The 56410-nt window shown below is 68.2% G+C and carries 53 protein-coding genes (2 of these 53 only partly in view); 37 read left to right on the top strand and 16 right to left on the bottom strand.

Annotated features, from left to right (window positions below; genetic code table 11):
• The 11 genes from ACIQLD_RS04135 to ACIQLD_RS04085 all read left to right on the top strand — a co-directional run.
• Positions 1-15: the 3' portion of a F0F1 ATP synthase subunit B gene (locus ACIQLD_RS04135; RefSeq protein ID WP_402605350.1), read on the top strand. 543 nt of this gene lie to the left of the window's left edge; only the last 15 of its 558 coding nucleotides appear in the window; its start codon lies beyond the left edge, outside the window; it ends in the stop codon at positions 13-15.
• Positions 15-806 (top strand): F0F1 ATP synthase subunit delta, encoded by a 792-nt coding sequence (locus tag ACIQLD_RS04130; protein WP_402605348.1) that lies wholly within the window; start codon positions 15-17, stop codon positions 804-806. Before ACIQLD_RS04135 ends, ACIQLD_RS04130 begins: the two co-directional genes overlap by 1 nt.
• Before the next feature lie 47 nt (positions 807-853).
• Positions 854-2494, top strand: a complete 1641-nt coding sequence (gene atpA, locus ACIQLD_RS04125) for a F0F1 ATP synthase subunit alpha (protein ID WP_021199376.1) — start codon at positions 854-856, stop codon at positions 2492-2494.
• Positions 2495-2513: 19 nt separating this feature from the next.
• On the top strand, positions 2514-3410 hold the full coding sequence (locus ACIQLD_RS04120) for a F0F1 ATP synthase subunit gamma (RefSeq protein WP_017830990.1): 897 nt from the start codon (positions 2514-2516) through the stop codon (positions 3408-3410).
• Positions 3411-3431: 21 nt separating this feature from the next.
• Positions 3432-4886 (top strand): F0F1 ATP synthase subunit beta, encoded by a 1455-nt coding sequence (gene atpD / locus ACIQLD_RS04115; protein ID WP_017830989.1) that lies wholly within the window; start codon positions 3432-3434, stop codon positions 4884-4886.
• A 2-nt stretch (positions 4887-4888) separates the two neighbouring features.
• Positions 4889-5149 (top strand): F0F1 ATP synthase subunit epsilon, encoded by a 261-nt coding sequence (locus tag ACIQLD_RS04110; RefSeq protein WP_017830988.1) that lies wholly within the window; start codon positions 4889-4891, stop codon positions 5147-5149.
• Between the two features lie 76 nt (positions 5150-5225).
• Positions 5226-5972, top strand: coding sequence for a YaaA family protein (locus tag ACIQLD_RS04105; protein WP_402605343.1), 747 nt, complete (start codon positions 5226-5228; stop codon positions 5970-5972).
• 149 nt (positions 5973-6121) lie between these two features.
• Complete coding sequence (locus ACIQLD_RS04100; protein ID WP_402605340.1) at positions 6122-6973, top strand: large exoprotein; 852 nt, start codon at positions 6122-6124, stop codon at positions 6971-6973.
• Positions 6974-7062: 89 nt separating this feature from the next.
• Complete coding sequence (locus ACIQLD_RS04095; protein WP_402605338.1) at positions 7063-8046, top strand: aldo/keto reductase; 984 nt, start codon at positions 7063-7065, stop codon at positions 8044-8046.
• Between the two features lie 84 nt (positions 8047-8130).
• Positions 8131-8928 (top strand): PP2C family protein-serine/threonine phosphatase, encoded by a 798-nt coding sequence (locus ACIQLD_RS04090; protein ID WP_402605335.1) that lies wholly within the window; start codon positions 8131-8133, stop codon positions 8926-8928.
• Between the two features lie 58 nt (positions 8929-8986).
• Positions 8987-11740: an FtsK/SpoIIIE domain-containing protein gene (locus ACIQLD_RS04085; RefSeq protein ID WP_402605333.1), complete on the top strand. Its 2754-nt coding sequence runs from the start codon at positions 8987-8989 to the stop codon at positions 11738-11740.
• A 64-nt stretch (positions 11741-11804) separates the two neighbouring features.
• Here the strand turns inward: ACIQLD_RS04085 and ACIQLD_RS04080 are convergent, their stop codons facing one another.
• Entirely contained in the window at positions 11805-12800 is a 996-nt protein-coding gene (locus ACIQLD_RS04080) for an asparaginase (protein ID WP_402605330.1), read from the bottom strand.
• Positions 12801-12867: 67 nt separating this feature from the next.
• Here ACIQLD_RS04080 and ACIQLD_RS04075 point away from each other — a divergent pair, with 67 nt between their 5' ends.
• On the top strand, positions 12868-13365 hold the full coding sequence (locus ACIQLD_RS04075; protein WP_402605327.1) for an OsmC family protein: 498 nt from the start codon (positions 12868-12870) through the stop codon (positions 13363-13365).
• A gap of 12 nt (positions 13366-13377) precedes the next feature.
• Here ACIQLD_RS04075 and ACIQLD_RS04070 read toward each other — a convergent pair whose 3' ends face one another.
• Positions 13378-14175, bottom strand: coding sequence for a lysophospholipid acyltransferase family protein (locus ACIQLD_RS04070; RefSeq protein WP_402605324.1), 798 nt, complete (start codon positions 14173-14175; stop codon positions 13378-13380).
• Between the two features lie 123 nt (positions 14176-14298).
• Here ACIQLD_RS04070 and ACIQLD_RS04065 point away from each other — a divergent pair, with 123 nt between their 5' ends.
• Together ACIQLD_RS04065 and dxr are read left to right on the top strand one after the other, a co-directional pair.
• The gene (locus ACIQLD_RS04065; protein ID WP_402605322.1) at positions 14299-15261 is read left to right on the top strand and encodes an FKBP-type peptidyl-prolyl cis-trans isomerase; all 963 of its coding nucleotides are present in this window, start codon (positions 14299-14301) and stop codon (positions 15259-15261) included.
• Positions 15262-15297: 36 nt separating this feature from the next.
• Positions 15298-16380, top strand: a complete 1083-nt coding sequence (gene dxr / locus ACIQLD_RS04060) for a 1-deoxy-D-xylulose-5-phosphate reductoisomerase (protein ID WP_402605319.1) — start codon at positions 15298-15300, stop codon at positions 16378-16380.
• 62 nt (positions 16381-16442) lie between these two features.
• Here the strand turns inward: dxr and ACIQLD_RS04055 are convergent, their stop codons facing one another.
• From ACIQLD_RS04055 to ACIQLD_RS04045, 3 genes are all read right to left on the bottom strand, one after another.
• The gene (locus tag ACIQLD_RS04055) at positions 16443-18065 is read right to left on the bottom strand and encodes a Mur ligase family protein (RefSeq protein WP_402605316.1); all 1623 of its coding nucleotides are present in this window, start codon (positions 18063-18065) and stop codon (positions 16443-16445) included.
• Positions 18066-18158: 93 nt separating this feature from the next.
• Positions 18159-18848 (bottom strand): YcnI family protein, encoded by a 690-nt coding sequence (locus ACIQLD_RS04050; protein ID WP_402605314.1) that lies wholly within the window; start codon positions 18846-18848, stop codon positions 18159-18161.
• Positions 18849-18950: 102 nt separating this feature from the next.
• A complete protein-coding gene (locus ACIQLD_RS04045) occupies positions 18951-19535 on the bottom strand; it encodes a hypothetical protein (RefSeq protein WP_402605312.1) in 585 nt (194 codons plus the stop codon).
• 63 nt (positions 19536-19598) lie between these two features.
• On the opposite strand from ACIQLD_RS04045, the gene ACIQLD_RS04040 reads away from it, so the two are divergent.
• Positions 19599-20912, top strand: a complete 1314-nt coding sequence (locus ACIQLD_RS04040) for a M50 family metallopeptidase (protein WP_402605310.1) — start codon at positions 19599-19601, stop codon at positions 20910-20912.
• Between the two features lie 57 nt (positions 20913-20969).
• Here ACIQLD_RS04040 and ACIQLD_RS04035 read toward each other — a convergent pair whose 3' ends face one another.
• Both ACIQLD_RS04035 and ACIQLD_RS04030 read right to left on the bottom strand, forming a co-directional pair.
• The gene (locus ACIQLD_RS04035; protein ID WP_402605307.1) at positions 20970-22853 is read right to left on the bottom strand and encodes a chorismate-binding protein; all 1884 of its coding nucleotides are present in this window, start codon (positions 22851-22853) and stop codon (positions 20970-20972) included.
• Between the two features lie 172 nt (positions 22854-23025).
• The gene (locus ACIQLD_RS04030) at positions 23026-23652 is read right to left on the bottom strand and encodes a pyroglutamyl-peptidase I (RefSeq protein WP_402605304.1); all 627 of its coding nucleotides are present in this window, start codon (positions 23650-23652) and stop codon (positions 23026-23028) included.
• A gap of 60 nt (positions 23653-23712) precedes the next feature.
• On the opposite strand from ACIQLD_RS04030, the gene ispG reads away from it, so the two are divergent.
• The 3 genes from ispG (at position 23713) to ACIQLD_RS04015 (ending at position 26181) form a co-directional block, all read left to right on the top strand.
• A complete protein-coding gene (ispG, locus tag ACIQLD_RS04025; RefSeq protein ID WP_387183943.1) occupies positions 23713-24864 on the top strand; it encodes a flavodoxin-dependent (E)-4-hydroxy-3-methylbut-2-enyl-diphosphate synthase in 1152 nt (383 codons plus the stop codon).
• Positions 24865-24880: 16 nt separating this feature from the next.
• Complete coding sequence (locus tag ACIQLD_RS04020) at positions 24881-25234, top strand: nuclear transport factor 2 family protein (RefSeq protein WP_402605301.1); 354 nt, start codon at positions 24881-24883, stop codon at positions 25232-25234.
• An 80-nt stretch (positions 25235-25314) separates the two neighbouring features.
• A complete protein-coding gene (locus ACIQLD_RS04015) occupies positions 25315-26181 on the top strand; it encodes a hypothetical protein (protein ID WP_402605299.1) in 867 nt (288 codons plus the stop codon).
• On the opposite strand, the gene ACIQLD_RS04010 is transcribed toward ACIQLD_RS04015, so the two are convergent.
• Together ACIQLD_RS04010 and ACIQLD_RS04005 are read right to left on the bottom strand one after the other, a co-directional pair.
• Complete coding sequence (locus tag ACIQLD_RS04010; RefSeq protein ID WP_402605297.1) at positions 26139-26294, bottom strand: hypothetical protein; 156 nt, start codon at positions 26292-26294, stop codon at positions 26139-26141. The two genes, ACIQLD_RS04015 and ACIQLD_RS04010, sit on opposite strands and share 43 nt — an antisense overlap.
• 28 nt (positions 26295-26322) lie before the next feature.
• Positions 26323-27738 carry an RNB domain-containing ribonuclease gene (locus tag ACIQLD_RS04005; protein WP_402605294.1) on the bottom strand — a complete coding sequence of 472 codons (1416 nt, stop codon included), beginning with the start codon at positions 27736-27738 and terminating at the stop codon, positions 26323-26325.
• A 79-nt stretch (positions 27739-27817) separates the two neighbouring features.
• Between ACIQLD_RS04005 and ACIQLD_RS04000 the strand changes: the two genes are divergently transcribed.
• Together ACIQLD_RS04000 and ACIQLD_RS03995 are read left to right on the top strand one after the other, a co-directional pair.
• Positions 27818-28588 carry an isocitrate lyase/phosphoenolpyruvate mutase family protein gene (locus ACIQLD_RS04000; protein ID WP_402605291.1) on the top strand — a complete coding sequence of 257 codons (771 nt, stop codon included), beginning with the start codon at positions 27818-27820 and terminating at the stop codon, positions 28586-28588.
• 42 nt (positions 28589-28630) lie between these two features.
• Positions 28631-30391, top strand: coding sequence for a proline--tRNA ligase (locus ACIQLD_RS03995; RefSeq protein WP_402605288.1), 1761 nt, complete (start codon positions 28631-28633; stop codon positions 30389-30391).
• A 17-nt stretch (positions 30392-30408) separates the two neighbouring features.
• On the opposite strand, the gene ACIQLD_RS03990 is transcribed toward ACIQLD_RS03995, so the two are convergent.
• Positions 30409-30912: a pyridoxamine 5'-phosphate oxidase family protein gene (locus tag ACIQLD_RS03990; protein WP_402605286.1), complete on the bottom strand. Its 504-nt coding sequence runs from the start codon at positions 30910-30912 to the stop codon at positions 30409-30411.
• 142 nt (positions 30913-31054) lie between these two features.
• Here ACIQLD_RS03990 and ACIQLD_RS03985 point away from each other — a divergent pair, with 142 nt between their 5' ends.
• Positions 31055-32095 carry a TIGR00730 family Rossman fold protein gene (locus ACIQLD_RS03985; RefSeq protein WP_402605283.1) on the top strand — a complete coding sequence of 347 codons (1041 nt, stop codon included), beginning with the start codon at positions 31055-31057 and terminating at the stop codon, positions 32093-32095.
• Here the strand turns inward: ACIQLD_RS03985 and ACIQLD_RS03980 are convergent.
• On the bottom strand, positions 32064-33419 hold the full coding sequence (locus tag ACIQLD_RS03980; protein ID WP_402605281.1) for a flavin monoamine oxidase family protein: 1356 nt from the start codon (positions 33417-33419) through the stop codon (positions 32064-32066). The two genes, ACIQLD_RS03985 and ACIQLD_RS03980, sit on opposite strands and share 32 nt — an antisense overlap.
• Before the next feature lie 130 nt (positions 33420-33549).
• On the opposite strand from ACIQLD_RS03980, the gene nusA reads away from it, so the two are divergent.
• The 4 genes from nusA (at position 33550) to rbfA (ending at position 38219) form a co-directional block, all read left to right on the top strand.
• Positions 33550-34533, top strand: a complete 984-nt coding sequence (nusA, locus tag ACIQLD_RS03975) for a transcription termination factor NusA (protein WP_402605279.1) — start codon at positions 33550-33552, stop codon at positions 34531-34533.
• Between the two features lie 62 nt (positions 34534-34595).
• On the top strand, positions 34596-34850 hold the full coding sequence (locus ACIQLD_RS03970) for a YlxR family protein (RefSeq protein WP_083391685.1): 255 nt from the start codon (positions 34596-34598) through the stop codon (positions 34848-34850).
• Positions 34851-34944: 94 nt separating this feature from the next.
• Entirely contained in the window at positions 34945-37698 is a 2754-nt protein-coding gene (gene infB, locus ACIQLD_RS03965; protein WP_402605277.1) for a translation initiation factor IF-2, read from the top strand.
• Positions 37699-37793: 95 nt separating this feature from the next.
• Entirely contained in the window at positions 37794-38219 is a 426-nt protein-coding gene (gene rbfA, locus ACIQLD_RS03960; protein ID WP_359799394.1) for a 30S ribosome-binding factor RbfA, read from the top strand.
• 239 nt (positions 38220-38458) lie between these two features.
• Here the strand turns inward: rbfA and ACIQLD_RS03955 are convergent, their stop codons facing one another.
• A complete protein-coding gene (locus ACIQLD_RS03955; protein WP_402605275.1) occupies positions 38459-38815 on the bottom strand; it encodes a hypothetical protein in 357 nt (118 codons plus the stop codon).
• Here ACIQLD_RS03955 and ACIQLD_RS03950 point away from each other — a divergent pair.
• Complete coding sequence (locus ACIQLD_RS03950) at positions 38798-40459, top strand: LuxR family transcriptional regulator (protein ID WP_402605271.1); 1662 nt, start codon at positions 38798-38800, stop codon at positions 40457-40459. The two genes, ACIQLD_RS03955 and ACIQLD_RS03950, sit on opposite strands and share 18 nt — an antisense overlap.
• Before the next feature lie 38 nt (positions 40460-40497).
• Here the strand turns inward: ACIQLD_RS03950 and ACIQLD_RS03945 are convergent, their stop codons facing one another.
• Positions 40498-41394 carry an A/G-specific adenine glycosylase gene (locus ACIQLD_RS03945; protein ID WP_402605269.1) on the bottom strand — a complete coding sequence of 299 codons (897 nt, stop codon included), beginning with the start codon at positions 41392-41394 and terminating at the stop codon, positions 40498-40500.
• Positions 41395-41449: 55 nt separating this feature from the next.
• Between ACIQLD_RS03945 and ACIQLD_RS03940 the strand changes: the two genes are divergently transcribed.
• The 7 genes from ACIQLD_RS03940 to ACIQLD_RS03910 all read left to right on the top strand — a co-directional run bounded on the left by ACIQLD_RS03940 (position 41450) and on the right by ACIQLD_RS03910 (position 48460).
• Positions 41450-42103, top strand: coding sequence for a hypothetical protein (locus ACIQLD_RS03940; RefSeq protein WP_402605266.1), 654 nt, complete (start codon positions 41450-41452; stop codon positions 42101-42103).
• A gap of 42 nt (positions 42104-42145) precedes the next feature.
• Complete coding sequence (gene truB / locus ACIQLD_RS03935; RefSeq protein WP_402605264.1) at positions 42146-43039, top strand: tRNA pseudouridine(55) synthase TruB; 894 nt, start codon at positions 42146-42148, stop codon at positions 43037-43039.
• Positions 43036-43404, top strand: a complete 369-nt coding sequence (locus ACIQLD_RS03930; RefSeq protein ID WP_402605262.1) for a hypothetical protein — start codon at positions 43036-43038, stop codon at positions 43402-43404. The genes truB and ACIQLD_RS03930 overlap by 4 nt, the downstream gene beginning before the upstream one ends.
• Before the next feature lie 57 nt (positions 43405-43461).
• A complete protein-coding gene (locus ACIQLD_RS03925; RefSeq protein WP_402605259.1) occupies positions 43462-43899 on the top strand; it encodes a hypothetical protein in 438 nt (145 codons plus the stop codon).
• Positions 43896-44846 carry a bifunctional riboflavin kinase/FAD synthetase gene (locus ACIQLD_RS03920; RefSeq protein WP_402605256.1) on the top strand — a complete coding sequence of 317 codons (951 nt, stop codon included), beginning with the start codon at positions 43896-43898 and terminating at the stop codon, positions 44844-44846. Before ACIQLD_RS03925 ends, ACIQLD_RS03920 begins: the two co-directional genes overlap by 4 nt.
• Before the next feature lie 234 nt (positions 44847-45080).
• The gene (locus ACIQLD_RS03915) at positions 45081-47225 is read left to right on the top strand and encodes a DEAD/DEAH box helicase (RefSeq protein ID WP_402605254.1); all 2145 of its coding nucleotides are present in this window, start codon (positions 45081-45083) and stop codon (positions 47223-47225) included.
• Between the two features lie 206 nt (positions 47226-47431).
• Positions 47432-48460 (top strand): 6-phosphofructokinase, encoded by a 1029-nt coding sequence (locus ACIQLD_RS03910; RefSeq protein WP_402605251.1) that lies wholly within the window; start codon positions 47432-47434, stop codon positions 48458-48460.
• Positions 48461-48620: 160 nt separating this feature from the next.
• On the opposite strand, the gene ACIQLD_RS03905 is transcribed toward ACIQLD_RS03910, so the two are convergent.
• Positions 48621-49100: an endonuclease domain-containing protein gene (locus ACIQLD_RS03905; protein ID WP_402605248.1), complete on the bottom strand. Its 480-nt coding sequence runs from the start codon at positions 49098-49100 to the stop codon at positions 48621-48623.
• A gap of 441 nt (positions 49101-49541) precedes the next feature.
• Positions 49542-51641, bottom strand: coding sequence for a S9 family peptidase (locus ACIQLD_RS03900; protein WP_402605245.1), 2100 nt, complete (start codon positions 51639-51641; stop codon positions 49542-49544).
• 156 nt (positions 51642-51797) lie between these two features.
• On the opposite strand from ACIQLD_RS03900, the gene ACIQLD_RS03895 reads away from it, so the two are divergent.
• The 4 genes from ACIQLD_RS03895 (at position 51798) to ACIQLD_RS03880 (ending at position 56050) form a co-directional block, all read left to right on the top strand.
• Positions 51798-53198, top strand: coding sequence for an anion permease (locus tag ACIQLD_RS03895; protein ID WP_402605242.1), 1401 nt, complete (start codon positions 51798-51800; stop codon positions 53196-53198).
• A complete protein-coding gene (locus tag ACIQLD_RS03890) occupies positions 53195-53530 on the top strand; it encodes a peptidase (protein WP_402605239.1) in 336 nt (111 codons plus the stop codon). The genes ACIQLD_RS03895 and ACIQLD_RS03890 overlap by 4 nt, the downstream gene beginning before the upstream one ends.
• A gap of 77 nt (positions 53531-53607) precedes the next feature.
• Positions 53608-54528: a phosphodiesterase gene (locus ACIQLD_RS03885; RefSeq protein ID WP_402605236.1), complete on the top strand. Its 921-nt coding sequence runs from the start codon at positions 53608-53610 to the stop codon at positions 54526-54528.
• 61 nt (positions 54529-54589) lie between these two features.
• Positions 54590-56050 (top strand): aspartate ammonia-lyase, encoded by a 1461-nt coding sequence (locus tag ACIQLD_RS03880; RefSeq protein WP_402605233.1) that lies wholly within the window; start codon positions 54590-54592, stop codon positions 56048-56050.
• Between the two features lie 77 nt (positions 56051-56127).
• On the opposite strand, the gene ACIQLD_RS03875 is transcribed toward ACIQLD_RS03880, so the two are convergent.
• Positions 56128-56410, bottom strand: partial view of a fumarylacetoacetate hydrolase family protein gene (locus tag ACIQLD_RS03875; protein WP_402605230.1) — the final stretch only. The gene runs 587 nt beyond the window's last position; the window shows 283 of its 870 coding nt (coding positions 588-870); its start codon lies off the right edge, out of view; it ends in the stop codon at positions 56128-56130.

Here is a 56410-nt window from a genome sequence, read left to right as displayed (position 1 = left end):
AAGGCGGCTCAGTAATGGGCAGCGCGACCACTCAGGCACTCGCGGCATCCATCAAGACGCTTGCCGCAGCGAAGGACGTCACTCTCGACACCGCGCGGGAGCTGTTCGCCGCCGCGCATGCCGTGAGCGAGTCGTCCCAGCTGAGCGGCGCGCTTGCTGATCCTTCCGCTGCCGCCGCGGCGCGACAGAACGTCGTCGCTGCGGTGTTCGGCGGGTTCTCCGCAGGCGCCCAGGGCGTCGTGAAGACCGCTGTCGCCGAACGCTGGTCCAACGCGGGCGAGCTCGTCGACGGTATCGAGGAGCTGGCGATCCGCGCCGCAGCGATCGCCGAGCCTGGCACGGACATCGAGGGGGAGCTCTTCGGGTTCTCCCGGGTGATCGCAGCCAACCCCGAGCTCGAACTCGCTCTGGGCAGCCGCGTCGGAGGAGAAGACGCCAAGAGCGCGCTCGTCGAGCGCCTCCTGGCCGAAGGCTCCACCAGCGCCGCGACGACGCTGATCATCACGTCGCTCGTGCGCGAGCCGCGTGGGCGACGAGTCCGACGGCTGCTGAACCGGGCGATGAGCGTCGTCTCGAGCCAGCGTGGTCGAGTGGTCGCCACGGTGCACACCGCGGCGGCTCTCAGCGACGCACAGCGCGCTCGTCTCAGCGACTCGCTCTCGCGTCGCTACGACGGTCAGGTATCGCTCAACGTCGTCATCGACCCTGCCGTCGTCGGAGGCCTGCGCGTGCAGATCGCCGATGACGTCATCGACGGCAGCATCTCCGCACGACTCGCCGACCTTCGCCAGAAGCTCGCGGGCTAACACGACTTCGCGCGGGGAACCGCGCACCCAGATACAAAGGGAAGACAATGGCAGAACTATCGATCAGCCCCGACGTCATCCGTGACGCGCTGAAGGACTTCGCCGCAGCATACGAGCCCTCCGGGGCCGGGGCGACCGAGGTCGGCACCGTCATCGACGCCGCAGACGGCATCGCGCACGTCGAGGGACTGCCCGGCGTCATGGCGAACGAGCTCGTCATCTTCGCCGACGGCACCAAGGGTCTCGCGCAGAGCCTGAACGAGCACGAGATCGGTGTCGTCGTCCTCGGCGAGTTCACCGGTGTCGAGGCCGGTCAGGAAGTCACCCGCACCGGCGAGGTCCTCTCGGTCCCGGTCGGCGATGGCTACCTCGGCCGCGTGGTCGACCCGCTCGGCAACCCGATCGACGGACTCGGCGCCATCGAGACCGAGAGCGTCCGCGCCCTCGAGCTCCAGGCTCCCGGCGTCATGCAGCGCAAGTCGGTGCACGAGCCGATGCAGACCGGGATCAAGGCCATCGACGCGATGATCCCGGTCGGCCGTGGCCAGCGTCAGCTGATCATCGGCGACCGCCAGACCGGCAAGACGGCCATCGCGATCGACACGATCATCAACCAGAAGGCCAACTGGGAGTCTGGCGACGTCAACAAGCAGGTTCGCTGCATCTACGTCGCGATCGGCCAGAAGGGCTCGACCATCGCTTCGGTGAAGGGCGCGCTCGAAGAGGCCGGCGCTCTGGAGTACACCACGATCGTGGCAGCTCCGGCGTCCGACCCCGCCGGCTTCAAGTACCTGGCTCCCTACACGGGTTCGGCCATCGGTCAGCACTGGATGTACGGCGGCAAGCACGTCCTCATCATCTTCGACGACCTGTCGAAGCAGGCCGAGGCCTACCGTGCCGTCTCCCTCCTGCTGCGCCGCCCGCCGGGCCGTGAGGCCTACCCGGGTGACGTCTTCTACCTGCACTCGCGTCTGCTCGAGCGTTGCGCGAAGCTGTCCGACGAGCTCGGCGCCGGTTCCATGACGGGTCTCCCGATCATCGAGACCAAGGCGAACGACGTCTCGGCCTACATCCCGACCAACGTGATCTCGATCACCGACGGCCAGATCTTCCTCCAGTCCGACCTCTTCAACGCCAACCAGCGTCCTGCGGTCGACGTGGGTATCTCGGTCTCGCGAGTCGGTGGTGACGCTCAGGTCAAGTCGATCAAGAAGGTCTCCGGAACGTTGAAGCTGGAGCTCGCGCAGTACCGCTCCCTCGAGGCGTTCGCGATGTTCGCATCCGACCTCGACGCTGCTTCGCGTCGTCAGCTCTCCCGTGGTGCGCGTCTGACCGAGCTGCTCAAGCAGCCCCAGTACTCGCCGTACCCCGTCGAGGAGCAGGTCGTCTCGATCTGGGCCGGTACCAACGGCAAGCTCGACACGATCGAGGTCTCCGACGTGCTGCGCTTCGAGCGCGAGCTCCTGGACTACCTGCGTCGCAACACCCAGGTTCTCGAGACCCTCCGCGACACCAACGTCCTCGATGACGCCACGGTCGCCGAGCTCGACAAGCAGACGGATGCCTTCATCCTGGAGTTCCAGGGTGGCAAGGGACACGCCATCGGCGCCCCGGGTCACGAAGAGCACGCTGCGGCCGAGGCGGAAGACGTCAACCAGGAGAAGATCGTCAAGGGTCGTCGCGCGTAACCGCGTGAGGTACTGACATATGGGCGCTCAACTCAGGGTCTACAAGCAGAAGATCTCTTCTGCTCAGACGACCAAGAAGATCACGAAGGCGATGGAACTCATCGCGGCTTCGCGCATCCAGAAGGCGATGGCACGCGTCAAGGCGTCCACTCCCTTCGCGCGTGCCGTGACGAGGGCCGTGTCGGCCGTCGCGACGCACTCGAACGTGGATCACCCGCTGACCCGCGAGTCCGAGAACATCACCCGCTCCGCGGTCGTGATCTTCTCCTCGGACCGCGGTCTCGCCGGAGCCTTCAACTCGCAGATCCTCCGTGAGGGTCTCGAGGTTGCGGAGCTCCTGCGAGAGCAGGGCAAGGAGCCGGTCTTCTACCTCATCGGTCGCAAGGCCGTCGGATACTTCCAGTTCCGACGCCTGGCCGCCGCTGCAGAGTGGACGGGCGACACCGACACCCCGTCGTTCCACACCGCCGAGGAGATCTCCGCGACGCTGCTCGAGTCCTTCTCCCGTGGGGGACAGGACGGCGGCGTCGATGAGATCCACCTCGTGTACAACCGTTTCGTCAGCATGATGACGCAGTCGCCCGAATCCGTGCGTCTGCTCCCGCTGGAGATCACGGAAGCCGATGAGTCGGAGGCCGGTAACACCGTTTACCCGCTGTACGAGTTCGAGCCGGACGCCGAGACCGTTCTCGACGCGATCCTGCCGGTGTACATCCAGAGCCGCGTCTTCAACGCTCTCCTGCAGTCGTCTGCCGCGAAGCAGGCGGCGACGCAGAAGGCGATGAAGTCGGCCAGCGACAACGCCGACAAGCTCATCACCGACTACACCCGTCTGCGCAACAACGCGCGTCAGGCGGAGATCACGCAGCAGATCGCCGAGATCGTCGGCGGCGCCGACGCCCTCTCGAGCAAATAGACCATCAGGAAAGAGACGAAAATGACCCTCACCGCTCCGGCTGACCAGCCGGCGACCGCGGTCGTCGGGCGCGTCGCACGCGTCAACGGTCCGGTTGTCGACATCGAGTTCCCTCATGACTCGATCCCCGACATCTACAACGCGCTGAAGACCACGATCGCGATGGGCGAAGAGTCCACCGAGATCACGCTCGAGGTCGCTCAGCACCTCGGCGACGACCTCGTCCGCGCCATTGCGCTGAACCCGACCGACGGCATCGTGCGCGGCCAGGAAGTCCGCGACACCGGTGAGGCCATCTCGGTCCCCGTCGGCGACGTGACCAAGGGCAAGGTGTTCAACGTCATCGGCGAGGTGCTGAACCTCGAGCCCGGTGAGACGATCGAGGTCACCGAGCGCTGGCCCATCCACCGCAAGGCGCCGAACTTCGACCAGCTCGAGTCCAAGACTCAGATGTTCGAGACCGGCATCAAGTCGATCGACCTTCTCACGCCGTACGTGCTGGGTGGAAAGATCGGTCTGTTCGGTGGAGCCGGTGTCGGCAAGACCGTCCTCATCCAGGAGATGATCCAGCGCGTCGCGCAGGACCACGGTGGTGTGTCGGTATTCGCCGGTGTCGGTGAGCGCACCCGTGAGGGCAACGACCTCATCCACGAGATGGAAGAAGCGGGTGTCTTCGACAAGACCGCCCTGGTGTTCGGCCAGATGGACGAGCCGCCGGGAACGCGTCTGCGCGTCGCCCTGTCGGCCCTGACGATGGCGGAGTACTTCCGTGACGTGCAGAAGCAGGACGTTCTGCTCTTCATCGACAACATCTTCCGCTTCACGCAGGCCGGTTCCGAGGTCTCCACGCTGCTGGGCCGCATGCCCTCCGCCGTGGGTTACCAGCCGAACCTCGCCGACGAGATGGGTGTGCTCCAGGAGCGCATCACCTCGACGCGTGGTCACTCGATCACCTCGCTGCAGGCGATCTACGTGCCCGCCGATGACTACACCGACCCGGCTCCGGCGACGACGTTCGCCCACCTCGACGCGACGACCGAGCTCTCTCGTGAGATCGCCTCGAAGGGTCTGTACCCGGCCATCGACCCGCTGACCTCGACGTCGCGCATCATGGACCCCCGCTACTTGGGCGAGGACCACTACCGCGTGGCGACGACCGTCAAGCAGATCCTCCAGAAGAACAAGGAACTGCAGGAGATCATCGCCATCCTCGGTGTCGATGAGCTCTCCGAGGAAGACAAGATCGTCGTGTCGCGTGCACGTCGCATCCAGCAGTTCCTCTCGCAGAACACCTACATGGCCAAGAAGTTCACGGGTGTCGAGGGCTCGACCGTCCCGCTGAAGGAGACCATCGAGTCGTTCGACGCGATCACCCGCGGTGACTTCGACCACGTGGCCGAGCAGGCCTTCTTCAACGTCGGTGGCATCTCCGACGTCGAAGAGCAGTGGGCGAAGATCCAGAAGGAGAACGGCTGACCATGGCGCTGCACGTCAGCCTCGTCTCCGCTGATGCGGAGGTCTGGACGGGAGAGGCGAGCCTCGTGGTCGCCAAGACCGTCGAGGGTGAGATCGGCTTCATGACCGGCCACGAGCCGGTGCTGGCCATCCTCGCCGAGGGTCAGGTTCGCATCACCCAGTCGGATGGCACCAAGGTGCTGGCCAACGCGCAGGACGGGTTCCTCTCCATGGAGGGCGACACCCTGACGATCGTTGCCGGCAACGCGGCTCTCATCGCCTAGCAGTTTCTGTTCCACGCGTCCGCCTCGGCACCCGTACGGGTTCCGAGGCGGACGCGTCTGCATCCACCGAGGTTTCATGAAGATCCTGCTCCCTCCGTCGGAGACCAAGCACGAAGGCGGTGTCGGTTCGCCGCTCGACCTCTCCACGCTGGCTCTCCCGTCGCTGAACGAGCGGCGATCCGCTGTCGTCGAGGCGCTGATCGACCTCGCTGCCGACGACGAGGCCGCCCGTCGGGTGCTGAAGTTGAGTGCGCGTCAGACAGGCGATGTCGCGCACAACAGGGCGCTCCTCTCCGCTCCCACGATGCCGGCGATCGACCGGTACACGGGCGTGCTGTTCGACGCGCTCGACGCACGATCCCTCTCCGCCGCCTCCCGTCGATGGCTGGGGGCTCACGTCTGGATCCACAGCGCTCCGCTGGGACCGGTCGGCGCCCTCGATGCGGTCCCGACCTATCGGCTCGCCGCCGGGATCTCCGTCCCCGGTCTCCCCGCGCTTCGACGGCATTGGGCAGACGCCACCTCCGCAGCGATCGCGGAGGAGGATCCGTCCTTCGTGCTCGACCTGCGCAGCGAGGCGTACGTCGCCCTGGGACCGGTTCCGGAATCCGTCTCCTCTGCGTACGTGAAGGTCGTCACGGAGCACGGGAGAGCCCTCAACCATTTCAACAAGAAGTCGAAGGGGCTGCTCGTCCGTGCGATCGCCGAAGATCGACCACGAGTCGAATCCCTTCGAGGATTCCGGCTGTGGGCGCAGAAGCGAGGGATCGTTCTCCGCGATGGCGCGCAGACCGGCGTGCTGGAGCTCGTCGTCGACGAGTGATCATCCGTCTGGGGGAGTGGCTGTCGCACCTGCTCGCGGGTGGAGATGCGTCGAACGCGCCCGACAGCGTAAGAGACATGCGCGCAAACCCCGTGAAGCGCTAGTGTGTTCAGCGCATGATGCCGCATCATGAACTTCTGGAGGGAACCATGAACGACTACTACGGCTATGACGGCCTGTCAGGTGGCGCGCTCGTCGCGTTGATCCTGGCGTACACGATCCTGCCACTCGCGATCTACGCGCTCTACTCGTGGTTCTACATGAAGATCTTCGAGAAGGCAAGAGTGCAGGGGAAGTGGCGGGCATGGGTGCCCGTCTACAGCACCATGATCTTCTACAAGCTCGGCGATCTGAGCCCCTGGCTCGTTCTCTACCTGATGGGCGCCGGTATCGTCGGCGCGATCATCCCCTTCCTCGGGTGGTTCCTGATCCTCCCGCTCGTCGGTATCGCCGGACGCGTGGTCGACCTGATCGCGGCCTGGCGTGTCGGCCTGAAGCTGCAGAAGGACGCCGTATGGGTGGTCCTCTACTTCTTCCTCCCGCCGGTATGGCTCGGCATCAACGCGTTCGACAAGTCGCGTTGGAACCCGAGCATCCAGCCCGCATCCTGGGCGGCCAACGGTCTGCTCGGCGACCGCACGGTGTGGGATGGAATCCCGGCTCAGGCTTCGGCCGCGCCGCAGCCCGGCTACGGCGCTCCGCAGGGCTACGGTCAGCCCGGCCCGCAGGGATACGCTCCTCCCGCACAGCCCGGTTACGCTCCTCCCGCGCAGCCCGGTTATGCGCCGCCCGCGCAGCCCGGATACGCGCCTCCTGCGGGACCCGCCGCTCCGGCCACCGGTGCTCCGGTTCCTCCTGTGCCGCCGACCACGCCGCCGGCGCCCCCGGCCGCACCGCCCGCCGCCCCGCCCGCACCGCCGACGGCACCGCCCGCTGCTCCGCCGGCACCGCCCGCCGCCCCGCCGGCACCGCCGACCGATCCCACGCAGCCTCCGGCGTGATCGTCTGACACAGAGCCCCCGACTCCGGCCGGGGGCTCTGTGCTGTCCGCCGCGGTCTTCTCTCCGCAGCGGCCGCTAACGTGGTGAGCATGGTCTTGTCCCAGCGCCGTGTGGGTGCCTCCGGTCTTCTCGTTTCCGCCACCGGCCTCGGCTGCAACAACTTCGGGCGTGCGGGAACGATGACGCAGAGCCTTGCGGGCACGCGCGAGGTGATCGATGCGGCTCTCGCCAACGGCATCACCTTCCTCGACACCGCCGACATGTACGGCGCGGTCGCCGGTGCGAGTGAGACGCTGATGGGCGAGGCACTCGAGGGGCGTCGTGACCGAGTCGTACTGGCGACGAAGTTCGGCCAGGAGCGTGACATGGGGTACGCGTTCCCGGCTGCGCGGGGCTCGCGCCGCTACGTCCGTCGCGCCGTGGAGGAATCACTGCGGCGGTTGCGCACGGACTGGATCGATCTCTATCAACTGCACCTCCCCGATCCTGAGACGCCGATCGCCGAGACCACGGACGCCCTCGACGAGCTCGTGCGCGAGGGCAAGATCCGCTACTACGGTCACTCGAACTTCACCGGGTGGCAGATCGCCGAAGCGGAGTTCACGACGAGGACCCGCGCGACCGGCAGGTTCATCTCCGCCCAGAATCACTACTCGCTGCTCGCGCGAGCGGCGGAGCGTGAGGTGCTTCCGGCGGTCGAGCGGTACCAGCTTGGCTTCTTCCCGTACTTTCCCCTGCACAACGGTCTGCTCACGGGAAAGTTCACCCGCGACGGCGGGCCGCAGGCGAGCAGGATCATGTCGACGCGGCGCCATGTGTGGGAGAACGCACCCTGGGATGCTCTCGACGCTTTCCGCGACTTCTGCGCTGAGCGCGACATCACGATGCTCCAGGCCTCGTTCGGCTGGTTGCTCTCGCACGCCGCGGTCTCCAGCGTGATCGCCGGCGCGACCTCGGCGCGGCAGGTCGAGGCGAACGCGGAGGCAGGGGAGGCCTGGCGCCCGAACGCCGACGAGCTCGCCGTCATCGACGATCTCTTCCCGCTGCCGGCGGATCCGGGAACCGGGGTGTGATCGCGGTGCACGCGACTTCTACTACGATGTGTTGTGAGTATCCTGCGACCGTCCGACCCGCCGCAGGCCCACCGGAGGCAGCACGTGGCTGAGACGAAGACGCACCGCGTCACGGTTGCGCAGCGCCCGCTGCTGCTGTCGTGGTCCGGGATCACCGATCAAGGCCGACGCCGTGAGACGAACCAGGACGCCTTCCTGGCCGACTATCCGCTGTTCATCGTCGCCGATGGCATGGGCGGTCATGCCGGCGGCGAGATCGCCAGTCAGAGCACGGTCGCCCGTTTGCAGGCCGTCGTCTCCGCGGGAAAGGTCGATGGGCCGTCGATCGAGAACGCGCTCGAACTGGCAGTCGGCGACATCGCCGACCACCCCGAGACCACCGACGAGGGCACGGGAACCACGCTCACGGGCGTGTACTTCGACACCGTCGGCGACGAGCCGCGCTGGACCGCACTGAACATCGGCGATTCCCGGGTGTACCTCCTCCGCGACGATCGCCTGGTCCAGATCACCACCGATCACTCGGTGGTGCAAGAGCTGATCACGGCGGGCAAGCTCAGCCCGGAAGAGGCCGAGGGTCACCCCTACAGCAACGTGATCACGCGTGCCGTGGGAGCGAGCGAGCTCACCGCCCCCGACTACGTCTCCATCGACGTGCGTTCGGGGGACCGGTTCGTCATCTGTTCCGACGGACTCACCAAAGAACTGACCGACTACGGCATCCAGCATTTCCTCCGTGAGCACGAAGATCCCGGGGCCGCGGTCGACGCGATGCTCGCCGCGGCGCTGGAGAACGGTGGGCGGGACAACGTGACGCTCATCATCGTGCAGGTCACGGCAGAGGATGACTCGTCCTCCCCAATCGAGAACACCGCGCAGTAGCGCTTCAGCGCTGTGCACAGCGCTGAATCACGGCCCATGATGCGATCCACTGGATCCCATGGATTCCCTTCCGATCGTGCTTCCCGCAGCTCCGGCGGCACCGCGTCGTGCCCCGCTGCCGTTCATGGCTGCCCTCGTGCCTGTCGCCACGGGTGTGGTGCTGTGGCTGGTCACCGGCTCTCTCCTCGCCCTCGGCTTCGCGGCATTGGGGCCGCTGATGATCGGCGCTTCGCTGGTGGACTCGGCACGTGCCCGCCGTCGCGAACGCCGACGAGGCGAACAGCAGGTCGATGAGGAGTGGGCCGCGGCAGAAGCAGAACTCGTCCGACGCCACCAGGACGAACGCGAGGAACTGTGGCAGCGGTGGCCTGATTGCGCGAACGCGATCGCGCAGCCGCCCCTTCGCGGGGCTCAACAGGCCGACGCGACGATTCCCGTCGTCGTCGGTGCCGGTGGGTCCACGAGCGAGGTCCGCTGCAGCGGCGGAGACGATCCGCGCGGGCGAGAATTCCGCGCACGTTGCCACGTCGTCGAGGACGCACCGATCGTCGTGCCGATCGGTGGGGGGATCTGCCTTCGAGGGCCGCGGCCTCTGATCGAGGCTGCGGCCCGCGCCCTCATCTTGCAGCTGTGTCTGCGGTTCCCTCGGGCGCAGCTGTCTCTGGTCGGCACCGACCCGGAAGGGACTGTTCTCGCCGACCAGGGGCTCGCGAGCGTTCCGCACACCCGAAGGGCGGGTCGTGGCGGATTCCGGATCGGACTCGGCCCGGACGCGGGCGATCGGCGCGCAGCAGATGCGATGATCTGGCTGGCGGCGGAGAGCGAGGAGGTGCCGGAGGGCATCACGACGGTCATCGACATCGTCGAACCACGGCAGGCGATGTTGCGAACTCCGGCGGGAACGACCGCGATCGCTGTGGAGTGCCTGTCGCAGGCGCAAGCGCATGCGCTGGCTACCGAGCTCGCGCTTCGCGACGATGAAACCGACGTGCTTCCTGATGCGGTGCGGCTCTCCGAGCTGGAGCAGACCCCAAGTCACGACGGACTGGCCGCGGCGATCGGTCGCGGCGAACGTGGGAGCATCACGGTCGACATCGTCGAAGACGGTCCGCACGCGATCGTGACCGGGATGACGGGGACCGGTAAGAGCGAGCTGCTCGTCAGCTGGGTGACCGCCATCGCCACGGCGTACGGACCCGACCGGGTGACGTTCGTGCTCGCGGACTTCAAGGGCGGCACCGCGTTCGAGCCTCTGCGCGCCCTGCGTCAGGTCGTCGCGGTCATCACCGACCTCGATGACGAGGGCGCAAGGCGAGGAGTCTCCAGCTTGACAGCCGAACTGCGACGGCGGGAAGGAGCGCTGGCTGCGGCGGGAGCGCGCGACGTGAGGGATGTCTCGATGCCCCGGCTGGTCATCGTCGTCGACGAGTTCGCGGCGCTTCTGGCCGAGCATCCCGACCTCGGCGCGGTGTTCACCGATATCGCCGCCCGCGGCCGTGCCCTCGGGATGCACCTCATTCTCGGCACGCAACGTGCCACCGGGGTGATCAGAGATGCTCTGGCTGCGAACTGCCCGCTGCGTGTCAGCCTGCGCGTCGGTGATACGGCGGACAGCCGGCTCGTGATCGGCACCGATGCCGCGGCAGCACTCACCGGAGATGCGGGTTCCCGCGGGCTCGGCCTGGTGCGCCGGCCAACCGACCACGAGCCGGTCGCGGTGCGCATCGCGCTCACGGAGGCTGCTGATCTGCGCGACGTGGGGTCACGGTGGGCGGCAGCTGGCGCACCGTCCAGTCCTTGGCTTCCGCCACTTCCGGCCGTCCTTCCGATCGCTGAGGTCGTCGACCACACCGGGCTCGTATCGGGTGCGGTCATTCTCGGTCGCGCGGACGACCCGGGGCGTCAGGAGCAGCCTCTGGAGCTGCTCCGTTGCGGTGAGGAGCGGGGGCTGGTGGTCCTCGGCGCCCCCGGCTCCGGTCGGACCTCGGTGTTGAGGGCGGTGGCTGCACAACGGAATGACGCCTTCTGGATGCCGAGCGATCCCGAGGGACTCTGGGATCTCCTCACCTCGTGGGCGGAGGGTGCAGAGCGGCCACCTGCGGTCGTCCTGGGTGACGACGTGGAGGGGGCGCTGGCCGCACTGCCGCCGGAGTACGCTCAGCAGCTCGTGCACCGGTGGGAACGCGCGCTTCGAGCGGCTCAGGGTTCGACCTTCGTTCTGACAGCGACCAGGGTGAGCGGGGCGCTGGGACGTGTGCTCGATCTACTGCCCCGCCGTGCGCTGCTGCGGATGTCGACACGGCTCGAACATCTGGCAGCCGGGGGAGATGCGTCGGGGTTCGTGCGTGATCGCGTTCCCGGGCGTGCCGTGATCGGAGACCGCGAAGTTCAGATGGCGTGGGTGGACGATGCGGGATGGCGTCGGGCCGCGGCATCTCGGGCACCGGCGTGGATGCCCTCATCGGTGGTCACAGCTGTCGTCAGTGCGGCTCCGGACACCGTCATCGCCGCGATGCGCGATGCCCACCCCGCGTGCGCGGTAATGGCGGCCGGTATCGATCCGACAGCGCCGGGAGGGCGGTGCATCATGGTGGCGGATGCCGAGACCTGGCAACGGAACTGGTCAGTGTGGCAGCGCATCAGATCATCGGGCGAGGTACTCGTCCGCTGCGAGAACCCCGGTGACCTCCGGCAGCTGGTCGGTGCTCGGGAGCTTCCGCCGTACGCGCGACCGCACGCGGGCCGGGCATGGTCGGTCATCGGAGCGGGCGCACCGAGACGCGTCCACCTCGCCGAGCTGGCCCCGCGATGAGGCACTGCCGCTGTGAGACGCCGAGGCTACGAGACGTTCACCGCCGAGGTCGCCGTGGTGAGCGTCAGATTCCTGCGCCGGGACGGATGACACCGACGCGGTCTCCGCCACCGAGCACCGCGAGCGGAAGCGCATCTGCAAGCGATGCCACGTCGGCGTCACTCAGCCCGCCGGCCCGAGCGAGAAGCGTCGCGGCCACGATCGTCGATGCGCGAGTGGCACCGTCGAGCATCTTCAGCGCCACGGTCGTGCCGTTGGGGGCGACCATCACCAGGACGCCCTCCGCGCCGTACTTGGTGAACACGCCGAGCTTCTCGGTCGCGATCGTGTCGGGGCGCCCCGGACCCTCGATCGTCCAGGGGTTCTCCCGCACCGCGCGGACCAGGGAACCGGCGACGCGGTGAAGCGCGAAGGGTGAGCGGTCGGAGGCGGTGCCGATGCGGTGGATCGCGCGCGCCAGGCCGGTCAGCGTCATCGCATGGACGGGCGCACCGCATCCGTCGATCGCGGTGTGGGCGATCTTCTCGCCGGTGAGGCGCTCGATGACCTCGCGGATGTGCTGTTGCAGCGGATGAGTCGGGTCGAGGTAGCCGTCGGTCGGCCATCCCGTCGCCACGCACGCGCGGAGCATCGCGGCGTGCTTGCCGGAGCAGTTCATGCGTACACGGGTCGGCTCGCCGTGCTCGCGCACGAGCTCGTCTCGCGACGCCGAGTCACTCGGCCATGAGGCCGGGCAGCCGAGGTCGTCTTCCGTCAGCCCGCCCTCGGTGAGGATGTCGCGCACCACCGATGCGTGACGGTCGGTGCCGACGTGGCTCGCGGTCGAGAGCGCGAGCTGCTCGCCTTCGAGGACGGCACCTGCGGTGATGCAGGCGATCGCCTGGAGAGGCTTGAGGCTGGAACGCGGCAGGATCAGCGCATCGGCATTTCCATGGCGGGCGATGATATCCCCATCGGGGGAGAGCACGACGGCGGCGCCGGCGTGGCGGGATTCGACGAATCCGCTCCGCTCGACGACGGCGAGTTCCACGGAATCCTGAACGGTGAGAGTCTCCAGCACCCGTCAACTCTAGCCCGGAGCGTGCGACGTCTCGCGTCGTGTCGGACGAGCCTGACAGACTGAACAGATGGCAGAGACGACCACGCGCACGCTCGGCGAACACCGCTACGCGCTCACCTCGACATGGACCGGCAACACCGGCACCGGGACGACCGGATACCGGGACTACCGGCGAGACGTGACGATCGAGGTCGAGGGGAAGCGCGATCTCCTCGCCTCGGCAGACAAGCCGTTCCGAGGCGATCCCTCACGATGGAATCCAGAAGACCTCCTGCTCGCCTCCCTCTCCGAGTGCCACCTGCTGTCATACCTGCACGTGTGCGTCACGGTGGGCGTCGTCGTGGTGTCCTATCGCGACCAGGCCAGCGGAATGATGCGCGAAGACGGCGCGGGCGGCGGCTCGTTCGTCGAGGTGATGCTGCGCCCGGAGGTCGTCGTGGCCGAGGCATCGATGATCGACGCCGCTGAGCGCGCACATGCACAGGCGAACGAGTGGTGCTTCATCGCGAACTCGATGAACTTCCCCGTGCGTCACCAGGCGACGGTCAGCGCCCTCGCTGAGTGAAGCGCAGCGGCGTCAGCGACGCTCGTGCGGGAGCGCCTGCTTGATCTTCTCGATGGCGCCCTGCGCTGGTGCCTCGTTGTACGCACCCGCGAGCTCCTGGCCGGAGAGCCCGTGGATCGCCGCCATGATCTGATCGGTGGCGAGCCGTCGTGCCCGTCCGCTCGTCGCGGGGCCGTGCGGGGAGAGGTCGAGCGGTTCGCCGAAGCGTACCGTGATGCGCTCCTTGAGGGTGGGCACTTTCGCTCCCACAGGCATCACCTTATCCGTGCCGACGAGGCCGACCGGGACCACGGGGGCCCCCGTCTGCAAGGCGAGGAAGGCGACCCCGGTGCGGCCCTTGTAGAGGCGGCTGTCGGTCGAGCGGGTGCCTTCCGGATACAGAGCGACGGCGAGACCCTCGTCGAGGAGCTGGCGCTGCAGATCGAGCGCGTCCAGCGCGGCTTGTCCGGCACCGCGGCGCACCGGGATCGCGCCGATCGACTCGAAGAAGGTCTTGCTCATCCAGCCTTTGAATCCGGTGCCTTCGAAGTACGTCGACTTCGCGAGGAAGTGCACGGGACGGGGAGCCGCGACCGGGATGGCGATCGAGTCGATGAACGACAGATGATTGCTCGCGAAGATGACGGGTCCGGACAGCGGCACGTTCTCGCGCCCTTCGATCCGGGGGCGGTACACGAGACGGGCGAGTGGTGTGATGAGGCTGCGGCCGAGCGTGTAGGCGAACCCGGCGTGACGAGGCTTCGCAGTCTCCCCTGACGAGGATTCCTCTTGTGACGAGGATTCGGGCTCGACGGACTGCTCAGAGGTCATCAGAGCAGATTACTCCCGGATCCATGCCGGCGTGGGAATGAAGAGTTGCGCCGCGCCTCCCAGCGCGGGCAAAGGGGTATGAGGCAGGATGGAGTTCCCTGCCCGCGATCCCGAGGTCTCACTGTGCGCAAGCGTCCGCTCATCGTTCTGTCCACCGTCGCCGCGGCGACCCTGCTGCTGGCCGGTTGTGCCGGTGGTGGTGCTCCCGAGAGTTCCGGGACCCCTTCGCCGACGGCGTCGAGCGCGTGCCAGTTGGACGCGAAGTCGGGGGCCACATCCGACTCGGTGGTCGTGGAGGGCGAAGGAGCGGATACCAAAGTGACGGTTCCGGCCGATGCTCCGTTCGCCGGTGTCGAGAGGACCGTCATCTCCGAGGGGGATGGGGACGACGTAGTGGTGAACGACCTCGTATCGGTCGAGTACCAGATCGTCGATGCGACGAACAACCAGGTGCTCGATTCTTCCGCCCGTGGTGAGGGCGGAGTGCTGCCCGTCCTGCTCGACACGAACCAGTCGTCGCTTTTCGTCGCGGCACTCGAGTGCAAGCCCGTCGGCTCGCGGATCGTGCTCACGCTCCCCGGTCAGGTCCTCGGCGAGGGGGCCAACAACGTGGTCGTCTATGCCGAGGCCGTCGAGCAGCTCCCTGAAGTGGCGACGGGAACGCCGGTCGACCCGACTCCCGGCATGCCGACCGTCAAGCTCGACGACAAGGGCGCTCCGACCGTGACGATCCCGGACGGCGACGCGCCGACCGAGACCCAGGTCGCCGTCCTCAAGCAGGGTGACGGCGCGACGGTCGCCTCCGGTGACCTCGTGGTCGTGCAGTACCTGGGCGTCAAGTGGTCAGACGGCAAGGAGTTCGACTCCAGCTGGAGCCGCGATGCCGCTCCAGCGCAGTTCCAGACCACCGGCGTGGTCGCGGGCTTCCAGAAGGCTCTCGAAGGCCAGAAGGTCGGATCGCAGGTCATCGTCGTGATGCCGCCGTCCGACGGATACGGTGCGAGCGAGGGGCACGAACTCCAGAAGGAGAGCCTCGTGTTCGTCGTGGACATCCTGGCGACGACCCCGGTCCAGGCGCAGCAGTAGCCGCTGGGTGCCGAGGGCGTGACCTAGGCTGACGGTATGCGTCGCGTCATCGTCCTCGGCTCCACCGGTTCCATCGGCACCCAGGCATTGGATGTGATCCGTGCCAACCCTCGTCGATTCGAGCTCGTCGGCCTCGCCGCCGGTTCCAACGCCGAGATGCTGGAGGCGCAGGCCGCACAGTTCCAGGTCGAGTCGACCGCCCTCGGTGCGGTCGAGGCCGAGCAGCTCGTCCGCGACGTCGAGGCCGACGTGGTGCTCAACGCCATCACCGGCTCGATCGGATTGGGCTCGACGCTCGCGGCGTTGAAGGCGGGCCGTACGCTCGCCCTCGCGAACAAGGAATCGCTCATCGTCGGCGGCGATCTGGTGCTGGCTGCCGCGGCCCCCGGGCAGATCGTCCCGGTGGACTCCGAGCACTCGGCGCTGGCACAGGCGCTTCTGGCCGGCACCCACGCCGAGGTGCGCCGCCTCGTGGTGACGGCGTCCGGCGGACCGTTCCGCGGACGCAACCGTGCGCAACTGACCGAGGTCACTCCGGCCGAGGCACTCGCGCATCCGACGTGGGACATGGGGCGGATGGTCACGACCAACTCCGCGACCCTGGTCAACAAGGGACTCGAGGTGATCGAAGCGCATCTGCTGTTCGACGTGGCCTACGACGACATCGAGGTCGTGGTGCACCCGCAGTCGATCGTGCACTCCATGGTCGAGTTCATCGACGGTTCGACGATCGCGCAGGCCTCCCCGCCCGACATGCGTCTGCCGATCTCGCTGGGTCTGGACTGGCCGCACCGCGTCGGCGGCGTCGGACGACCGCTCGACTGGTCATCCGCCACCTCGTGGACGTTCGAGCCCCTCGATGCCGAGGCGTTCCCCTCCGTCGCACTCGCGAAGGCGGTAGGTCGCGCCGGCGGCACGTTCCCTGCTGTCTACAACGCCGCGAACGAACAGGCGGTCGACGCGTTCCACGAGGGACGGCTCTCGTTCCTCGGCATCGTGGACACGATCGCTCGGGTCGTCGACGCGCACGATGCGCCCGACGTCCTCACCGTCGAGACGCTCGCCGAAGCCGAGGCATGGGCACGCTCGACGGCCGATCGCATGATCGCGGCGGTCTGATCGGGTCGTCTGACCGGGTGATCTGATCGGGGACCAGAGCGGAACCGCCCCGACCGAGGGCGTCAGTCCTCGTCGGGGTAGGGCACCGGCCAGCGCGAGTCGGGTACGGGCCAGCCGGCGGCACGCAGCGCTCGACGGGCGAGCTCACGTGCCGAGTACGGCGTACGCACGCCGCGGATGTCGCGATAGTCCTGGTGTCCGGGGCCGGCCCACAGGATGGCGTCGCCGTCGCCGACCAGTCCGACGGCGGTGACGATGGCGTTCTCGGGCGGCGAGGCCTCGTGGATCTCGGCATCCGGCCGCGCCGTGCGGGCCCCTTCGACGAGAGTCGCCCGGATGGACGCAGGATCCTCGAAGCGGGGGTGATGGTCGGTGACGACGAGGATGTCGCTGCCCTCGACCGCTGTGCGGGCCATGTCGAAGCGCTTGCTCGCGTCACGGTCGCCGTCGGCGCCGAAGAGCATCAGCACCTTGCCGGGAGTCACGCGGCGGACGGCGGCGAGCGTCTTCTCGAACGCATCCGGGGAATGCCCGAAATCGACGAAGACGGCCGGCCCGCGATCGCCGGAGACGAGCTGGGTGCGGCCGGGCAGGTAGGCGCGGATGCCGCCGTCGCGGGTGAGCGCCTCGACGATGCGGTCCCAGGCGTAGCCGCCCTCGAGGAGCATCACGATCGCCAGAGCCGCGTTCGCGGCCATGTGCGGGCCGATCACCGGGACCGTGGTCGTCAGGGAGCCGGCGGGGCCGGTCATCGTGAACGTGGTACCGGCTGCGCGTTCCTCGTCGATGACGACCACCCAGTCCGCAGCCGCCGCCGCCGCGGGATCGGCGGCGATGGACGGAGTGCCGACCGTGACGACCGGGATCTCCGCGCGGTCGACGACGATCGCACCGGAGGGGGAATCCAGGCAGATGACTCCGCACCGAGCGCGGTCCGGCCGGAAAAGCGGCAGTTTCGCCTCGAAGTACTCCTCCATGTCGGCATAGTCGTCGAGGTGATCGTGGCTCAGGTTCGTGAATCCGGCGACGTCGAACAGGATGCCGTCGACGCGGTGACGAGACAGTGCCTGCGCACTGACCTCGACTGCGACGGCCTCGACCTCGCGCTCGCGCATCAGTGCGAGGAGCGCATGCATCTCGGAAGCTTCGGGGGTGGTCAGGCGGGACACGATGATCTCGCCGGCGATGTGGCGTTCGGCGGTGGAGGATAGGCCAGTGACGACGCCGATCTGATCGAGGATGCCCTCGAGCAGGTGGGAGACGCTGGTCTTGCCGTTGGTTCCCGTCGTCGCGAACAACAGGGGGAGCGGGTCGCCGGCGCCGGTGCCGTAGACCCACGCGCTGAGATCACCGAGCACGGCCCGAGGGTCATCGACCACGAGGATCGGAAGTTTCGCGGCGTCGGCGATCTCCGCACCCGCCTCGTCGGTGATGACGGCGACGGCGCCCTTCTCGGCAGCCGTGACGGCGAAGTCCGCACCGTGCCGGTTGACGCCCCGGATCGCGACGAATGCCTCGCCGGGACGGAGGTCAGCCGTCGCGAGGGTGATGCCGGAGAGGGCGATCCCGTCGACATCGCCGCGAACGGTGCGGGCGAAACGGGAAGCGAGTTCGGACAGCTCACGCCGGGGCGGGTTCGCGGGGCGGAGCACGGGAGGCAAGCTCGGTTGTTGTTCAATCGACATGGCGCATCCATGATCTCACGACCGTGGCGGGAACCCCTCGCGGAGTGGCCCCTCGCGTGCCGCGTTGCGGAGGACGAGGGGCCGCTCTCATCATCAGACGCGGCGTCGGTAGGCGAGGATCGCGACGACCAGTGCGGCGATGCCGGCGACGAGACCGCCGGCGCCGAGCGCCACCCCCAGGGGATCCGCGTCCGCGGTCGGGGACGCGCTCTCTGCCGCCGTGTCTGACTCGGCGTGCTCGCCGTGTCCGCCGGCTGCGGCAGCGGTGACGGAGACGACCGGCGCCGGCGCGTCGAGGCTGTGCGGGTCCTCGCCGTTCTCGGCGATCTGCGTCCATTCGGTCGAGCCCTCGACGCACTGCTGGACCACGGGGAACGCGAGGGTGTCCGGCGTGCTCTCGTCGAGCCCGACTCCCATGCTCACCGCACCGCGAAGGTCGGTGGGCACCGGGGCGACCGCGGTGTAGGTCACGGCACTGACGAGGCCGTCATCGCCGCGCTCGACCTGGATGTCCCAGTCGGAGTCCATGGTCGGTGAGACGGACGCGAGGCCTTCGGGCATCGTGATGCGCAGCGCCGTGGTGGGGGAGTTCTCGCAGCCGTGCGAGAACGAGAACGTGAGCACGCCGTGGTCTCCGGCGGTGAGTTCGTCGGGGCTGACGCCCACATGGGCACCGGCCATGGCAGGAACGGCCAGGGCGAGTGCGGCGCCGCCGAGGACTCCCAGGGTGGCGAGACGCACGGTGGTGGGGCGCAGACGACGGGTACGGGTGTTGCGGGACATGAGAGTTCTCCTGATGCTCGAGCTGCGGGCGCGCCACGATGGCGCGTCTCCGCGAGAAAGGGATGCCACCCGTGTCAGGGCGGCGGATTCCGGTGCGACGGATCAGTCGCGGAGGAGAGCAGGAGGACCGCGTCGCGGCACAGCGACCGCGACGGCGGCATCGAAGCCGGTGACGGTGATCGACCGCAGACGCGCGGGCCGGCGATGCATGGCGGGTGCCCCGACGGACGCGCGTCGGAGGAGTGCGTCGACCCAGCGGGCGACGACCCGAACGACTGCTTCTCCGTGCCAGACGAGGAGTGTGGTGAGCACGGCCGCGACGACGTGCGCCGACAACATCAGGGCGCTGGGAGTCGCTGCGGGCGACGTGGAAGTGAGGGCGGTCAGATCGAGGTGATGGGCGTGTCCACCGCCTGCGATCGGAGTCGCACCCGTGGGCGAGCCCAGCAGTTGGAACACGGCGTGGAAAGCGGCTTGTCCGAGGAACACGGCGATGGCGACACGACCGCGCGATCGTCGGACACCGACCAGGAGAGCCGAGAACGGGGTGAGCAGGGTCGCCACCGCCACGATCAGGAGCAGGTGTGGGGCCGCTCCGCCTCCGAGAGTGTGGGAAAGCGCCGCGAGCAGGGTCGCCGCCGAGGAGACGACGGCAGCGCGCACGAGTCGCAGCTGCCGGGGATTCACGCTCACAGCCTAGCCGCGTGAGGCGCCGGGCGGATTCCTAGCTGGGGGCACTAACGTTGGCACGTGGAATTCCTGCTCTATCTGGCCGGCATCCTCTTCATGTTGATCGGCCTCGGGCTGTCGATCGGCCTGCATGAGATCGGCCACCTCGTCCCCGCGAAGCTCTTCGGCGTGCGCGTCGGTCAGTACATGATCGGCTTCGGACCGCGGCTGTGGTCGAAGCGCATCGGCGAGACCGAGTACGGATTCAAGATGCTCCCGGTCGGCGGCTTCATCTCCATGTCCGGCATGTACCCGGCCTCGAAAGGGTCCGGACCGGCATCCGGCGTGTTCCGGTCGTTGATCCAGGATGCGCGCAGCGCCAACGACGAGACCATCGCCGAGGGTGCCGAAGATCGCGTCTTCTACCGTCTGCCCGTGTGGAAGCGCGTCGTCGTCATGCTCGGCGGTCCGGTGATGAACCTTCTCCTCGCGACCGTGATCTTCACCGTGTTGCTGTCGGGCATCGGCCTGCAGCAGGGGACGACGACGATCGCCTCGGTGACCGAATGCGTGGTGCCGGCGGGCTCGACAGCCACCGAGTGCTCGCCGGATGACCCGGCTTCCCCCGCGGCGGAGGCCGGGATCAAGCCGGGCGACGTGATCCTGTCCGTCGACGGACAGCCGGTGACGACGTTCGCCGAGGCGACGGCGATCGTGCAGGGCGCACCGGGTGAAACCCTCGACATGGTCGTGCGCCGCGACGGAGCGGAGCAGTCACTGAGCATCACCCCGATCGCCGCGGAACGCTCGATCACGGATGCCAGCGGCCAGCCGATCCTCGATGACGCGGGAAAGCCGGTCGTGAAAGAGGTCGGCTACGTCGGCATGGGCGCCCAGATGGGCTACGTGCAGCAGCCGCTGAGCGCCGGTCCCGAGATGGCCGCCGACAATGTCGCCAGGGTGGGCTCGCTGATCGTCACGTTGCCCGTGCGGCTGTGGGACGTGGGCGTGTCTCTGGTGACCGGTGGCGAGCGCGATCCCAACGGGCCGCTGAGCGTCGTGGGCGTCGGGCGGCTGGCCGGCGAGGTCGCCGCGACCGACGCCCCCGTCCTCAACAGGTTCGCCGTCCTGCTGGGGCTCCTGGGTTCATTGAACATCGCCCTTTTCGTGTTCAACCTGATCCCGCTCCTCCCGCTCGACGGCGGTCACATCGTCGTGGCGCTCTGGGACGGCATCAAGCGTGCGTGGGCGAAGCTCTTCCGTCGGCCCCCGCCTGCGCCGGTCGATGCGACAAAGCTCGTGCCGCTGACGGTGGTCGTCGCCGTGCTCCTGATCGGGATGGGAGCGCTGCTCCTGGTCGCCGACCTCTTCAATCCGGTGACCCTTCTCGGCTGAGTTCGCAGGCCACGTCGGACTGCTCGTGAGAGCGGGACGTGATCCGGGAATCCCGGCTCAGGCGAGCGCGTGCGAGACGAGGCGCTCGAGCGTGCGGATCCCGTCGCGCGACAGGATCGATTCCAGGTGTCCCTGCACCGATGCGAAGTGCTCTCCGCGGAGCGCATACACGTCGCCCGAGTCGGGGTCCGCCGAGACATCGGCGGCGCCGAGGACCGTCGTGCCGGGTGCTACCCGCGCGGTGAAGGTGTTGTAGAAGCCGATCGAGGCGTCTTCCCCGAAGACCGGGACGGACTTCTGCAGCCCCTGGTGCGGTGCGTCGAGCGGGGTCAGGGCGATGCCGAGCCTGTCGGCGAGGATCTGGTGGCTCAGGCACACGGCGAGCAGCGGCGCGCCGGAGTCGAGCCGCCGGGCGACGACGTCGCGCATCCGGGCGATGCGCGCGTTCTCCGCGTGGCGCGGGTCGCCGGGACCGGGGCCGGCGACGACGAGATCTGCGGCGTCGAGGTCGGCGTCCTGCACCTCGCTCCAGGAAGCGATCGTGACGGCGAGCCCGAGGTGGCGCAGCTGATGGGCCAGCATGGTCGTGAACCGGTCCTCCGCGTCCACGACGAGCGCGGAGCGCCCGGCGAACGGCCCCGTGAAGTCCTCGCCCTGCGGGTTGAGCCAGAATTCGGCCAGACGGGCGTTGCGCGACGACAGCAGCTCGGCGATGGCGGGCTCGTCGGCGAGGGAGCGGGCGTCGCCAGGCGCGTCGGCGTCGCTCCGGGCCTCGGCCACCCGGTCGCGGTCGATCGCTCCGATGGCCCCCAGCACGCCCGCGGCCTTCCCATGGGTCTCGGAGACCTCGCCCATCGGGTCGGAGTGTCGGACCAGCGTCGCCCCGACCGGAACGCGGAGGGTGCCGTGCTGGAGATAGACGGTCCGGATGAGGATCGGGGCATCCAGGTCGTGCCCGCCGTCTGCATTCGGAGTGAACAATGCGGCGACGCCGGAGTAGTAGCCGCGGGGCTTCTGCTCGTGACGGCGGATGACGGCGCAGGCGTTCTGCATGGGCGAGCCGGTCACGGTCGGAGCGAACATCGTCTCGCGCAGGATGTCGCGCGGATCGAGGGCGCTGCGACCGCGGAGCATGTACTCGGTGTGCGTGAGTCGCGACATCTCCTTCAGGTGCGGGCCGGTGATGCGGCCGCCGTCGGAACAGACGGCGCTCATCATCTTGAGCTCCTCGTCGACGACCATGAACAACTCCTCGGTCTCCTTGGTCGAGGCGAGGAAGTCGATCAGCGTCTCCTTCGTCGCTCCGCCCGCCGGATGACGGAAGGTTCCGGAGATCGGGTTCATCGTGACGACGCCCTCGCGGGCGACCACGTGGGCCTCGGGACTGGCGCCCACGGCGATATGGTCGGCTGTGAAGACGGCGAAGGTCCAATAGGCACCGCGCTCGTGCGTCAGCAGGGCTCGGAACCAGGTGAGCGCCGCGATGCGGTCCTCGACGTCGATGGTCGCGGTGAAGTCTCGACGGATGACGAAGTTCGCGCCCTCGCCGCGTCCGATCTCATCGGCGATGACCGTCTCGACGATGGCTGCGTACTCGGCGTCGGCGATGTCGAATCCGTCGTCGTGCAGGGGAACGGGCGTGCTCGGGAGCGCGGGCAGAAGCTCGGCGGTCGGGAGGTGCAGGTGCTCGTCGACGATCACGCAGCGCAGGGGCGCCCCGTCGTCCTGGGCGACGAAGCCGCGTTCGCGCACCTGGCGATAGGGCACCATGGCGAAGACCTCGCGCGGTGTGCCGTCGATCGTGAGCGGGATGTCCGCGAGCAGGTCGACGTCGACGACGTCGCCGCTGAGCAGCTCGACGGTGTCGGCACCGTCGCGTGCGATGAGCACGAAGGATGCCGCGGGATCGGCGCTGAGCTCGGCGAGTCGTGAGAGGGTCATCGATGTCTCCTGTGCAGTGCTCCGGCTCGGCGCAACGAAAAGACCGCCGACGTCGGCGGTCTGAATTCGTGGGAACGCGAACACACCGCCTAGAAGGCGGGCCACCAGGTGAAGTTCGCGAGCATGGGGCCGAAACTACCACATCGCGGGTGAGCGACACGGCGCGATGACGTCACCAGATGGTGCCGCCGGACTCCTCGGCCTCGGTGTCGAGGGCGTGATCGACGATGAGGCGCACCGCGCGCCCCAGTTGCTCATCGGCGAGGTGCGAAGCGCCTGGGGGTGCCGTGGTCGTCGACCAGGGAAGGTGCACGAACCCGGCACGGGCATCTTTCCGTACCGCGCCCACTGCCGTGTACATCACGTGATTGCACACGTAGGTTCCCGCAGAGAGCGACAACTGCGCCGGCAGTCCGTCCGCGGTCAGAACCTGAAGCAGACGCTTCACGGGGAGCGTCGAGAACCGAGCAGCGGGACCGCCGGCCTCGCTGGGGGCGTCGACGGGCTGGTCACCGTCGTTGTCGGCGATGCGGGCGTCGATCAGGTTCACGCCGATGCGCTCGATCGCGACCCGGGTGCTCCCGCCGGCGAGTCCGGTGGCGATGACGACATCGGGGGAATGCTCGGCGATCAGAGTGCGGAGCCGGTGTGCAGATGCCTCGAACGCGACGGGGAGCGTCGCGACGACGAGCTCGTGCGGACCGTCGTAGTCGGCGGCGACAGCGGTCACGGCGTCGGCGGATGGGTTGCGGTCGGCGCCGTCGAAGGGTTCGAAGCCGGTGAGGAGGACGACTGCCATGTATCCAGCGTAGGTGCGTCCGTCCAGCCCACTTGCATCCTGGCGGCGTAGGCTTGGGGGGTGCCAGCAGTGAACCTCGGAATGCCGAAGATCCCCGAAGTCCTCGCCCCGCGCCGCAAGTCCCGGCAGATCAAGGTGGGCAAGGTGCTCGTGGGCGGAGACGCTCCCGTCAGTGTGCAGTCGATGACGACGACGAAGACGACCGACATCAACGGGACGCTGCAGCAGATCGCAGAGCTCACGGCCTCCGGCTGCGAGATCGTGCGCGTCGCCGTGCCGCATCAGGATGACGCCGACGCGCTCAAGATCATCGCGATGAAGAGCCAGATCCCCGTGATCGCCGACATCCACTTCCAGCCGCGCTACATCTACACCGCCATCGATGCGGGATGCGGGGCGGTTCGGGTGAACCCCGGCAACATCCGCGAGTTCGACGGCAACGTGGGCAAGATCGCCGAGGCCGCGAAGGCGGCCGGCGTCTCCCTGCGCATCGGCGTCAACGCCGGATCGCTGGATCGCCGCATCCTCACCAAGTACGGCAAGGCGACGGCAGAGGCCCTGGTCGAGAGCGCCGTCTGGGAGGCGTCGCTGTTCGAGGAACACGACTTCCACGACTTCAAGATCTCCGTCAAGCACAACGACCCCATCGTGATGGTCAAGGCCTACCGGCTGCTGGCGGAGCGAGGCGACTGGCCTCTGCACCTCGGTGTGACCGAGGCGGGGCCGGCCTTCCAGGGCACGATCAAGAGCGCGACGGCGTTCGGCATCCTGCTCGGCGAGGGCATCGGAGACACGATCCGCGTCTCGCTGTCGGCACCGCCGGCCGAAGAGGTCAAGGTCGGCCACCAGATCCTGCAGTCGCTCAACCTGCGCGAGCGCAAGCTCGAGATCGTCTCGTGCCCGTCGTGCGGGCGCGCCCAGGTCGACGTGTACACCCTGGCTGAGAACGTCACTGAGGGCCTCAAGGACATGACCGTCCCGCTGCGCGTCGCCGTGATGGGCTGTGTCGTCAACGGCCCAGGCGAAGCCCGAGAGGCCGACCTCGGTGTCGCCTCGGGCAACGGCAAGGGGCAGATCTTCGTGAAGGGCGAGGTCATCAAGACCGTGCCCGAGGCCGACATCGTCGCCACTCTGATCGAAGAGGCCAACAGGATCGCCGCCGACATGGGACCGGAAGCCCCGCTCGGCACCGCCCAGGTCGTCACGGTCTGACCCACGAGAAGCTGAGATGTCCGACGTCACCATGCCCACACCTTCTCCCGCACTTCCCTTGCCTGTTCAGGCCATGGTCGATGCGATCAACACGGCCGACACCGACGCATTCGTCGCAGCCTTCACCCCTGACGGGTTCGTGAGCGACTGGGGCACGGTCAAGGCCGGTCCTGAAGGTGTACGCGCATGGGCGGGCAGCGACGCGATCGGTGCCGGCGCACAGATGACCGTGCTCTCCGCCGAGACCGAGGGCGACACGACACGCATCCGCTTCGGATGGGCGAGCCGGGTCTTCAACGGAGAATCCGACGGCATCTTCGTCGTCCAGGGTGACAAGCTCGCCAGCTTCACCATCCCGCCGTCTCACTGACCTGTCGTGCCGGGATCCGTCGGGCGACGGCACGACGGCTGCGAACACTGTCGAAACCACCGACGAAGCCGAGGAGCACCATGTCGACGCCCACCATCGTGACCTTCGCGGACGGGACCGTCGCCGGAGAAGGCATCGTCACACGTGTCGAGAGTGTCGGCGACGGCGCGGTCGTCGTCGTCGATACGACGCCCTTCCACCCGGTCGACCACACCTGGCCGGATCAACCGGGCGACAGCGGAACCATCACGGTCGCCGGCGATGCGGTCGCGGTGACCGAGGCGCTCATGGCGGCGATCTCCGACGAGGGCGAGTTCGCCGTGGGAAGCGAGATCCCGGTGAAGCGCGGTGCGGAGGGCTGGACCTGGCTCGTCGGGCATCGGATCGAGGGCGCCGTGCCCGCGTCGCTCGTAGAGGGCGCACAGGCGGAACTCGCCGTCGACGGCGCGCGTCGCGTGGAACTCAGCCGCGGCCACACCGCATGTCACGTCGCTTCGCTGGCGCTCGACCTGGCTCTCTCCGACCTCTGGCGCAAGGACCCGGGGGAGGATGCCCTCGGAAACCCCGACTTCGAAGGCCGGGCCAATCAGTCGAGCCGCATCCACGAGGACGGGGCCGTCGACGAGTACCGGCTCGGCAAGAGTCTTCGCAGGGCAGGTTTCGATACCGAGACGCTCGCTGCGACGCTCGCCGACCGCGCGGCTCAGGTCAACGACCGGCTCGCCGCCTGGATCGCCTCAGGCGCCACCAGCAGAATCGAGGCCGAAGGGCCGACGATCGTCGATCGGCGTCGCTGGCATTGCGCGCTCCCGGAGGGCGAAGCCGTGATCCTCTGCGGAGGAACGCACGTCGATTCGCTCGCCGCATTCGCGTCGATCACGGTGTCGCTCGACCTGAGCGATCCTCAGCTCCTGGTCATGACGACCGTGGCGACGCCCGCGCGCTGACGCTCGCTGCTCGCGGTCCGCTCGCCGCGCGCCGTGCTCCCGGCGACGATCGCGATCTCGGCGCGCGGGTAGGCGGAGGCGATGAACCGTTCGACGAGGTCGGCGTGCTGCATCTGGTCAGGCTAACTGTCGACGGACTGATCAGAGCGCGAACTCGACCTCGCCGTTCGCGATGTCCGCACGCTCGACGCGGAGCCGCACGATATCACCCGGCTTCGCACCCTTCGGCAGCGGTGCGGTCGCGGTCACGGCGGGATCCGCGATCTGCACGGCCGCACGCTCGCCGCGCAGTTCGATCACGGTGGCGTCGATCGTAGCGCCGACCAGCGGCGTGAGCAGTGCAGCCTCGACGCTGTTGATCGTCGCCGCGTTGAGGCGCGATGCGCGCTGGCCGGATTCCTGCATGAGGGCGGGGAGCTCGCCGAGCGATGCGCGCGCCCATTCGGGGGCGGGCTCGCCGTTCGCGGCGGCGAGGCAGATCGCCAGAGCCCACCGGTCGACGAGTCGGCGCAGGGGAGCGGTCGCGTGCGCGTAGGGGGCGGCGATCGCAGCCTGCACGGCGGTGTCCGGCGCATCGCCGTCGAACACCAGGTACCCGGCTCCGCGGAACAGCGAGGAAGCGGCTTCCAGCACGGGGAGCGTCATCGGATCGGCGCGGTCGAGGCCGCGAAGGTACTCGCCGTACGTGCCCGTCGTCCACGGGCGTCCGAGGGCCTCGGTCTGGTGCCGGAACGTCTCGAACGCGGCATCATCCGGCTGCGGCATCGTCCGGAGGATGCCGACTCCGGCATCGAGCATCAACGTGGCTGCCGCCATCCCGGTCATGAGCGAGAGCTGGGCGTTCCACTCCTCCACGGGAAGCGGACGGCGACGCTCGATTGCGTAGGTGCCGTCTTCGGCGCGCACGACCTCTTCGTCGGGGAGATTCAGGCTCGCTCCTCCGCGCAGGCGCTCCTGCTCCATGCGCAAGGCTCCGATCTCCGGGAGCAATGCCGCCGGCCCGTCCTCGCCGCGGTCGAGCGACAACTGCGTCGTCGCGTAGTCGAGCTGCGCGCGGGAGCGGATCAGCGCGCGCTCCAGGCGGAAGTCGCAGACGACACCCGCGGAGTCGAGGGCGAAGGTCCACACCAGCGCCGGGCGGTCGACACCGGCGAGCAGCGAGGCTCGATCCTCGCTCAGGACGCGTGGATGCAGCGGGATCGTGCCGTCCGCGGCATACAGCGTCTGTCCGCGATGCCGTGCCTCGACATCCACGGCTCCGCCTGGCACGACGAACCCCGGGACATCGGCGATCGCGTAGCGCACGGTGTATCCGGCTCCCGCACGCTCCAGATGGAAGGCTTGATCGAGGTCGCGAGAGCCCTCCGGGTCCAGCGTCGCGAAGGGGATGTCGCGAAGGTCGATCCCCGGCACGGCGGCGGTCGACGCCTCTGCCTCGGCGAGGACGTCGTCGGGGAAGTCGAGCGGAGCATCCGACGACTCCCGCAATGCGGCGAGTGCCGAGGCCAGCTCGGTCTGCGCAGCGGACGGGGCGACGTGTGATCGGCGCTGGGGCATGGCTCCACCCTAGGCGCGGCGACGATGCGGAACGGCACGAACCGGCCCCGCGGATGTCATCCCGCGTTAGCGTGGAGTCATGACCACTGCAGCCAAGGCCCAGACCCTTGTCGGACTCTATGACGCACCGGAGATCCTCCGCGTCGTGAACGTGTGGGACGTCGTCTCCGCCCGGGCGGTCGCCGCCCTCCCGGAGACCCAGGCGATCGCCACCGCCGGACACGGCATCGCCGCCTCGTTCGGCTACGACGACGGCGCCACCCCGCGCGAGATCATGATCGACATGGTGGGTCGCATCGCGGCCTCTGTCCCTGTGCCGGTGACCGCTGATCTCGACGACGGATACGGCGATGCGGGGGAGACCACTCGCCTCGCCATCGGTGTCGGCGTCGTCGGGGCGAACGTCGAGGACCGTCTCAAGCCGCTCGACGAGTCCGTCGCGTCCGTCGAGGCGATCGTGAAGGCGGCGGAGGCCGAGGGAGTGCCCTTCGCCCTCAACGCCAGGACCGATGCGTTCGTCCGCGCCGGTGGACGCCCCGTGCAAGAGAGCATCGCCGATGCCATTCAGCGCGGCCGGGCCTACCTCGACGCTGGAGCGACCGCGGTGTTCGTGCCCGGCATCCTCGACATGAACGTCACACGTCAACTCGTCGAGGGCATCGGCGAGCGCAAGATCAGCGTCATCGGGATCCCGGGCGCCCTCGCCGCCTCGGAGTACGAGAAGCTCGGCGTCGCGCGCATCTCCTACGGTCCGCTTCCGCAGCGGGTCGCGCTGACGGCGCTGCAGGAACTGGCGGCCGACCTGTACGCAGGCGGCGTCGTGCCAGCGAACCTCCCGGCGCTCAACTGACATCGTCGAAGACGAGTGACCGCGGCTCACTAGACTTGCTCCGTGGTCACTCGTCTTTCGAACTTCTTCCTCCGCACGCTCCGTGAAGACCCTGCAGGCGCAGAGGTCGCCAGCCACCGGCTCCTGATCCGGGCCGGATACATCCGCCCGCAGGCCGCCGGCATCTTCGCGTGGCTGCCACTGGGGCTCCGCGTCAAGTCGAAGATCGAGACCGTCGTCCGCGAGGAGATGGCCGCCGCCGGTGCGCAGGAGGTGCATTTCCCCGCCCTCATGCCTCGTGAGTCGTACGAGGCCACGGGCCGCTGGGAGGAGTACGGCGACCTGCTCTTCCGCCTGCAGGACCGCAAGGGCGGCGACTACCTTCTCGCCCCCACGCACGAAGAGGCCTTCACTCTGCTCGTGAAGGACCTGTACTCCTCGTACAAGGACCTGCCGCTCACGATCTACCAGATCCAGGACAAGTACCGCGACGAGGCCCGCCCGCGGGCCGGCCTGCTCCGCGGCCGCGAGTTCACGATGAAGGACGCCTACTCCTTCGACTCCTCCGACGAGGGGCTGGACACCAGCTACCAGGCGCAGCGCGACGCATACGAGCGCATCTTCCAGCGTCTCGGCCTCGAGTACGTCATCGTCCAGGCCGACGCCGGGGCGATGGGGGGCTCTCGCAGCGAGGAGTTCCTGCACCCGACGCCCGTCGGCGAAGACACGTTCGTGCGCTCTGCGGGGGGCTATGCCGCCAACGTCGAGGCGTTCACCACCGCGGTTCCGGAGGCGATCGCATTCGACGCCGACGGGACTCCCGTGATCTTCGATTCCCCCGACACGCCCACGATCGAGACCCTGGTCGCGCATGCCAACCGCGAGCTCGAAGGCGAGTACACCGCAGCCGACACGCTCAAGAACGTCGTCCTCGCGCTCACCCACCTCGACGGCACCCGCGAACTCGTCATCGTCGGCATTCCCGGCGACCGCGAGGTCGACGAGAAGCGCGCCGAGGTCGCTTTCGCGCCCGCCGAGGTCGAGACGGCCACGGCGGACGACTTCGAGAACAACCCGCTGCTCGTGAAGGGGTACATCGGGCCCTGGTCGCCCACCGGTGCGGTGCTCGGCGAAGAATCCGCGACCGGTATCCGCTATCTGGTCGACCCCCGAATCAGCGAGGGCACCAGTTGGATCACAGGCGCGAACATCGACGAGAAGCACGCGCACTCCGTCGTCGCGGGCCGTGACTTTGCCGCCGACGGCATCGTGGAGATCGCGAACGTCCGCGCCGGCGACCCCGCCCCCGACGGCTCGGGTCCCGTCGAGCTGGCGCGCGGCATGGAGATCGGGCACGTCTTCCAGCTCGGCCGCAAGTACGCCGAGGCGCTGGGGTTGAAGGTGCTGAACGAGAACGGCAAGCTCGTCACCGTCACGATGGGCTCCTACGGCATCGGCGTGACCCGCATCCTCGCGATCATCGCCGAGCTCAACAACGACGACAAAGGCCTCATCTGGCCCGCGTCGGTCTCGCCGTTCGACGTGCAGGTCGTCGCGGCAGGTCGTGATCAGGTCGCGTTCGAGGTGGCGGAACGTATCTCCGCGCAACTCGAGACCGCCGGTCTCGATGTGCTCTACGACGATCGTCCCAAGGTGTCACCCGGCGTGAAATTCGGTGACGCCGAGCTCGTCGGCGTGCCGAAGATCGTCATCGTCGGACGTGGGGCCGCCGACGGCCAGGTCGAGCTGTGGGACCGTGCCTCGGGGGACCGCGATGCGATCTCCGTCGACGAGGTCGTGGAGCGCCTCACCGCCGCGCGGTGAGATCCACGGCCGCGTCGTCAGCAGACGATGCGGCCGTGGTTCATGATGTCGTCGTCCGGCGTATCGCGGGTGACGAGTGACTTCAGCGCTCCTGCGGCGAGGGCGAGCTTGCCCTTGGACGGCTCCCAGAACTCCGTCACCGTCGGCGTCACCTTGAGCAGAGCGATGCCCGGGGTGTCGAGGCCGTCGGCGAACCAGATCTCCAGCGACGCCGAGTAGAGCTCCTCCATCTTCGCGCGGTCGTGCACGACCTCGGCTGTGCCGGCGACGGACACGTACCGCATCCCCTTGGCATCGCAGTAGGCGAGGCCAACGTCGTGGTGCTGCCGTGCCTCGTCGACCTTCTCGGTGTCCTCGGCCGTGAAGAACCAGATGTCGCCGGCGTCGTCCATCTGCCGGGTCGACATCGGCCGACTCACGAGGTTGCCGTCGTCGTCGGTGGTGGTGAGCATCGTGATGCCGATGTCCTCCACGAGCTCGGCGACGCGGGCGAGGGCTTCGGGTCCTGTGATCTCGGTCATGCCATCAGCGTGTCGTCTGTGGTCATCCTGGTCACGGGGATTGACACCGCGACGGCGTCGTGATCACGGCGACAGCGACCGTCTCGACCTGATCACCGGCGTTGCGGCCCCCGGTCGCACGGCTGCATGACACCCTGGTGTCATGATCGACGAACCACTCCCCGAAGCCCTCAGCTCCGAGATCAACGCCGTCCTCGACGACGCGGGAGTGCACACCGACCGGCGGTTGGTGATGCGGATGCTGCGTACCGCGATCCTGCTCGGTGAAGACGGCGCCGACAGGCTCGACCTGAAGATCGCCTCGGCGGCGCTGGCCGAGATGCGTGACGCGTTCCGGCTGTTCGCACCGTTCCGCGGGGTCCCCAAGGTGACGGTGTTCGGATCGGCGCGCACCCGGCAGGACGACCCGCTCTACCTCACCGCCCGCGATGTCGCGGCCGCGCTGGCGGGCGACGGCTGGATGGTCGTGACGGGCGCCGGTCCTGGCATCATGCAGGCGGCTTCCGAAGGTGCGGGCCCCGCGCTTTCACTGGGAGTCTCCATCCGCCTGCCGTTCGAAGAGAAGCCCAACGGTTTCGTGGCGGGTCAGGATCACGTCGTCGCGATGAAGTACTTCTTCACGCGCAAGCTCATGCTCATCAAGGAATCGCTCGGGTTCATCTGCCTCCCCGGCGGCTTCGGAACCCTCGACGAGATGTTCGAGCTGCTCACGTTGCAGCAGACGGGGAAGGCGGAGCCGACGCCCATCGTGCTGCTCGACGAGCCGGGCGGCACGTTCTGGCAGGGGCTGCGCAGCTTCATCGACGACCACCTCGCCCCGACGGGCGTCATCTCGGAGGGCGATTTCGACAGGGTCGTGATCACGGATTCGGTCGACGCGGCCCGGGCGGAGATCACCGGCTTCTGGCACAACTACGACTCGCTGCGATGGGTCGGCGACGCACTGGTGCTGCGTCTGCGGGCCGAGCCGACCGACGCCGAGGTCGAAGGGCTCAACGAGCAGTTCGCCTCGATGCTGTCATCGGGACGAATCGAGCGCACGGCACCACGGCAGCCCGAGGTGGCCGATGACGACAACCTCGACCTGCCACGTCTGATCCTGCACCTGGACCAGCGTCAGGTGGGTAATCTGTTCCGGCTGATCGGTGCGATCAACGCACTTCCGTCTGCTCCCGCGCGGTGATGCGGGCGGCGAAGTCCACGAGGTCGACTGGACGATCGAGGATGCGCTCCGCGGCCCTGTGGCCGGAATAGAACGCCGCCCCGACGGTGGCCGGCTCATCACCCCAGGTGGCCTCGCCGGCAAAGTGCAGGACGCCGTCGACGGGCCCCGCGAGGGCGTCATGGTCGTGATGCGTCGAACCCAGCGCGAGGTGCGAGTACGAGCCGTTCGAGAACTCGTCCTCACCCCAGCGCGTGACCCAGTGCGCGAGCGGCTCGCCGACGGCATCCCCGTAGAGCAGGTGCAGCGCGCTGACCGCGTCGGCGACGATCTCGTGGTCCGGAAGGTCCTGCATCCGTCGGCCGAACGGTCCGGCGGCGAAGGTCAGGAGCGTGGGGATGCCGCTGACGGCGGAGACGTCGTACCAGGAATGCCAGTGCTCGCCGGCTTCGCCGAGGGCGCGGATGACGTAGGTCTCCTCGTTCCAGAAGCGCTCGGGGAACTGGACGAACACCTTGTTGAAGACGCCCATCCCGAGCCGCGAGATCGGACCGGCGACCGCATCCGGCAGAGCCGGCTCGAAGGCGATCGTCCCGGCCTTGAGCACGCCGAGGGGGACGGTGATGATCGCCCTGTCCGCGCGGTACTCGGCGCCACCCGCATGCACGACGACACCATCCGCCGAGCGGCTCACCCGGGTCACGACGGTCTGCAGGCGCACGTCGACGCCCGCCCCGATGCGGCGCGGCAGCTCGTCGTATCCGCGGGGGAAGATCACCTCGTCGCCGTCGATCGCGTCCTCGTCGAGACCGTGCGCGCCGAGGTCGCCGATCCACGCGCCGCACTGCTCCTCCACGCGGTGGCGGAAGAACTCGCGGATGTCATCGATGCGCTCGGGCGGCAGACCTGAGCGGTCGAGGGCGCGTTCGGTGACATCGAGATAGGTGTCGTCGGGGGAGGAGGCCGCGATCTCCTCCACGAGGAGGCTGTCGGCGAGGTCGACGTCCGCGACCCAGCGTGAGGTGGCTGCGTCGTCCATGGCGCGTCCTCCGCCGTCGAAGTTCTCGATCGGACGTCCACCCACCTGGAAGCTGCCAACCGTGTACTCGATCGCCGGGATCCTGAGTGCGTGGACGAGGTTCCACAGCGGTGAGTCCTCGATCCCGTGGATCCACGACGCGCCGAGATCCACGGAGAATCCGGCGCTCCGGTCGGTGTGCATCCGACCCCCGATGCGGTCACGTCCTTCGAGGACGACGACACTCTGGCCCGCGTCGGCGAGCATACGGGCGCTCGTGAGCCCCGACATCCCCGCGCCGATCACGATCGTGTCGAATGTGCTCACGTGCTCCTCCTCGAGCGGCTCCGGATGCCGACCCTGCCGCCGCCGTGCGATGGCCGGTGGGCACAGGGTATCGTGGTACGGATGTCGCGCGTGCGAACAGGCGCGACGAGAGCTGAATAGAGAGGCCGTCATGGATATCGAACTGAGTCTGCTGCGAGGGATCGAGAAGGAGAAGGCGATCCCCTTCGATGAGCTCGTCGCGATCATCGAGCAGGCGATCCTGACCGCGTACTCCAAGCACGTCTCCGCCGACGGCGTCACGCCGGAGGGCGTCCGCGTCGACCTCGACCGCAAGACCGGCCACGTCGCCGTGCTCCAGGTCGTCAGGGACGAAGAGGGCGCGATCATCGGCGAAGAGGACGCGACGCCGGATGACTTCGGCCGTATCGCCGCCTTCGCCGCCAAGCAGGTCATCAGCCAGCGTCTGCGCGACATCGCTGACGACGTCGTGCTCGGCGATTTCAAGGACAAAGAGGGCGACATCGTCGCCGGAGTGATCCAGCAGGGTCCCAACCCGCGCATGATCCACGTCGACCTCGGTGCGGTCGAGGCGATCCTGCCCCCGGAGGAGCAGGTCCCGGGCGAGGAGTACACGCACGGCTCGCGTCTGCGCGTTTATGTCACCAGCGTCGCCAAGGGGCTCAAGGGGCCGCAGATCACGGTCTCGCGCACGCACCCCGGCCTGGTCCGCAAGCTCTTCGCCCTCGAGGTGCCGGAGATCGCGGCCGGTCTGGTCGAGATCGTCGCACTGGCCCGTGAGGCCGGTCACCGCACGAAGATCGCCGTGAAGGCGAACGACCCGTCGATCAACGCCAAGGGTGCCTGCATCGGCGAGCTCGGCCGTCGCGTGCGCGCGGTGACCGAGGAACTCGCAGGGGAGAAGATCGACATCGTGGACTACGACGCCGATCTGCCGACCTTCGTGGCGCACGCGCTCTCGCCGGCGAAGGTCACGAGCTCGTTCGTGCTCGACGCCAATACCAAGGCCGTCCGCGCCCTGGTGCCCGATTACCAGCTGTCGCTGGCGATCGGCAAGGAGGGCCAGAACGCCCGCCTGGCCGCCAAGCTCACCGGCGCGAAGATCGACATCCAGCCGGACAGCGTCCTCGACTGACACGGCTTCGGCCTTCCGCCGCGCCCGGGAGAGGGCGAGGCGGGGTGAAACGCAGGTGTAAGATGGAACCCGTACGAACGTGCGTCGGTTGTCGCACGCGTGCTCCCCGCTCCACCCTTCTCCGGGTGGTGGCCCAGAACGACACCCTCATCCCCGATGAGCGTGCTGTCCTGCCGGGGCGTGGCGCGTGGGTGCATCCGACACCCGAATGCATGGAGGCCGCGCTGCGGCGACGAGCTTTCGGAAGAGCACTGCGTGTGACCACTCAGTTGGACACACGGACCTTCGAACAGCACCCACCAAGAAACAAAGGCTGAACAGCTATGGAAACAAAGTGAACGGCTCGAAATGAGACCCGTCCGCGACTAGTGGTCTGCCCTGTCTGGGTGGACCGACTCAGACAGGAGAATTGTGGCTGGTAAACCACGCGTACACGAGATCGCCGCCGAACTCGGCGTCGACAGCAAGATCGCACTTGCGAAGCTCAAGGAACTCGGCGAGTTCGTGAAGAGCCCGTCCTCGACCATCGAACCACCGGTGGCGCGCAAGCTGCGCGCGGCGATCGAGGCCGACGGCTCGCTCAAGGGCTCGGCTGACGCCGCTCCTGCGGCGAAGCCCGCGGCGGCGAAGCCCGCTGCCGCGAAGCCCGGTGCCAAGCCGGCGCCGACCCCGGGCCCCAAGCCCGGTCCGAAGCCCGCCCCGGAGGCTCCGGCCCCCGAGGCTCCCGCGCCCGCTGCGCCGGCGCCCGCCCCGGCCCCCGTGGCAGAGGCTCCTGCCGCATCCGAGGCGGCCAAGCCTGCGGAGAGCGGCGCACCGACTCCCGGCGCTCCGCGTCCGGGCAACAATCCCTTCTCGTCCGCACAGGGCATGGGGCAGCGTCCGGCCGGTCCCCGACCGGGCAACAACCCCTTCGCGTCCGCGCAGGGCATGGGCCAGCGTCCGACGCCCGGCAACATCCCTCGTCCGCAGGCCCCGCGTCCCGGCGCACCGCGCCCGGGTGCCCCTCGTCCCGGCTCGCCTCGTCCCGGTGCACCTCGCGGTGGCCAGGGCGGTCGTCCCGGCGCTCCCTTCCAGCAGCGTCCCGGCGGCCCCGGTCGTCCCGGCGGCGCCGGTGGACCCGGCGGCGCCGGCGGTCCCGGAGCACGTCCCGGTGGTGGCGGCGGTTTCGCCGGTCGTCCCGGCGGCGGTGGCGGTCGCGGTCGTGGTCCCGGCGGTGGTACCGCAGGCGCCTTCGGCAAGGGCGGCGGCAAGAGCAAGCAGCGCAAGTCGCGGCGGGCGAAGCGGCAAGAGTTCGAGATGCGGAGTGCTCCGGTCGTCGGTGGCGTCAACGTCACCCGCGGCAACGGAGAGATCATCCGCATGCGCCGCGGCGCATCGATCGCGGACTTCGCCGACAAGATCGAGACGCTGACCGGCTACACGGTCCAGCCCGGAACCCTCGTCACCATCCTCTTCAACCTGGGTGAGATGGCCACGGCCACCGAGTCCCTCGATGAGGCGACGTTCGAGGTCCTGGGCGCCGAGCTCGGCTACAAGATCCAGATGGTCTCGCCCGAGGACGAGGACAAGGAGCTCCTCGAAGGCTTCGGTCTCGACCTCGAGGCCGAGCTGGAGGCGGAGAGCGAAGACGACCTCGAGATCCGTCCGCCGGTGGTCACCGTCATGGGTCACGTCGACCACGGTAAGACGCGACTGCTCGACGCGATCCGTCAGACCAACGTCATCGAGGGCGAAGCCGGTGGCATCACCCAGCACATCGGTGCCTACCAGGTCTGGACCGAGCACGAGGGCATCGAGCGTGCCATCACGTTCATCGACACCCCGGGTCACGAGGCGTTCACCGCCATGCGTGCTCGTGGTGCGCAGGTCACCGACCTCGCGATCCTCGTGGTCGCAGCCGACGACGGCATCATGCCGCAGACGGTCGAGGCGCTGAACCACGCCCAGGCGGCGAACGTGCCGATCGTGGTCGCGGTGAACAAGGTCGACAAGCCCGACGCCAACCCCTCGAAGGTGCGTCAGCAGCTGACCGAGTACGGTCTGGTCGCCGAGGAGTTCGGTGGCGACGTCATGTTCGTCGATGTCTCGGCTCGTGCGAACACGGGTATCCAGGACCTCCTGGACGCCGTGCTGCTCACCGCCGACGCCGGTCTCGACCTGACGGCCAACCCGAACAAGGCTGCTCGCGGTGTCGCCATCGAGGCGAAGCTCGACAAGGGCCGCGGTTCGGTCGCCACGGTGCTCATCCAGTCCGGAACGCTCCGGATCGGAGACGCGATCGTCGCGGGCACGGCTTACGGCCGTGTGCGTGCGATGGCGGACGAGAACGGCGAGCAGGTCCTCGAGGCCTATCCGTCGCGTCCGGTGCAGGTGCAGGGTCTGAACTCGGTGCCGCGCGCCGGCGACGTCTTCATCGTCACAGAGGAAGACCGCATGGCTCGCCAGATCGCTGAGAAGCGTGAAGCGGTCGAGCGCAACGCCCAGTTGGCCAAGGCTCGCAAGCGCATCTCGCTCGAGGACTTCACGCGTGCTCTCGAAGAGGGCAAGGTCGAGTCGCTCAACCTCATCATCAAGGGTGACGTCTCCGGTGCCGTCGAGGCGCTCGAGGAGTCGCTCCTCAAGATCGAGGTCGACGACTCGGTGCAGTTGCGCATCATCCACCGTGGCGTCGGTGCGATCACCGAGTCCGACGTGAACCTGGCGACGATCGACAACGCGATCATCGTGGGCTTCAACGTTCGCCCCGACACGAAGGCTCGCGAGCGTGCCGCCCGTGAAGGCGTGGACATCCGCTTCTACTCCGTCATCTACAACGCGATCGACGAGATCGAGAACTCGCTCAAGGGCATGCTCAAGCCGGAGTTCGAAGAGGTCCAGTCGGGTGTCGCCGAGATCCGCGAGGTGTTCCGCTCCTCGAAGTTCGGCAACATCGCCGGTGTCATCGTGCGGTCGGGAACGATCACGCGAAACGCCAAGGCTCGTGTCATCCGCGATGGTGTCGTGCTGGCCGATGGTCTCGCCATCGAGTCGCTGCGACGCTTCAAGGACGATGTCACCGAAGTCCGTACGGACTACGAGGCCGGTATCGGCCTCGGCAAGTACAACGACATCCAGATCGGTGATGAGATCGAGACGACCGAGCTCGTCGAGAAGCCTCGCGGCTGATCAATTCGAAACACCTTCGGGCGTCCTTCGCTCCCGCTCCTCCCGGAGCGCGGAGACGAGGGACGCCCTGAGGGTTCCTGGACAGGGAGAGAACAATGGCAGGCGAACGACAGGCTCGTCTCGCGGATCGAATCCGCGTGATCCTCGCCGAACGGCTGGAGAAGGGGCTGCGCGATCCGCGTCTCGGCTTCGTCACCATCACGGATGTCCGCGTGAGCGGCGACCTCCAGCACGCATCGGTGTTCTACACGGTGCTGGGCACGGAGGAAGAGCGCATCTCCAGTGGTGCGGCGCTCACCTCGGCGACCGGAATGCTGCGCAGCGAGGTCGGGCGGCAGCTGAGCACCAGGCTCGTGCCGACGCTCGAGTTCATCCCCGACGCGCTCCCCGAGAACGCCGACCACATCGGGGCACTGCTCCGTGAGGCGCAGCAGCGCGATGCCGACGTTGCAAAACTCGCCTCCTCGGCGTCCCACGCCGGCGACGCGGACCCGTACCGTTCGGACGACGACGCGGAGTGAGCGCCGTTTGATACGCTCGGCTTCGCGGGATCACCTCCCGCGAAGCTGAGGGGGATCGGCATCGAGGGCACGAACACGTCTGGGGGGCCGTTCATCGCGCCCGCCGCCGTCGGCCTTCTCTTGGAGCAACTGCTCGAGCACGATCTCGGCTGTGCCCCGCGCGTGATCGCCCGACTGTCCGATGATCTGAGCGGCGACGCGACGACGATCCGGGCGGTCGTCGAGCGTCTGACTCCGGCTCAACGACACGGTCTCCGCCCGCTGCCGACTCCGTTGCCGCTGGTGCCGGCGATCGCGCGCAGGTTCGCGGGCTGAGGCTCGACGAACGTGATCGGCAGCTGCTCCTCGCGCTCGCGGTGTGCCTGGACGACTCGCTGGAGCCCCTGCTGGAGTACGACGGACGCACGGCGGTCGAGATCGCCGCAGCCCCAGTCGGCGACCATCTGATCCTGCACGCCGGTCACGTGCGCTTCGCCGACGCCCGTCTGGCGATATGGGTGCGGGCCACGACCTGCGCTGCCGGGACCGCACGGGTACACGAGCGTCTGAGCCGGGTCTTCCGCGAGCGTGGTGACCGGGTGAGCGCGGATTGGCATCGGGCGCGGGCGTCCCTCGAGAGGGATCCGGCGACCGCGCCGGAGCTCATCCTCGTCGCACGGCAGCTGACCGAAGCGGGGCACCCTGATCGCGCACTACTGCTCGCCCGTGAAGCTGCTGAGCACGCGATGGGCGACGATCGTGACGAGGCGCGCCTGGTCGCGGGGGCATCGGCGGTCGGTGCCGGATACGCGGTTGAGGCGGCGACGTGGTTGGGAACGCTCTACCCGCATGGCGGTGAACGGCACCGCTGGGCGGGGCTCGGAGCGCTGATCGTGGCGCAGACCTACGTGCAGGGCACCGTTCCCGAGGTGGATCCGACCACGGTACGGCCGGGCACAGCTGACGGGGTCGACTGGCGTCATTGGACCAGAGCGACCGCCCTCGCCGCCATCCTCTGCGCCGAGCGAGGAGACCGAAGGGGTATGCGTGTGTGGCTCGATGCTCTTCGGGACGGCGCCGCGCTGATCGGTGCCGAGCAGGACCTCCGAGATCCCGTCGTGGCGCTGAGCTGGCTCATCGCCGGTGATCGCGACATCCACGACGTGACGGCGGCCGGATCGGTGAGCGGCGGTCTGCTTCGCACGCTGCGCGCCGCGGAGGAGGGCGACATAGATCTGGCGCTGCGTCTACTCGTGACCGAGGAATCGACGTTCTCCGGCGAACCCGATCCATTCGTGCCGGGATACGAGCACAGTCCGGTCGTCCAGGCGTATCGCGCGATCGTCGAGGTTCTCCTGCTCGTCTGGCGCGGAGACATCGGTCTCGCGCGGGACGCACTGATCCGGGCGGCGCTCACGCTACCCATCGCCGTGCCGTTCGCGGGGCTCGGAGTCGTCCTCGCCCGGCGCCTCGATCTGGCGGTGCTCGGCACGCTCGGACCATTCTCGCGTGCGCTCACGATCGTCCTCCCTCCCGGCACGAAGATCGACCAGCTCGTGGACCGCGGCGTTCAGGCGTTCCTGGCCGGATCCTTCGACGATGCGGCGGCGACGGTCCGGCTCTGGTCCGATCTCGGTGCGCCGCAGACCGCGATCTCCGTGCCGGGACTGGACGAGCTGGCCGCTGTCGCTCCGGACTGCCTCCCGGCCGCCGCATCCGTCGAGCCTCCGGAGATCGCTCTCGCGCGGCAGCTGCGAGAGCGCATCGCGACGGCGGGCGAGGGGCGTTGGCGTGTGGAGAGCGACGAGGTCGCCGAGATCGCCCGAACGCTGCGTTCGCCGTTCGAGCGGGGGCGGGTGGAGGCGATGCTCGGCGCCCGGCACGCGATCCGCGACGATCATGCCGCTGCGAGGATCCATCTCCAGTACGCCGAGCGGCTGTTCGAGCTCGCCGGTGCGATGGCGTGGGCGAAGGCGATCCGCGGCAGGCTGGATCGACTAGAGGCCAGAGAAGGGAGCATCGTCCCCGCGGTGGGCGCACTCTCGGCATGCCGCTCCGACTGGTCGCGTCGGCTCACCGCGCGCGAGCTGGAGGTGGCGATGTGTGCGGTGCGAGGGGCGGCGAACCGTGAGATCGGCGAGGTGTTGAACGTCTCCATCCGGACCGTCGAAGTCCACCTCGGCCGGATCTTCGCCAAGCTCGACGTGCGCAGCCGGGTCGAACTGACGGTGCTCGCGCATCGCACCGAACTGCATCTCTGAATCGTCGTCACCCCTGACCTGTCGTCACCGGGATGTCGTCAACGGGGCAGGAACAGTACGGACCCATCCGCTTCGGCGAGCCCGTCGGCGATGAGCGAGTCGATCGCCCTGTCGCGCTGGCCGGCGTCGGGCCATTCCGGGAGCACGGCATCGAGCGGGACGGCTTCGGGATCTCGGGTGCGCAGCAGGCGCAGGACCGCGCCACGCGCTTGCCGGTCGGACCCCTCGTAGGTGGCCTGGCGTCGGCGTCCGTCTCCCGTTTCCGGCCTGCCAGCCGCGAGCCACGCACAGCTGACGGCGAGAGGGCAGACGTCGCACCGCGGCGCTCGCGACGTGCAGACCGTGGCACCGAGCTCCATCGCCGCTGCGTTGAACACCGCCGCCTCCGCCACATCCTCCGGCAGCAGCGATGACATCAGGGCGAGGTCGTGGCGAGACGCGGCTCCTGGCTGCGCCCGGCCCTCGACGGCACGGGCGAGCACGCGTCGCGTGTTCGTGTCGACCACGGGGTGCCGGTCGCCGTAGGCGAACACGGCCACGGCGCGGGCGGTGTAGTCGCCGATGCCGGAGAGGGCCAGCAGTGCGTCCACGTCACGCGGAACGGTTCCACCATGGCGATCGGTGATCTCGACGGCGGCGCGGTGCAGCCAGAGCGCACGTCGGGGGTACCCCAGGTTCGCCCATTGCCGCACGACGTCCGCCGTCGACGCCGTCGCCATCGTGGCAGGGGTAGGCCACCGACCCAACCACGCTTCGAGATGCGGGATGACCCTCGTCACCGGGGTCTGCTGCAGCATGAACTCGCTCACGAGAACACCCCAGGCACCGAACTCCTCGTGGAACTCGGGCCGACGCCACGGCAGGTCGCGAGCGGTGGATCGATACCATGCGGACAGGCGCGATCTCATCTCGGGACGGGCCTGTCTATCGGGCATCCATCCAGCCTACGTGAGCGGCGAGACGAGCCCGGGACCGAAGACAGGGGCATCAATGATCAACACACGCACGAGCGCACTCATCATCGCGACGGCCCTGGCCGTGACGAGCCTGGTCGGGTGCGCGGGAACGCCGGAACCCGCGTCGACTCCGGGCGGCGGATCCACTCCGAGCGAAACAGCGCCGACCACGTCGACCCCGACAGCGGAGCCGAGGATCGAGGATCAGGCGGACCCCGGAACCTGGATCATCGACGAGGCGGGCGTCGGACCGATCCCTGTCGGGGGCGACTTCGCCTCGACGCTCACCGGCCTCGCCGGGCCCTGGACCAACGACACCGCGAACTGCTCGTGGTCGGCGTGGTGGACGGCAGCCGACTCTGCTTACGGTATGTCCTTCGCCCGCGGGACAGAAAGCGAGACGGCGCCCATCCGCGAGATCTCCGTGTACTCCACAGCCGAGAGTCCCGCCGTGGTCCCCGGACCGGTGACGGAGGACGGGCTGGGTATCGGAACGACCAAGGCCGAGGTGCTCACTGCGTATCCTGACGCGCAGGAGGGAGCGTCGACGATCGGGAGCGACACCTGGCTCATGCTTCCGAGCGCGACCGACGCCCATGTCTTCTTCGCATTCCGCGAGAACAGCGACACCGCATGGGACGTCACGGTGACGATCGGCGTCGAACCCTCCCACGAGGTCTGCGGCTGACCCGCGACCGGTGCACGGCGCCGCTCTCGGTAGGCTGGGGGGATGGTCTCGCCCGGCATCCTCCTCGTCGACAAGCCCGCAGGGCTGACCAGTCACGACGTCGTCGCCCGCACACGACGAGCGTTCGGCACCCGCAAGGTGGGACACGCCGGAACACTCGATCCGATGGCGACCGGACTGCTGGTCATCGGCATCGAGGGGGCGACCAGACTCCTGACGTACATCGTGGGGGCGGACAAGACCTACGCGGCGACGATCCGTCTCGGCCAGACGACCGGGACGGACGATGCGGAGGGCGAGATCCTCACGACCGCGGCCCCCGAAGCATGGGACTCCGTGACCGACGCGGCGGTGTCGACCGGCATCGCGGCGCTCACGGGCGAGATCTCTCAGGTCCCCAGCGCCGTGTCGGCCATCAAGGTCGACGGTCGCCGTGCGTACGACCGTGTGCGTGCCGGTGAAGAGGTCGTGCTCGCGGCACGGGATGTCGTCGTCTCGCGGTTCGATCTGCTCGCGAGTCGCCGTGGCGACGGGCATCTCGATCTCGACGTCATCGTCGACTGCTCGTCGGGCACGTACATCCGCTCTCTCGCCCGCGACCTCGGGGCTGCTCTCGGCGTCGGCGGTCACCTCACCGCGTTGCGACGTACTCGCGTCGGGCCGTTCGCGGTGACGGATGCGGTCGACCTCGACGCACTCGAGGGGGCGCCGACCCTGACCCCCGGGGATGCCGCCGCACGCATCCTCCCTGTATTGGAGATGTCGCGGGATCAGGCGCGAGACCTCCGCCACGGCAAACGACTGGGCGGGCAGGCCCTCCGTCTCGAGAGTGCGCTCGGTGCGGCGATCGATCCGGACGGACTCCTGATCGGCATCGTCGAGAAGCGCGGTGCAGACCTCAAGAGCGCCATGAACATGCCGGAGGGCGACCGATGATCCTGTGGCTCACGATCGCGCAGATCGCCATCGCGGTCGCTGCCGGCGTCTTCTGCCTCGTCGCCGGGCTGATCGGCAGGCGGCCGAGCGACTTCAGCGTCGGCGCCCTGGCACTCGTGGAGGCTCTGCTCGTCGTCCAGGTGATCGTCGCCATCGTCGCGCCGCTCGCGGGGAACCCGCCGACCGGAGACCTGCTCGAGTACTGGGTCTACCTGGTCTCGGCGGTTCTGCTGCCCATCGGTGCGGTGCTGTGGGCGCTCATGGAGCGCAGTCGTTGGAGCACGGTGATCCTGGGGGTCGCCGCGATCGCGATCGCGATCATGCTGTGGCGGATGCAGGTCATCTGGACCGTCCAGATCGCGTGACGCGAGAGGTCGGCGCGGAGACCGGTCGGCTCCCGCGGCTCTAGGATGGAATGCGCTATGAGCTCCACCGCCCCCTCCTCTCGGATGACCGGAATCGGTCGCGTCCTCGTGATCGTCTACGCCGTCATGGCGCTGGCCGCGACCGGACGCAGCTTCGTGCAGATCGTGCGCCGGTTCGACGAGGCGCCGCTCGCGTACTCGCTGTCCGCCCTCGCTGCCGTCGTGTACATCCTCGCCACGCTCGCCCTCGTGCTGGCCCGTCGTCGGGGCTGGTACACGGTCGCCTGGATCGCGATCGTCTTCGAGCTCACCGGCGTTCTGGTCGTGGGGCTGCTGAGCATCCTGCTGCCCGACCTGTTCCAGCATGAGACGGTGTGGTCTCTGTTCGGGCGCGGGTACCTGTTCATCCCTCTGGTGCTGCCGGTCTTCGGCATCTGGTGGCTGCGCACGCATCATCCCGCCGATGTCGCGCGCCCCGTCGAGGTCGACGCGTGATCGTCTTCCGCAGTCCCGAGGAAGTGCCGGACGACTTCGGGCCGAGCACGGTCGCCATCGGCAAGTTCGACGGCGTCCACGCCGGCCACCGCGCCGTGATCGCGCGGCTCGAGGCGGTGGCGGCTGCCACGGGAAGTCGTTCGGTCGCGGTCACGTTCGACCGCAATCCGTTGGCTGTGATCCGTCCGGACCGCTGCCCGGAGAACGTGGTCACCGTCGACCGCAAACTCGAGCTCCTCGGCGAACTCGGTCTCGACGCGACGCTGGTGCTCACGTTCGACGAAGAGCTCGCGGCCCGCAGTGCGGAAGACTTCGTCGTCGACATCCTCGTGGGCGCCCTCCACGTCTCGACGGTCCTCGTCGGGCAGGACTTCCGATTCGGGAACAGGGGAGCGGGCACGCCGGAGCTTCTGCGCGAACTCGGTCCCCGCTACGGCTTCTCCGTCGAGGTCGTCGACGACGTCTATCTCCCCGGCTCCGCGCGCCGTGTGTCGTCGAGCTGGATCCGCGAGCTGCTGATGGAGGGCGATGTCGCGGTGGCCGCGACCGTCCTCGGTCGCTACCCCGACGTGCGCGGAGAGGTCGTGCACGGCCTCAAGCGCGGGAGGGAACTGGGGTTCCCCACGGCGAATCTCTCAACCATCGTCGACGCCTTCGTGCCGGCCGACGGGGTGTACGCAGGCTGGCTCGTCGACCATGACACCGGTATCCGGCATCCGTCCGCGATCTCCGTCGGAACCAACCCCACGTTCGACGACGTCCTCGTGCGACAGGTCGAGGCGCATGTGCTGGGGGAGACCGGACTCGACCTCTACGGACACGACGTCACGGTCGAGTTCGTCGAACGGCTGCGGGGCATGGTGGCCTTCGAGGGCATCGACAAGCTGATGGAGCAGATGGGCGCCGATGTCGACGAGGCGGCACGTGCTCTCGGATTGACGCCGTAGCGGACGGCGAACCTCTTTCCGGGTCTCGGATGGGCGGTTCGGCGTGGGCAATCGCATCCGCGCGAACGCGATGACATAGAATGGACAGCGGCTCCCGCCGAACCTCGCGACTCTCGCGTGCCCCGACGGGAAGAAGATCCACTGTTCGTACGGTCCTGGCTCACGCCACACGCGGACAACGAGAACGGCCCATGGCTTCCTGGGGAAGCCGGAGCCTTCACGCTCAGGAGGAGCATGCCGACCACGGCAACCGCCGCCACGCGGCGCAAGAAGACGTCCCGTCGTGACGACGAGGCACCCCTCATCCCGATCCTCGCGCGCAAGGTGCGTGAGATCGAGGCGAAGTCGCAGCGGGGAAAGCTCGGCCCGACGAACAGGGTGAAGTTCCAGGTCATCGCGTTCCTGGTGCGTGAAGAGCGCGCCCGGGTGAAGGCCGATGCCGAGATCGGCGATCCCGCCCGTGCCGAGCTGTTGAAGCGACTCGACGGCGTGGCCACCATCCTCGCCAAGACGGCCGCGCGCGACACCTCGCTCATCCAACTGCTGGAGGCCGACCAGGCGACATCGCCGGTGGCAAAGCGCATGCGTCGCGACTGGTTGCTCGAATCCGGTGCCGAACTCGCCCCGGAAGAGCTCATCATCGCCGACGCGGCCCCGGTGCAGATCTCCACCGTCCCGGCCGCGATCGCCGAGCGCCAGGTGACCCCGCCTTCCGTCGAGGCTCGGCAGCTGGCCAACCCCTTCCTCGCTCCCGACCTGACCCCTCGATCCAGCGTGACGCCGCGTCGCCGCCTGGACGGCTGGGAGCTCATGGGTCCGCTGTACAAGGCTTTCGAGACGGGGGCCGGCGGGTCCGCGGCATCCATGGATCTTCCTCCGGCTCCGGAGTTCGACCACATCTCGCCCAAGGGCCTCGAGGTCATGGTGCACCAGTCCCGGTTCCTCGAAGCCGTGAAGGCGGGGCACCGCAGCTTCCTCCTCGCTGACGAGCCCGGACTCGGCAAGACCGCGCAGTCGGTGCTCGCCGCCTCCGTGGCGGGCGCGTACCCGCTGCTCGTCGTCGTTCCCAACGTCGTCAAGATGAACTGGGCACGCGAGGTCGAGCGCTGGACGCCGCAGCGACGCGCGACGGTGATCCAGGGTGATGGCGACGACATCGATGCGTTCGCCGACGTCTTCATCGTGAACTACGAGATCCTCGACCGGCACATGTCGTGGCTCGCCTCGATCGGCCTGCGCGGAATGGTCGTCGACGAGGCGCACTTCATCAAGAACCTCTCCTCGCAGCGTTCGCAGAACGTGCTGTCACTGGCCGCCCAGGTGCGCGAGCGCACTCCGGGGCACGATCCCCTGATGCTCGCCCTCACTGGTACGCCGCTGATCAACGACGTGGAGGACTTCGACGCGATCTGGCGCTTCCTCGGCTGGACCACCGGTGAGAAGCCGGGTCCCGAGCTCATGGAGAAGCTCGACTCGACAGGCTTCACCCCGGCGGACAAGGCGTTCTACCCCGAAGCGCGCGATGCGGTCATCTCGATGGGAATCGTGCGTCGCAAGAAGAAGGACGTCGCCGCCGACCTTCCCGACAAGCTGATCGCCGACCTGCCGGTGCAGCTCGACGATGAGTTCGGGCGCAGCATCCGGCAGGCCGAGCGCGAGCTGGGGGAGCGGCTCGCCGCTCGCTACCGCCGTATCATCGAGGCCCGCGGCGACCGTGGACTCGCACCGGGGGAGATCGACGACGACATCGTGCGCCTGGTCGCCCAGAACGAACTCGAGGAGTCGAAGGCCGCCGGCACCGGGGGAGACAACGTCTTCACCATGGTTCGTCGCATCGGTCAGGCCAAGGCACCGCTGGCGGCAGACTACGCCGCTCAGTTGCAGCGTTCGGTCGGCAAGGTCGTGTTCTTCGCGAAGCACATCGACGTCATGGACCAGGCCGAGGCGCACTTCGCCGCCGCAGGCATCCGCTCGGTGTCGATCCGTGGCGACCAGACATCCACGACCCGCCAGCAGGCGATCGACGACTTCAACAGCGACCCCGAGGTGGGTATCGCCGTCTGCTCGCTCACCGCGGCAGGCGTCGGGCTCAACCTGCAGGCGGCGTCGAACGTCGTTCTCGCCGAGCTGTCGTGGACGGCGGCCGAGCAGACCCAGGCGATCGACCGCGTGCACCGTATCGGGCAGGACGAGCCGGTGACGGCGTGGCGGATCATCGCCGCGCACACCATCGACACCAAGATCGCGGAGCTGATCGATCAGAAGCAGGGGCTCGCGGCGCGCGCACTCGACGGGGAAGCGGTCGAGGAGTCGGCCGGGGAGCCCGTGCAGCTGGCGGCGCTCATGCATCTGCTGCGACAGGCGCTGGGCGGGGCGTAAGCCTCAAGATCGGCTGTTCTTAACGCGGGATGTGCCCGGAAAACAGGCCCGGGTGGGAAGTTCCTCGATATCGGCGGATGGGCTTGTCAAGATCGGCGTTTTTCGTCGATCCCGAATGGCGCCCGGGTGTACCGGGGCGCTAGTGTCGATCGAAGGCAGCGTCGCCTGTTCCCCCCCCCATCTCCCGAACGTCTGAAGGCACCAGCATGAAGATCGGCATCCTGACGAGCGGCGGCGACTGCCCCGGCCTCAACGCGGTCATCCGCGGCATCGTGCTCAAGGGCACCACCTCATACGACCTCGAGTTCGTCGGCATCCGTGACGGATGGCGCGGACTCGTCGACGGTGACTTCATGCCCCTCACCCGGCACGAGGTGAAGGGACTGTCGAAGGTGGGCGGCACGATCCTCGGCACCAGCCGCACCAACCCCTACGAGGGCGAGCGCGGGGGAGCCGACAACATCGCCAAGACCCTCTACGGGCACAAGATCGACGGCATCATCGCGATCGGCGGCGAAGGCACGCTCGCAGCCGCGGACCGCCTCGCCAAGGACGGCATCAAGGTCATCGGCGTCCCCAAGACGATCGACAACGACCTGCAGGCGACGGACTACTCGTTCGGCTTCGACACGGCCGTCAACATCGCCACGGATGCGATGGACCGCCTCCGCACCACCGGCGACTCGCACCAGCGCTGCATGGTCGCCGAGGTCATGGGTCGCCACGTCGGCTGGATCGCACTGCATGCCGGAATGGCCGCCGGTGCGCACGTCATCTGCATCCCCGAGGTGCCGATGTCGATCGACGACATCACGGAGCTCGTGACCAGCGCCCACGACCGTGGTCGTGCGCCTCTCGTCGTCGTGTCCGAGGGCTTCAAGCTCCTCGGAATGGACGAGGCGTACAGCGACAAGGGCCTCGACGCTTTCAACCGTCCCCGTCTCGGCGGTATCGGCGACCTCCTCGCGCCCGAGATCGAGCGCATCACCGGCATCGAGACGCGTGCGACGATCCTCGGTCACATCCAGCGCGGCGGATCCCCGTCGGCCTTCGACCGCGTGCTCGCGACGCGACTCGGTCTGCACGCGGCAGACGCGATCGTGGACGGTGCGTGGGGACAGATGGTCGCCATGCAGGGCACCGACATCGTCCGGGTGCCGTTCGCCGATGCACTCGGCGAGCTGAACACTGTCCCGCGCTACCGCTACGACGAAGCGGCGGCGCTCTTCGGCTGAGTCCGCGAGCGATCGGATCCATCACGCCGAATCAGGCGATCTCGCGGAATCAGGCGACCTCTCGTCCTGCGCGCCTGATTCTGCGCGTTCGCCTGATGTCGCACGCTCGACGTCGCGCGTCGAACCGCACCCCGGTCCTGCCGCGAACAGTCGCGGATGCTCAGGCTTGCGTCCTGTGTCGGTGCAGACCCTGGGCGATCGCCCCCTGGACCATCTGCTCGACGTATCTCGGGTCGTACAACACCTGCTGCACATCGAACCGGAGGATCGTGTATCCGCGCAGAGCGAGGCGGGCATCCGCGCGGATGTCGAGGCGTCGATCCTTCGCCGCGCTGTGGTGTGAGAATCCATCGATCTGGATGCCGAGTCGCTCGCCGATCATGGCGTCCAACGGATGACCGTCGACCCATACCTGCTGTCGCGCCTCGACGCCGATCCCGCGCATCAACGCGATGAATGCGGTCTCCGGTCCGGAATCGGATCGGTCGCCCACCCGCGCCGCGAGGTCGTCTGCGGCACGAGATCGCCACTTCACCCGTTCGAGGACATCGATGTCGACGGCATCCCTGCGCACGGCGGCCTCCCAGATCGTCAGCGCGTCGATCGGCGGCAGCCCCGTAGGCTCGCGGCGCTCACGCACGTCACGCGGCCGCCCACGGACGCCGCAGTCACCCGTCGGGGATCGCAATCATCGGTGACGACCCACGAGCGGCGTACGCGTCGCATCCCGCACTCCCGGATGGCGCGCTGCACACTGTGCTCACTGAAACCGGCGAGACGGAGAGCGGAGGCGTGGGCGACACCGTTCTGCGCGCGGATCCACTCTTCGACTGTCGTCTTGGGCACCTGCCCAGCTTGACTCGATCCGCGGGATGACGACTTCGCCAGGCACGCCGACGGAGGACACGAAACGCCGACACCGACCTGTGCAGGAGCCGACCGTGGCGTCTTCCTCCCTCGGCAAGACGGCGTAGCAGGCCATCACGTCAGAACAGGCGTTGCGAGCCGAAAGTCGCCTGCACCGACGTGATCGCCTGATCTGGCGCCCACACACGGACGCCCCGACCAGGAAGGTCTGCGTTCACGCCTCGGCGAGTCCGAGCGTGTCGAGGAGCCAGGCGAGCTCGAACGCCCGTTCCTTCCAGGAGTTGTAGCGTCCGCTCACGCCACCGTGCCCGGCCACCATCTCGCACTTGAGAAGGACGTCCGTAGCGCCGGCCTCGCGCAGACGTGCGACCCACTTCGCGGGCTCGACGTAGAGCACGCGCGTGTCGTTCAAAGACGTCACGGCGAGGATGCGCGGGTACTCGACGCCGTCGCGGACGTTCTCGTAGGGGCTGTACGACTTCATGTAGGCGTAGACATCCGGGTCGTGGAGCGGGTCGCCCCACTCGTCCCATTCGATCACGGTCAGCGGCAGCGAAGGATCGAGGATCGTCGTCAGGGCGTCCACGAAGGGCACTCCGGCGAGAATGCCGGCGAAGAGCTCGGGGGCGAGGTTCGTCACCGCGCCCATCAGCAGACCACCGGCACTGCCGCCCTCGGCCACCATGCGGCTCGGCGTGGTCACTCCGGTCTCGACCAGGTGCTCGCCGCACGCGACGAAGTCCGTGAACGTGTTGCGCTTGTGGAGGAGCTTGCCGTCCTCGTACCACTGGCGCCCCATCTCGCCGCCCCCGCGCACGTGCGCGACGGCGAAGATCACACCCCTGTCCAGCTCGGAGAGGCGCGCGACCGAGAATCCGGGATCGATCGAGTGCTCGTACGAGCCGTACCCGTACAGGTGCAACGGCCGTGCCTCGACGCCCGGCTCGCCGAACGAGCGCTTCCAGACGAGCGAGATCGGCACACGTACGCCGTCGGACGCTGTCGCCCACTCGCGCCTCTGCCCGTAGTCTGCGGGGTCGTACCCACCGAGCACGGGCACCTGCTTGCGCAGCACCAGCTCCCGCGTCGCGAGATCGAGGTCGTACACGGTGCCCGGCGTCACGAAGGACGTGTAGCCCAGGCGCAGGAACGGCGAGTGCCATTCCGGGTTCCCGCTCACGCCGGCGGAGTAGAGCGGCTCGTCGAACGCCACCTCGTCGACGGCATCCGTCGCATAGTCGAGCAGACCGACGCGTTCGAGCCCTTCGCTGCGGTACTCCACGGTGGCGAAGTCGCGGAACGCGTCCACGCCGAGCAGACGCCTGCCCTGCCGGTGCGCCACCACCACCTGCCGCTCGCCTCGGGGATCGGCGGCGGAGACCGAGACGAGCTCGAAGTCGAGCGCCTCGTCGTTGTGCAGCACGAGCAGCCGGTCCTCGCCATTCACGACGGCGTGCTCGACCGAGTACTCGACGCCTTCGCGACGCGGCCAGACGAGCTGCGGCTCGGCGGTGAGGTCGCCCGTCAGATCGACGAGGTACTCCTCGCTCGTGATGCTCGATCCGACTGCGATGACCAGATACCGGCGGCTGCGGGTGATCCCGGCGCCGAGCCAGAACTTCTCGTCCGGCTCGTGGAAGAGCTTCACGTCATCCGACACCGGTGTGCCGAGGCGGTGCAGCCACAGGGTGTCGGGGCGCCAGGCCTCGTCGCGGGTCGTGTACAGCACTCCCGTGCCGTCGGGGGTGAAGAAGGCGCCACCCGTGTTCGGGATCTCGTCGTCGAGCGTGGCGCCCGTGGCGAGGTCGCGCACGTGCACGGTGTAGAGCTCATCGCCCTCGAAGTCGGTGGACCAGAGCAGCTTCGTGGCATCGTCGGAGGTGTCGAACGCGCCGAGCGAGAAGAACTCGTGGCCTTCCGATTCGACGTTGCCGTCGAGGAGCACGACCTCTCCGGGAACAGCGACGCCGGGCTCGAGAAGCGGGGGAGTCCAGTCGTCCGGCGCTGCAGCAGCGCGGCAGTGGATGCCGTACTGCGCACCCTCCTCGGTGCGGCTGTAGTACCACCAGTCGCCGCGGCGCGTGGGAACGGACAGGTCCGTCTCCTGGACGCGGCCCTTGATCTCCTGGAACAGTCGCTCGCGCAGATCGGCGAGGTGCGCCGTCTCGGCATCGGTGTGGGCGTTCTCCGCCTCGAGGTGCGAGACGACCTCGGCGGATTCCTTGGCGCGAAGCCATTCATAGGGATCGTCGAAGGTGTCACCGTGATGGGTGCGGAGTGTCGAGCGGCGGTCGGCGGCAGGGGCGTCAGTCACCGTCTCACGCTATCCCAGGTCGAGTTGACCGGCACGGGGGAGGGTGGGAGAATTCACCGGGGCCGGTTAACGGAAGTCAAACCCACGGTGAACTCTTCGTTCGTCACGTCGATCTCGTCGACATCTCCTTCTTCCTCAAACGACCGAAAGCGAACGGTGGAAACCGCAGCCCTCATCGTCGTGCTTGTCATCGCGCTGGCACTCTTCTTCGACTTCACCAACGGCTTTCACGACACCGCGAATGCCATGGCGACGCCGATCGCCACTGGCGCGCTTAAGCCCAAGACCGCCGTCCTCCTCGCCGCCGTGCTGAACCTCGTCGGCGCGTTCCTGTCCACCGAGGTCTCCAAGACCATCTCCGGCGGCATCATCCGTGAGGATGCGATCATCTCCGCGGGAGCCGATCTCTTCCTCTCGCTGATCTTCGCCGGTCTGATCGGCGCCATCACCTGGAACATGCTCACCTGGCTGCTCGGCCTGCCGTCGAGCTCGTCCCACGCTCTCTTCGGCGGACTCATCGGCGCCACCCTGGTCGGCGCCGGGCTCGGGGGCATCGACTTCGGCATGGTGCTCTCGAAGATCGTGCTCCCCGCCCTGATCGCGCCCGTCACCGCGGGGCTGATCGCGTTCGCCGCGACGAAGATCGCCTACTCGGTCACCCGTCGTTACGACGGCAAGCCCGACGGTCGCGACGGCTTCCGATGGGGGCAGATCTTCACGTCGTCCCTCGTGGCGCTCGCCCACGGGACCAACGACGCGCAGAAGACGATGGGTGTCATCACCCTCGCGATGATCACGATCGGCTGGCAGTCCGGCGCTCATCACGAGCCGGAGCTGTGGGTCATCATCGCGTGTGCGTTCACGATCGCTCTCGGCACCTACCTCGGTGGGTGGCGCATCATCCGCACCCTCGGCAAGGGACTGACCGATGTCAAGCCCGCGCAGGGCTTCGCAGCGGAGAGCTCGACCGCCGCCACCATTCTCGCCTCCAGTGCCCTCGGCTTCGCGCTCTCGACCACGCAGGTCGCGTCGGGTTCGGTCATCGGCTCGGGACTCGGGCGCCGCGGATCCACGGTGCGCTGGCGGACAGCCGGTCGCATCGGCATCGGCTGGCTGCTGACGCTTCCCGCCGCCGGCGGCGTGGGTGCCCTCGCGGCACTGCTGGTGGTCTGGCTGGGTAACTGGGGGGTGGCGATCGACGCCGTGATCGCCCTGGTGATCATCCTCGGCCTCTTCATGCGCTCGCGTCGCAATGCCGTCACTCCGGCGAACGCGATGAGTGATGTCGCCGAATCCGGCAGGGCCATCGAACTTCCCGACACGCCCCCGCCGACGCGTCGGCAGCAGCGCATCGAACAGGCCAAGGCCGAGGCCAGGGCCCGCGCCGAGGCGCGCGAGCAGGCGAAGCTCCAGGCGAAGGCCCAGGCGAGGAAGGAAGCCGAGAAGAAGGCCGAGAAGAAGGCCAAGAAGGCGGAGGCCAAGACCGGTTCCGGCACGTCGAAGGCTGCGGCCTCGACGAAGAAGACCGACGCCGACCGGAACGGGGAGTCCGAATGAACGTCGTGATCGACTGGGTCGCCTTCCTCCAAGTGTTCGCGGCAGCCCTCATCGGCGCAGCGGCCATCGTCACGTTCTACGCGCTGGGACTCCGCCTGCTCGTTCGCAGCGGTCGCGCCCCGGTCGTGAGCCCCGCGGAGTTCACGGATGCCATCACCGTGATCTCCGAGAAGGAGCTCAAGCGCGCCGAGAAGCAGGCCGCGAAGGCAGCGCGCAAGAGCCCGCTGACGGAGGGCCAGAAGACGCTGGCGCTGGTCGGCGCCTACGGCTGCTTCGCGCTGTGCGCCGCGGCCGTGGTGAGCGGCATCCTGCTGCTCGTCGTCGGTCACTGACTCGTCGTCGGTCACCGAGGTCGGGGGAGCAGGGCGGGTCTCGTCGTTCGCGGCGGGTGCGGGAATAGGCTGATGCCATGTCCGCAGGAACCGGCAATCCGTACGTCTTCGGCAGGCACGAGCCCGCGTCGCACGTGCTCATCCACGTCAGCGATCCGCATTTCCTCGCCGGAGGCGCGCACCTGGGCGGACGCTACGACGTCGAGGAGAACTTCGCCAGGACTCTGGACGCGATCCGCGCTGTGCATTCGCACCCCGCAGCGATCATCGTCACGGGTGACCTGGCCGATCTGGGGGAGCCCGATGCCTATCGCCGTCTGCGCGCGGCGGTCGAGCCGGTGGCCGCGCAGTTGCGGGCCCCGGTCATCTGGGTGGCCGGCAACCATGATGAGCGACCGGCCCTGCGGGAGGGTCTGCTCGATCTGGCGCCGACGGAGGAACCGGTGACGGGTGTGTGGGATCTCGACGGCCTCCGGATCGTCGCGCTGGACACCAGCGTCCCCGGGTGGCATCACGGAGATCTCGATGACGGTCAGCTCTCGTGGCTGGCCGAGGTGCTCGCCGAGCCCGCTCCGCACGGGACGCTGCTGGCGATGCATCATCCGCCGGTCCCGAGTCACCTCCCGCTGTTCGACGTCCTGGAGCTGCGGCATCAGGACGAACTCGCCAACATCGTCAGCGGGAGCGATGTCCGGGGTATCCTCGCCGGGCATCTCCACTATTCCTCTCACGGCACCTTTGCCGGGGTGCCGGTGAGTGTGGCATCGGCGACCTGCTACACCATGAACGTCGCGCGCCCGTCTGCCGAGGTCAACGGAATGGACGCCGCACAGGCGTTCCAGCTCGTCCACGTGTACCCCGACACGATCACGCACACCGTGGTCCCGGTGACCGGCGCCGACACCGGCGACTACTTCTCCGAGGCCTGGCTGGAGCGGATGGCGAAGCTCGGCCCGGAAGGACGGCTCGAGGCCTTCTCCCGCAAACCCGGGCGCTGAGCGGCGTAGACTGAGGACATCCCCCACCCTTCTCACCCGCCACGACCCACGAGGATGTGACATGGCTTCTGCCGCGCCTACCCTGACCCGCACCGAGACCGATTCGCTCGGGAGCATGGAGATTCCCGTCGACGCGTACTGGGGGATCCACACCGCCCGCGCCGACGCGAACTTCCCGATCACGAAGCGGCCCATCTCGGTGTATCCCGACCTGGTGGTCGGTCTGGCGATGGTCAAGCAGGCCAGCGCCCGTGCGAACCGCGAGATCGGTGTACTCGACGCGGAGCGGGCGGATCTGATCGACCGTGCGGCTCAGCGCGTGATCGACGGTGAGTTCCACGAGCAGTTCACGGTCGGCGTCATCCAGGGTGGAGCCGGCACCTCGACCAACATGAACGCGAACGAGGTCATCACCAACATCGCGCTCGAGATGGCAGGCAAGGAGAAGGGCGACTACGCCTTCCTGTCGCCGATCGACCACACGAACCGCAGCCAGTCGACCAACGACGTGTACCCGACGGCCGTGAAGATCGGCCTCTCGCTGACGCTGCGCTCGCTGCTCGAGGAGCTCGACCTGCTGCGTCTGTCGTTCCTCGGCAAGTCGCGCGAGTTCCACGATGTGCTGAAGGTCGGGCGCACGCAGCTGCAGGATGCCGTGCCTATGACGCTCGGCCAGGAGTTCAACGGCTTCGCCACGACGCTCGGCTACGACCACACCCGTCTCACCGAGAACGCCTCGCTGATGTTCGAGATCAACATGGGCGCCACCGCGATCGGCACCGGCATCACGACCCACCCCGGTTATGCGCCCGCCGTGCTCAAGCACCTGCGTCAGATCACCTCTCTCGACCTGCGCACGGCTGGCGACCTCGTCGAGGCCACCAGCGACACCGGCTCGTTCATGTCGTTCTCCTCGACGCTCAAGCGCAACGCGATGAAGCTGTCGAAGATCTGCAACGACCTTCGACTTCTCTCGTCCGGTCCGCAGGCGGGTCTCGGCGAGATCAACCTGCCGGCGATGCAGGCGGGCTCGAGCATCATGCCCGGCAAGGTCAACCCGGTCATCCCCGAGGTCGTGAACCAGGTGGCATTCGCCGTCGCCGGCGCCGATATGACGGTGACGATGGCGGCGGAGGCCGGGCAACTGCAGCTGAACGCCTTCGAGCCCGTGATCGCGCACTCGATCTTCCAGTCGATCACCTGGATGCGCCAGGCCATGTGGACCCTGCGCGTGAACTGCGTCGACGGCATCACCGCCAACCGTGACCGACTCGGTGCGATGGTGGGAGCGTCTGTCGGTGTCATCACCGCGCTGACGCCGTTCATCGGCTACGCGGCTGCGGCGGCCCTCGCGAAGACCGCGCTGCTGACCAACCGCAGCGTGGCCGACCTCGTCGTGGAGGCCGGCCTGATGTCACGTGAAGAGGTCGTCAAGCAGTTGTCGCCCGCGCGCCTGTCGGGACTCGAGACCATCACGGCCGCGATCCCGGTGATCGCACCGGAGGATCTGATCGAGATCTGATCGCCGACGGCAAGAGGAGGGGGACGGATGCCAGGGCATCCGTCCCCCTCCTCTTGTGTGGTGCGAGGTGATCCGGCTCAGCCGGTGATCCGGCAATGCGTGGTGAGCTCGCCGATCCCGTCGATGCCGACTGTGACCGTGGAGTGGTCGCGGAGGAAGATCTGCGGATCGCGCGAGTAACCGGCGCCACCGGGGCTGCCGGTGGAGATGAGGGTGCCGGGGAGCAGTGTGAGCGACTGCGAGAGGTGCGCGATCAGCTTCGCCACCGAGCGCACCATCTGGCCGGTGCTCGCGTCCTGCACGGTGTGGCCGTCGACGACGGTCCAGATGTGGAGGTCCTGCGGGTCGGCGATCTCGTCC

The organism is Microbacterium sp. NPDC091662, assembly GCF_044756705.1.
Classification (GTDB): Bacteria; Actinomycetota; Actinomycetes; order Actinomycetales; family Microbacteriaceae; genus Microbacterium.
The sequence above is the reverse complement of the archived record's forward strand: the minus strand, read 5'-3'. Positions and strand labels throughout refer to the sequence as shown.

What these genes read in the sequence shown, in the direction of transcription:
- ACIQLD_RS03930 (WP_402605262.1), top strand. Translation starts at nt 43,036, where the DNA reads ATGATCCTGTGGCTCACGATCGCGCAGATCGCCATCGCGGTCGCTGCC.
- truB (WP_402605264.1), top strand. Translation starts at nt 42,146, where the DNA reads ATGGTCTCGCCCGGCATCCTCCTCGTCGACAAGCCCGCAGGGCTGACC.
- ACIQLD_RS03890 (WP_402605239.1), top strand. Translation starts at nt 53,195, where the DNA reads ATGAACGTCGTGATCGACTGGGTCGCCTTCCTCCAAGTGTTCGCGGCA.
- ACIQLD_RS03885 (WP_402605236.1), top strand. Translation starts at nt 53,608, where the DNA reads ATGTCCGCAGGAACCGGCAATCCGTACGTCTTCGGCAGGCACGAGCCC.
- ACIQLD_RS03880 (WP_402605233.1), top strand. Translation starts at nt 54,590, where the DNA reads ATGGCTTCTGCCGCGCCTACCCTGACCCGCACCGAGACCGATTCGCTC.
- ACIQLD_RS04110 (WP_017830988.1), top strand. Translation starts at nt 4,889, where the DNA reads ATGGCGCTGCACGTCAGCCTCGTCTCCGCTGATGCGGAGGTCTGGACG.
- ACIQLD_RS03955 (WP_402605275.1), bottom strand. Translation starts at nt 38,815, where the DNA reads ATGCCAATCCGCGCTCACCCGGTCACCACGCTCGCGGAAGACCCGGCT.
- ACIQLD_RS03990 (WP_402605286.1), bottom strand. Translation starts at nt 30,912, where the DNA reads ATGACCGAGATCACAGGACCCGAAGCCCTCGCCCGCGTCGCCGAGCTC.
- ACIQLD_RS04100 (WP_402605340.1), top strand. Translation starts at nt 6,122, where the DNA reads ATGAACGACTACTACGGCTATGACGGCCTGTCAGGTGGCGCGCTCGTC.
- ACIQLD_RS03945 (WP_402605269.1), bottom strand. Translation starts at nt 41,394, where the DNA reads ATGCCCGATAGACAGGCCCGTCCCGAGATGAGATCGCGCCTGTCCGCA.
- ACIQLD_RS04055 (WP_402605316.1), bottom strand. Translation starts at nt 18,065, where the DNA reads ATGTCGATTGAACAACAACCGAGCTTGCCTCCCGTGCTCCGCCCCGCG.
- ACIQLD_RS04095 (WP_402605338.1), top strand. Translation starts at nt 7,063, where the DNA reads ATGGTCTTGTCCCAGCGCCGTGTGGGTGCCTCCGGTCTTCTCGTTTCC.
- ACIQLD_RS03910 (WP_402605251.1), top strand. Translation starts at nt 47,432, where the DNA reads ATGAAGATCGGCATCCTGACGAGCGGCGGCGACTGCCCCGGCCTCAAC.
- nusA (WP_402605279.1), top strand. Translation starts at nt 33,550, where the DNA reads ATGGATATCGAACTGAGTCTGCTGCGAGGGATCGAGAAGGAGAAGGCG.
- ACIQLD_RS03925 (WP_402605259.1), top strand. Translation starts at nt 43,462, where the DNA reads ATGAGCTCCACCGCCCCCTCCTCTCGGATGACCGGAATCGGTCGCGTC.
- ACIQLD_RS04030 (WP_402605304.1), bottom strand. Translation starts at nt 23,652, where the DNA reads ATGGCAGTCGTCCTCCTCACCGGCTTCGAACCCTTCGACGGCGCCGAC.
- ACIQLD_RS04005 (WP_402605294.1), bottom strand. Translation starts at nt 27,738, where the DNA reads ATGCCCCAGCGCCGATCACACGTCGCCCCGTCCGCTGCGCAGACCGAG.
- ACIQLD_RS04105 (WP_402605343.1), top strand. Translation starts at nt 5,226, where the DNA reads ATGAAGATCCTGCTCCCTCCGTCGGAGACCAAGCACGAAGGCGGTGTC.
- ACIQLD_RS03970 (WP_083391685.1), top strand. Translation starts at nt 34,596, where the DNA reads ATGGAACCCGTACGAACGTGCGTCGGTTGTCGCACGCGTGCTCCCCGC.
- atpA (WP_021199376.1), top strand. Translation starts at nt 854, where the DNA reads ATGGCAGAACTATCGATCAGCCCCGACGTCATCCGTGACGCGCTGAAG.
- ACIQLD_RS04000 (WP_402605291.1), top strand. Translation starts at nt 27,818, where the DNA reads ATGACCACTGCAGCCAAGGCCCAGACCCTTGTCGGACTCTATGACGCA.
- ACIQLD_RS04050 (WP_402605314.1), bottom strand. Translation starts at nt 18,848, where the DNA reads ATGTCCCGCAACACCCGTACCCGTCGTCTGCGCCCCACCACCGTGCGT.
- ACIQLD_RS04075 (WP_402605327.1), top strand. Translation starts at nt 12,868, where the DNA reads ATGGCAGAGACGACCACGCGCACGCTCGGCGAACACCGCTACGCGCTC.
- ACIQLD_RS04120 (WP_017830990.1), top strand. Translation starts at nt 2,514, where the DNA reads ATGGGCGCTCAACTCAGGGTCTACAAGCAGAAGATCTCTTCTGCTCAG.
- ACIQLD_RS04130 (WP_402605348.1), top strand. Translation starts at nt 15, where the DNA reads ATGGGCAGCGCGACCACTCAGGCACTCGCGGCATCCATCAAGACGCTT.
- ACIQLD_RS04015 (WP_402605299.1), top strand. Translation starts at nt 25,315, where the DNA reads ATGTCGACGCCCACCATCGTGACCTTCGCGGACGGGACCGTCGCCGGA.
- dxr (WP_402605319.1), top strand. Translation starts at nt 15,298, where the DNA reads ATGCGTCGCGTCATCGTCCTCGGCTCCACCGGTTCCATCGGCACCCAG.
- atpD (WP_017830989.1), top strand. Translation starts at nt 3,432, where the DNA reads ATGACCCTCACCGCTCCGGCTGACCAGCCGGCGACCGCGGTCGTCGGG.
- ACIQLD_RS04035 (WP_402605307.1), bottom strand. Translation starts at nt 22,853, where the DNA reads ATGACCCTCTCACGACTCGCCGAGCTCAGCGCCGATCCCGCGGCATCC.
- ACIQLD_RS04085 (WP_402605333.1), top strand. Translation starts at nt 8,987, where the DNA reads ATGGATTCCCTTCCGATCGTGCTTCCCGCAGCTCCGGCGGCACCGCGT.
- ACIQLD_RS04070 (WP_402605324.1), bottom strand. Translation starts at nt 14,175, where the DNA reads ATGACCTCTGAGCAGTCCGTCGAGCCCGAATCCTCGTCACAAGAGGAA.
- ACIQLD_RS03915 (WP_402605254.1), top strand. Translation starts at nt 45,081, where the DNA reads ATGCCGACCACGGCAACCGCCGCCACGCGGCGCAAGAAGACGTCCCGT.
- ACIQLD_RS04020 (WP_402605301.1), top strand. Translation starts at nt 24,881, where the DNA reads ATGTCCGACGTCACCATGCCCACACCTTCTCCCGCACTTCCCTTGCCT.
- ACIQLD_RS04010 (WP_402605297.1), bottom strand. Translation starts at nt 26,294, where the DNA reads ATGCAGCACGCCGACCTCGTCGAACGGTTCATCGCCTCCGCCTACCCG.
- rbfA (WP_359799394.1), top strand. Translation starts at nt 37,794, where the DNA reads ATGGCAGGCGAACGACAGGCTCGTCTCGCGGATCGAATCCGCGTGATC.
- ACIQLD_RS03940 (WP_402605266.1), top strand. Translation starts at nt 41,450, where the DNA reads ATGATCAACACACGCACGAGCGCACTCATCATCGCGACGGCCCTGGCC.
- ACIQLD_RS03985 (WP_402605283.1), top strand. Translation starts at nt 31,055, where the DNA reads ATGATCGACGAACCACTCCCCGAAGCCCTCAGCTCCGAGATCAACGCC.